This window comes from Variovorax jilinensis (assembly GCF_030316885.1).
GTDB classification, from domain to species: domain Bacteria; phylum Pseudomonadota; class Gammaproteobacteria; order Burkholderiales; family Burkholderiaceae_C; genus Variovorax; species Variovorax jilinensis.
Genome location: NZ_JASZYQ010000002.1, coordinates 891,692 through 935,097 on the forward strand (window position 1 = coordinate 891,692; position 43,406 = coordinate 935,097).

The 43,406-nt window shown below is 69.5% G+C and carries 34 protein-coding genes and 1 pseudogene (1 of these 35 cut by a window edge); 24 read left to right on the plus strand and 11 right to left on the minus strand.

Going from position 1 to position 43,406, the window contains the following annotated elements; translation table 11 throughout:
- Positions 1-3,223 carry the 3' portion of a patatin-like phospholipase family protein gene (locus tag QTH87_RS11360; protein ID WP_286609014.1) on the plus strand. The gene continues 275 nt to the left of window position 1, outside the view, so 3,223 of the gene's 3,498 nt are visible here — the last part of the coding sequence; its start codon lies off the left edge, out of view; its stop codon occupies positions 3,221-3,223.
- Between the two features lie 100 nt (positions 3,224-3,323).
- Entirely contained in the window at positions 3,324-3,647 is a 324-nt protein-coding gene (locus QTH87_RS11365) for a hypothetical protein (RefSeq protein ID WP_286609015.1), read from the plus strand.
- Between the two features lie 11 nt (positions 3,648-3,658).
- On the opposite strand, the gene QTH87_RS11370 is transcribed toward QTH87_RS11365, so the two are convergent.
- The gene (locus QTH87_RS11370) at positions 3,659-4,654 is read right to left on the minus strand and encodes a DUF6929 family protein (RefSeq protein ID WP_286609016.1); all 996 of its coding nucleotides are present in this window, start codon (positions 4,652-4,654) and stop codon (positions 3,659-3,661) included.
- 188 nt (positions 4,655-4,842) lie between these two features.
- On the opposite strand from QTH87_RS11370, the gene QTH87_RS11375 reads away from it, so the two are divergent.
- From QTH87_RS11375 to QTH87_RS11410, 8 genes are all read left to right on the plus strand, one after another.
- Positions 4,843-5,514 carry an amino acid ABC transporter permease gene (locus QTH87_RS11375; protein WP_286609017.1) on the plus strand — a complete coding sequence of 224 codons (672 nt, stop codon included), beginning with the start codon at positions 4,843-4,845 and terminating at the stop codon, positions 5,512-5,514.
- 6 nt (positions 5,515-5,520) lie between these two features.
- Positions 5,521-6,174: an amino acid ABC transporter permease gene (locus tag QTH87_RS11380; RefSeq protein ID WP_286609018.1), complete on the plus strand. Its 654-nt coding sequence runs from the start codon at positions 5,521-5,523 to the stop codon at positions 6,172-6,174.
- 28 nt (positions 6,175-6,202) lie between these two features.
- Positions 6,203-7,000, plus strand: coding sequence for a transporter substrate-binding domain-containing protein (locus tag QTH87_RS11385; protein WP_286609019.1), 798 nt, complete (start codon positions 6,203-6,205; stop codon positions 6,998-7,000).
- Between the two features lie 166 nt (positions 7,001-7,166).
- A complete protein-coding gene (locus QTH87_RS11390) occupies positions 7,167-7,934 on the plus strand; it encodes an amino acid ABC transporter ATP-binding protein (protein ID WP_286609020.1) in 768 nt (255 codons plus the stop codon).
- Positions 7,935-8,052: 118 nt separating this feature from the next.
- The gene (locus tag QTH87_RS11395; RefSeq protein WP_286609021.1) at positions 8,053-8,787 is read left to right on the plus strand and encodes a sugar phosphate isomerase/epimerase family protein; all 735 of its coding nucleotides are present in this window, start codon (positions 8,053-8,055) and stop codon (positions 8,785-8,787) included.
- Positions 8,787-9,746, plus strand: coding sequence for a sugar kinase (locus tag QTH87_RS11400; RefSeq protein WP_286609022.1), 960 nt, complete (start codon positions 8,787-8,789; stop codon positions 9,744-9,746). The genes QTH87_RS11395 and QTH87_RS11400 overlap by 1 nt, the downstream gene beginning before the upstream one ends.
- Positions 9,743-10,729 (plus strand): 2-hydroxyacid dehydrogenase, encoded by a 987-nt coding sequence (locus tag QTH87_RS11405; RefSeq protein WP_286609023.1) that lies wholly within the window; start codon positions 9,743-9,745, stop codon positions 10,727-10,729. Before QTH87_RS11400 ends, QTH87_RS11405 begins: the two co-directional genes overlap by 4 nt.
- Before the next feature lie 14 nt (positions 10,730-10,743).
- Positions 10,744-11,775 (plus strand): LacI family DNA-binding transcriptional regulator, encoded by a 1,032-nt coding sequence (locus QTH87_RS11410; protein ID WP_286609072.1) that lies wholly within the window; start codon positions 10,744-10,746, stop codon positions 11,773-11,775.
- A 28-nt stretch (positions 11,776-11,803) separates the two neighbouring features.
- Here QTH87_RS11410 and QTH87_RS11415 read toward each other — a convergent pair whose 3' ends face one another.
- The 4 genes from QTH87_RS11415 to QTH87_RS11430 all read right to left on the minus strand — a co-directional run bounded on the left by QTH87_RS11415 (position 11,804) and on the right by QTH87_RS11430 (position 19,736).
- Positions 11,804-12,265: a RidA family protein gene (locus QTH87_RS11415; RefSeq protein WP_286609024.1), complete on the minus strand. Its 462-nt coding sequence runs from the start codon at positions 12,263-12,265 to the stop codon at positions 11,804-11,806.
- The gene (locus QTH87_RS11420; protein WP_286609025.1) at positions 12,262-13,326 is read right to left on the minus strand and encodes a transglutaminase family protein; all 1,065 of its coding nucleotides are present in this window, start codon (positions 13,324-13,326) and stop codon (positions 12,262-12,264) included. The genes QTH87_RS11415 and QTH87_RS11420 overlap by 4 nt, the downstream gene beginning before the upstream one ends.
- A gap of 99 nt (positions 13,327-13,425) precedes the next feature.
- Entirely contained in the window at positions 13,426-16,128 is a 2,703-nt protein-coding gene (locus tag QTH87_RS11425; protein ID WP_444812780.1) for a circularly permuted type 2 ATP-grasp protein, read from the minus strand.
- A 98-nt stretch (positions 16,129-16,226) separates the two neighbouring features.
- Entirely contained in the window at positions 16,227-19,736 is a 3,510-nt protein-coding gene (locus QTH87_RS11430) for a transglutaminase family protein (protein WP_286609027.1), read from the minus strand.
- Between the two features lie 162 nt (positions 19,737-19,898).
- Here QTH87_RS11430 and QTH87_RS11435 point away from each other — a divergent pair, with 162 nt between their 5' ends.
- The 4 genes from QTH87_RS11435 (at position 19,899) to QTH87_RS11450 (ending at position 25,657) form a co-directional block, all read left to right on the plus strand.
- A complete protein-coding gene (locus QTH87_RS11435) occupies positions 19,899-22,295 on the plus strand; it encodes a DNA internalization-related competence protein ComEC/Rec2 (RefSeq protein WP_286609073.1) in 2,397 nt (798 codons plus the stop codon).
- Positions 22,296-22,392: 97 nt separating this feature from the next.
- Positions 22,393-23,904 (plus strand): circularly permuted type 2 ATP-grasp protein, encoded by a 1,512-nt coding sequence (locus QTH87_RS11440; protein WP_286609028.1) that lies wholly within the window; start codon positions 22,393-22,395, stop codon positions 23,902-23,904.
- 18 nt (positions 23,905-23,922) lie between these two features.
- Positions 23,923-24,879, plus strand: a complete 957-nt coding sequence (locus QTH87_RS11445; RefSeq protein ID WP_286609029.1) for an alpha-E domain-containing protein — start codon at positions 23,923-23,925, stop codon at positions 24,877-24,879.
- Positions 24,880-24,937: 58 nt separating this feature from the next.
- Positions 24,938-25,657, plus strand: coding sequence for a zf-TFIIB domain-containing protein (locus QTH87_RS11450; RefSeq protein ID WP_286609030.1), 720 nt, complete (start codon positions 24,938-24,940; stop codon positions 25,655-25,657).
- A gap of 22 nt (positions 25,658-25,679) precedes the next feature.
- Here the strand turns inward: QTH87_RS11450 and glpK are convergent, their stop codons facing one another.
- Complete coding sequence (gene glpK / locus QTH87_RS11455; RefSeq protein WP_286609031.1) at positions 25,680-27,173, minus strand: glycerol kinase GlpK; 1,494 nt, start codon at positions 27,171-27,173, stop codon at positions 25,680-25,682.
- Positions 27,174-27,199: 26 nt separating this feature from the next.
- Positions 27,200-27,964: a DeoR/GlpR family DNA-binding transcription regulator gene (locus QTH87_RS11460; protein WP_286609032.1), complete on the minus strand. Its 765-nt coding sequence runs from the start codon at positions 27,962-27,964 to the stop codon at positions 27,200-27,202.
- A 100-nt stretch (positions 27,965-28,064) separates the two neighbouring features.
- Between QTH87_RS11460 and glpD the strand changes: the two genes are divergently transcribed.
- From glpD to QTH87_RS11495, 7 genes are all read left to right on the plus strand, one after another.
- Positions 28,065-29,732, plus strand: a complete 1,668-nt coding sequence (gene glpD / locus QTH87_RS11465) for a glycerol-3-phosphate dehydrogenase (RefSeq protein ID WP_286609033.1) — start codon at positions 28,065-28,067, stop codon at positions 29,730-29,732.
- Positions 29,723-30,799, plus strand: coding sequence for an ABC transporter ATP-binding protein (locus tag QTH87_RS11470; protein WP_286609034.1), 1,077 nt, complete (start codon positions 29,723-29,725; stop codon positions 30,797-30,799). Before glpD ends, QTH87_RS11470 begins: the two co-directional genes overlap by 10 nt.
- 1 nt (position 30,800) lies before the next feature.
- A complete protein-coding gene (locus QTH87_RS11475; protein ID WP_286609035.1) occupies positions 30,801-31,871 on the plus strand; it encodes an ABC transporter ATP-binding protein in 1,071 nt (356 codons plus the stop codon).
- The gene (locus QTH87_RS11480) at positions 31,868-32,761 is read left to right on the plus strand and encodes a carbohydrate ABC transporter permease (RefSeq protein WP_286609036.1); all 894 of its coding nucleotides are present in this window, start codon (positions 31,868-31,870) and stop codon (positions 32,759-32,761) included. The genes QTH87_RS11475 and QTH87_RS11480 overlap by 4 nt, the downstream gene beginning before the upstream one ends.
- On the plus strand, positions 32,758-33,570 hold the full coding sequence (locus tag QTH87_RS11485; RefSeq protein WP_286609037.1) for a carbohydrate ABC transporter permease: 813 nt from the start codon (positions 32,758-32,760) through the stop codon (positions 33,568-33,570). Before QTH87_RS11480 ends, QTH87_RS11485 begins: the two co-directional genes overlap by 4 nt.
- 1 nt (position 33,571) lies before the next feature.
- Positions 33,572-33,880 carry a DUF2160 domain-containing protein gene (locus QTH87_RS11490; protein WP_286609038.1) on the plus strand — a complete coding sequence of 103 codons (309 nt, stop codon included), beginning with the start codon at positions 33,572-33,574 and terminating at the stop codon, positions 33,878-33,880.
- 89 nt (positions 33,881-33,969) lie between these two features.
- Positions 33,970-35,700, plus strand: coding sequence for an ABC transporter substrate-binding protein (locus QTH87_RS11495; protein ID WP_286609039.1), 1,731 nt, complete (start codon positions 33,970-33,972; stop codon positions 35,698-35,700).
- A gap of 25 nt (positions 35,701-35,725) precedes the next feature.
- On the opposite strand, the gene mltB is transcribed toward QTH87_RS11495, so the two are convergent.
- From mltB to QTH87_RS11515, 4 genes are read right to left on the minus strand one after another with little or no spacing between them, the layout of a single operon-like run.
- Entirely contained in the window at positions 35,726-36,829 is a 1,104-nt protein-coding gene (gene mltB / locus QTH87_RS11500; RefSeq protein WP_286609040.1) for a lytic murein transglycosylase B, read from the minus strand.
- 52 nt (positions 36,830-36,881) lie between these two features.
- Positions 36,882-38,876 (minus strand): transglutaminase TgpA family protein, encoded by a 1,995-nt coding sequence (locus QTH87_RS11505; RefSeq protein WP_286609041.1) that lies wholly within the window; start codon positions 38,874-38,876, stop codon positions 36,882-36,884.
- Positions 38,870-39,880 (minus strand): DUF58 domain-containing protein, encoded by a 1,011-nt coding sequence (locus QTH87_RS11510; protein WP_444812769.1) that lies wholly within the window; start codon positions 39,878-39,880, stop codon positions 38,870-38,872. The genes QTH87_RS11505 and QTH87_RS11510 overlap by 7 nt, the downstream gene beginning before the upstream one ends.
- A complete protein-coding gene (locus QTH87_RS11515) occupies positions 39,877-40,797 on the minus strand; it encodes an AAA family ATPase (protein ID WP_286609042.1) in 921 nt (306 codons plus the stop codon). Before QTH87_RS11515 ends, QTH87_RS11510 begins: the two co-directional genes overlap by 4 nt.
- A gap of 76 nt (positions 40,798-40,873) precedes the next feature.
- Here QTH87_RS11515 and QTH87_RS11520 point away from each other — a divergent pair, with 76 nt between their 5' ends.
- The 3 genes and pseudogenes from QTH87_RS11520 to QTH87_RS11530 form a co-directional block, all read left to right on the plus strand.
- A complete protein-coding gene (locus QTH87_RS11520; RefSeq protein ID WP_286609043.1) occupies positions 40,874-41,827 on the plus strand; it encodes a histone deacetylase family protein in 954 nt (317 codons plus the stop codon).
- A gap of 24 nt (positions 41,828-41,851) precedes the next feature.
- Positions 41,852-43,138, plus strand: coding sequence for a mechanosensitive ion channel family protein (locus QTH87_RS11525; protein ID WP_286609044.1), 1,287 nt, complete (start codon positions 41,852-41,854; stop codon positions 43,136-43,138).
- A gap of 139 nt (positions 43,139-43,277) precedes the next feature.
- Positions 43,278-43,406 (plus strand): annotated as a pseudogene (locus tag QTH87_RS11530) (electron transfer flavoprotein subunit beta/FixA family protein); the annotation flags it as partial.

Genomic DNA, 43,406 nt, shown 5'->3' on the forward strand with positions numbered 1-43,406 from the left:
GCTCGGCGACGTAGACCGCGCGCGCTTCGGCTGGTGGCTGCGCGCCAACGGCCGCTATCTGATTCCCGGGGGCCTGCGCGACACGCTGTTCGCTGCCGCGCTGTACCTGCGCAACCTGCTGGCAACCCACATCGAGCTCGCGATCGCGGCCAGCCTGATCGGCATGGTGCTGGCGGCCACCAACCTGCTGCTGTGGGACGCCGTGTTTCGCGCGGTCGACCTCAACAGCGTGCCGCCCGACGCGGTGGTGCGATCGACCCAGGTCGATGCGCTGCAGTTCCTGCGGCTGTCGGTGGAGTGGGCCACGCAATGGCCGACGCTCTGGTTCACGCTGATCGGGCCGTTCATCGCCTCGGTCGTGCTGGCCTGCGCCTACTGGTCGGTGAGCGACAAGCCGTCGACGCGGTCGATATTGCTGCAGATCGCGATGTGGCTGGCGCTCGGCATCGGTGCCGCCTGGGTCGGGCCCAAGCTGATGCTGCGCTACAGCGGGCCGCCATGGCTGGCGCCGGCCTTCGAGATGTTCGCGGTCTGCTGGGTGGTGGCGCTGCTCTGGGTGCTGTATCGAAGCCGCCGCCAGACGCCCCCGGCGCTGCGCAACGAACTGACCGACCGGCTCGCCTCGGTCATCAACGCGGCGCTGCTGATCGTGATGCTGGGGCTGCTGGACCGCAGCGCCTGGTGGCTCGCGGCCGAGAGCCAGGAGCAGCGCATCTCGTACGGCGCCGTGCTGCTGGTGGCCGCGGCGATCCTGCGCGGCGTGCTGCCGATGCTGCTGTCGCATCGGCAGGAACTGCCGGGCATCGGCAAGACGCTGGTGATGACGCTGGCCAGCATGCTCGGACTGGCCCTGGCCTTCTGCCTGGCCGCCTGGTGGGTGGGCGTGGTCTATGCGGCGGTGCTGCTGCCGGTGTTCACGCCGGCCGGGCTGGACTTCATGCGCGGCTGGGCCTGGCTGGGCACCATCGCCGTGATCATCGGCGTCTATGCGCTGGTGACCGGGCGCAACTTCGCCTTCCTGAACGCATCCTCGCTGCACATGTTCTACAAGGCGCGCATCGTGCGCGGCTACCTCGGCGCGGCCAATGCGCGGCGCCTCGGCGCCCGGCCGATCGACAAGGTGTCGGGGCTGGAGCCGCCCGACGTGCCGGTCGGCGAGGTCGACGCGCACGACGACATCTCGCAGCTGCGTTATGCGCCGCACGTGCACGGGGGTCCGGTGCACCTGGCCAACGTGTGCATCAACCAGACCCACGACACCAAGGAGCGGCTCTTCAATCGCGACCGCAAGAGTCAGCCGATGACCATCGGCCCGCTGGGCTGGATGCAGGCCGGCGGCGCCCAGTGGACGCAGGCGCACGGCGATGGCGCGCTCTCGCTCGGCGCCTGGGCCGCCATCTCGGGCGCGGCCTTCGCGCCCGGCCTCGGACGGCTGACCAAGCGCGGCATCGCCGCCCTCTCGGTCTTCGCCGGGCTGCGCCTGGGCTACTGGTGGAACAGCGCCGAGGCCGGCGTCATGCAGCGCGGCGCGGTGGTGCATGCCAATCCGCTGCTCATGAAGACGCGCTTCATGCTGCTCGAATGCTTCGGCGCCTTTCCGGGCAGCAGCTCGGCCAACTGGTACCTGAGCGATGGCGGCCATTTCGAGAACACGGGCGCCTATGCGCTGCTCAGGCAGGAGGCCGCGCTGATCGTGATCGCCGACTGCGGCGCCGATCCGGACTACCGCTTCTGCGACCTCGAGATCCTGATCCGCCGCGCCCGCATCGACCTCAATGCCGAGATCGTGTTCATGAAGCCGCGGCCCGACGCCGAGTGGACGCACCTGGGCGCTTTCGGTTCGCTCAACGACCTGGCCTCGCCGACCAGCCAGGCCTGCCTGGCGCTGGCGCAGGTGCGCTATGCGAGCGGTGCCACCGGACAGATCGTGCTGGTCAAGCCCAACGTGTCGGCCTCGCTGCCGGTCGATCTGGTCAATTTCAAGGCCGCCAATCCCCTGTTCCCGCAGCAGCCGACCACCGACCAGTTCTTCGACGAGGCGCAGTGGGAGAGCTACTTCCGCCTCGGCTCCGAGATCGGCTTCCGGCTCGACGACGAGCTGCTCGAGCACGTGGCCGCCGGGGCGCCCGGCCTGTTCGTGGTCGACGACGGCCAGCCCGATGCCAGCCCGCGCAGCGCCAGGCCCGGCGACAAGGACAGTGCGGCGGCGGCCGCGGTCGGCTCGATGAGCCGGCTGCAGGCGCGCGTGCTGAAGGCCGGCGCGGTGACCGCCTCGATCGGCATCGGTACGGCGGCCACCTTCGGCGTCGCGGCCTGGCAGGGCATCGACAGCTGGCGCTCGCAGCGGGCCGACCAGGAGAAGTCCGAGAACAGCGCCTTCAAGGACCTGACCGAGCGCTGGGCCCACCTGCGCACCGCGGGCGGTGGCGATGCGCCGGCCCTGCTTGCGGCCGAGCTGCTGCGCACCGGCGACCTGCTGTGCCGCGAGGGCAGCGACAACTTCATGGCCAAGTTCAGGCTCTCGGTGCGCATGGTCGACGATGCCAAGCAGGCCTGTGCGGGCGAGGCGGCGGGCCAACGCACGCCAGCCTGCACGCGGCTGCTCGATGCCGGCAACGGCATCGACTGCCTGCAGCCGGCGCAGGCACCGCCGTGCGCGCCGCGCTATTGGGCGCGCGACTACAGCGGCCAGACCGGCTCCAAGCAGAACTGCAGCGGCATCCTGCCCGAGCCGTTCGCGCTCGCGGTGTGGCTGCGCGAGCGCGTCACCGGGCAGCGCATGGTGCGCGTGGTGACCGGTCCGCCGGCGCCCGCCGCCCAGCCGCCGCTGCCCGATGGCTCGCCCGCCCCCGTGCCGGCGCCGATCGCCCGCGATGCCTGCGAGGGCGCAGTCGTGTACATCCTCACCTATGGCACCGCGCTGCGCGACAAGGCGCGTGCCTGGCGCGGACCGTGGCGCGAACTCGGCGCCTCGGTGCCACCGATCGAGGACGTGCTGAGCACCTCCCGGCGTGCCGGCCGGGCGCCGCCGGTCGGCCACGAAGCGCCGACCGTGGTCATCCGCGAGGAATCCTCACGCGCCTGCGCGGTGGCGCTGACGCAGACCGCGGCCTCGCCGACCGGTCAGCCCTGGGCGATCAAGCTGCTGCCGCGTCCGACCAAGGCCGACCCCGGGGCCATCGAGGTCTGGCTGCCGCGCATCAAGGACGCCTACATGCCCTGAGTTCACACCTTCGGTGGATGACGGGCGGCGCGGCGCGCGGTCCAATGCATCCAGCGGCGCGCCGCTGACGCCAGTGGCCGCCGCCGATCGGGAGAGGGCCATGAACACATCGACTTCGATTGCCGCGCTCTGCGCGGCCTGCGTCTTCGGCGCCGGCTGCGACAGCCAGCCCGCGGTCGCGTATGTCGCGCACGGCGCCGACTTCAGCGTGCTGGGCCTGACCGAGGAGGCCGCGGGCTGCGAACCGCCGGCCAGGCTCGGTTACCTCACGGGATGGGACGGCAAGACGGTGCGCGGCTGCTGGGTGCGCGACCGTGCCGAGATCCGCCTTCGCTTCGACGGCGGGCTGGACGACCGCCGCATTCCGGTCGGCGACTTCCACCGCACCGAGATCGCGCAGTACCGGCGTTCGGCGCTCGACTGAGCGGACCGCGCTCAGCGCCGCGCGGCGCTCGTCAACGTGAGCTCGACGTCGAAGAACTCGCTGCTGCCGTCGTCGTTGTCGCTCACCAGGGCACCGCGCGCGCGCCGCGCCGTGGTCTGCCTGAGCGCGATCGACTCCACCTTGGTCTTGAGCACCATGCCGCGCTGCGTGAGCAGCCAGGCACTCTCGCGCAGGTCGAGCGGGGCCCTGTCCTTCAGCCTGGCCAGCGCGATGAGCCCCACATAGCTGCCCAGCACCGCGCCGTCGTCGATGGCGTTGTCGGCGCCCTCGACAGAGGCCGTGAACACCAGGCTGTCGATCTCGGGCCAGTAGTCGGCGCCCGAGAAGCCGGCCTCGCGGCCGCCGAGGCGCGGCAGGCTCGCCTCGTGCAGGTCGATGTGCTCGATGCGGTCGATGCTGCCGCCCATGTAGGCCATGAGGTCATCGACCGACACCCTGTACAGGATGTTGCGGACCGCGTTGCCGCGATTGAAGAACCAGGCGTCGCCGCGCGCGATCGCCAGCGCCTCGATGTTCACGAGCACGCCCGGCGCGAAGCCTGCGAGCCGGGCGAAGTCGCCGTACAGCGCCGCCATGTCGCGCGTGCGCGGCGCCGACCGGCCATCGGTGGCGACCAGCAGGCCGGTCTGGCGCGTGCCCCTCCTGCTGCCCGAGCCGAGGATCAGGTTCCACACGGCGCCTGCATGCGTGACCGTGGCCATGGCCTCGTAGTCGGGCTTCAGGTGCTTGGCGATGCGGCCGTCGGCCTGCACCGGGAAGCGCGCCAGGCGCGTGCGGCCGGAGATCGCGAACTTCGGGTCCAGCGTGAAGAGGTAGGCGGCGTCGTCGCCCACCACGAAATACCTGCCGCCGTGCCAGGTCATGCCGGAGCCCGACGAAAGCTCCGGCCGGACGACCGGTCCGGTGAGCCGGATCGACAGGTCGGCGGCCTGTGCGCTCCAGGCCGCGATCGCAAGCAGCAGCCCGGCCCAGAGACGCAGGTTCATGGCGTGGGCCGGTCGGTTCGGTCGACCTGGATGACGGCGGACATGCCCCAGTGTAGGCAGCGAGGCTGGGATAGGGGAATCCCTAGGTGCGACTGAAACCGGTTTCAATATACTCGCCTGCACCGCAACGGAGCGTTCCGCCTGCGCTGCGCACCTTCATCGACCGCCCTCCGACTCTTCGTCTCCCAGTGAACTATCAATTCCAGTTCGACGCCGTCTTCGCGGCCTGGCCGCTGCTGCTCAAGGGCACCTGGATCACGATCCAGCTGTCGCTGGTGGCCATGCTGCTGGGCCTGCTGGTGTCGATCTTCTGCGCCTGGGGCAAGACCTCCGGGCCGGGGTGGCTGCGCTTCCTGGTCAATGCCTACATCGAGGTGATCCGCAACACGCCTTTCCTCGTGCAGCTGTTCTTCTTCTTCTTCGCGCTGCCCGCGATCGGGCTGCGCTGGTCGCCCTACACGGCGGCGCTCACCGCCATGGTGGTCAATCTCGGGGCCTACGCCGCCGAGATCGTGCGCGCCGGCATCGAATCGATCCCCAAGGGCCAGATCGAGGCGGGCAGGGCGCTCAACCTCAAGCCGTGGGAGATCTTCCGCTTCGTGATCCTCAAGCCCGCGCTCAAGGCCATCTATCCGGCCCTCACCAGCCAGTTCATCCTGCTGATGCTGAGCTCTGCCGTGGTGTCGGTGATCTCGGCCGACGACCTGACCTCGGTGGCCGCCAACCTGCAGTCGCAGACCTTCCGCAGCTTCGAGATCTACATCGTCGTGGCCGGCATCTATCTGCTGCTCTCGCTGAGCTTCTCGGCGCTGTTCAAGCTGATCTACCGGCACACCCTCAACTATCCGGATCGGCGCTGACACCCCATGCGTACCTTCGGCTTTCCCGAATTCCTGTTCATCCTCGAGGCCGCGCAGTGGACGCTCGCGCTGTCGGCGATCGCCTTCGTCGGTGGCTCGGTCCTGGGACTCGTCATCGCACTTGCGCGCACATCCGAGAACCGCATCGCGCGCGCGCTGTCGACCGGCTTCATCCAGGTCTTCCAGGGTACGCCGCTGCTGCTGCAGCTGTTCCTGATCTTCTTCGGCGCGCCCGTGCTCGGGCTCGACATCAATCCGTGGATCGCCGCCGGCGTGGCCCTGGTGCTCAACAGCGCGGCCTTCCTCGGCGAGATCTGGCGCGGCTGCATCGATGCCGTGCCGCGCGGCCAGTGGGAGGCCGCGCAGGCGCTCAACCTCGGCTACGGCTCGCGCATGCGCGACGTGGTCCTGCCGCAGGCCTTCAAGATCGCGCTGCCACCCACGGTGGGCTACCTCGTGCAGATCATCAAGGGCACCTCGCTCGCGGCCATCATCGGCTTCACCGAGATCACGCGCGCGGGCCAGATCATCAACAACGCCACCTTCCAGCCGCTGTACGTGTTCACGACCGTGGCGGCGCTCTACTTCATCATCTGCTGGCCGCTCTCGCTGCTGGCTGCGCGCATGGAGCGCAACCGTGCACGTGCACTCACCCGCTGAACCGCTTTCAAACCAGGAGACCTTCGACATGATCCGTTCCACCACCCGCCGCGCTGCCGTCGCCGCCCTCGGCCTGGGCGCTGCCCTGACCGTCTTCGCTCCCTTCGCATCGGCCCAGACCGTGGCCGACATCAAGAAGAAGGGCGAGATCACCATCGGCATGCTGGTCGACTTCCCGCCCTACGGGACCACCGATGCCAAGAACCAGCCCGACGGCTACGACGCCGACGTCGCCAAGCTGCTGGCCAAGGACTGGGGCGTGAAGGCCAACATCGTGCCGGTCACGGGCCCGAACCGCATTCCCTTCCTGCTGACCAACAAGGTCGACCTGCTGGTGGCCTCGCTGGCGATCACGCCCGAGCGCGCCAAGCAGGTTCAGTTCTCGCAGCCCTACGCGGCGGCCACGATCGTGCTCTACGGCAAGACCGGTACGCCGATCAAGAGCGCGGCCGACCTGAAGGGCCTGCGCGTCGGCGTGGCGCGCGCCAGCACCCAGGACGTGGCCGTGACCAAGGCTGCGCCCGAAGGCACCGAGATCCGCCGCTTCGACGACGATGCCTCGGCCATGCAGGCGCTGATGTCGGGCCAGGTCGACGCGATCGGCGCATCGACAACGGTCGCGGCCCAGATCGCCAAGCGCGTGCCGCCGAACACCTTCGAGAACAAGTTCAACCTGGTGCAGCAGAACATGGGCATCGCGATGCGTCCAGGCCAGGAAGAGCTGACCAAGGCCGTCAACGACTTCGTGGCCAAGAACACGGCCAATGGCGAGCTCAACAAGCTCTATCAGAAGTGGCTGTCGACCGACCTGCCGAAGATGAACTGACCCCGGAGATTCGCTGACCCCCAGGTTGGCTCACTTCGTGTAGCCGCCCACCCCCTCTCCGGGGGGCAACACCAGCGGCCCGGCGAAGCCGGTTCCGCGGGGTTCCGCGAATGGGCTTCGGTGCCCTCGCCTCGAATGCCCCAGCCGTTGAATGATGGACATTGAAATGACAGACCCGACCGATCAGCCGATCATCCGCCTCGAGGCGGTGAACAAGTGGTACGGCACCTTCCAGGTGCTGACCGACATCGACCTGTCGGTGCGTGCGGGCGAGCGCATCGTGATCTGCGGGCCCTCGGGCTCGGGCAAGTCGACGTTGATCCGCTGCATCAACCGGCTCGAGACGGTGCAGCAGGGCCGCATCGTGGTCGATGGCATCGAGCTCACGGCCGGCGGCAAGAACGTCGATGCGGTGCGTGCCGAGGTCGGCATGGTGTTCCAGCAGTTCAACCTGTTCCCGCACCTCACGATCCTGCAGAACTGCACGCTGGCGCCGATGCGCTCGCGCGGCATGTCGAAGGCGCAGGCGGAGGAGGTGGCGATGAAGTACCTCACGCGGGTGCGCATTCCCGAGCAGGCGCACAAGTACCCGAGCCAGCTTTCGGGCGGCCAGCAGCAGCGTGTCGCGATCGCGCGCGCGCTGTGCATGGCGCCCAAGATCATGCTGTTCGACGAGCCCACATCGGCGCTCGATCCCGAGATGGTCAAGGAAGTGCTCGACACCATGATCGGCCTGGCCGAGGACGGCATGACGATGCTGTGCGTCACGCACGAGATGGGCTTCGCGCGCAGCGTCGCCGACCGCGTGATCTTCATGGCCGACGGCCGGATCGTCGAGCAGGCGCCGCCGGCCGAGTTCTTCGGCAACCCGAAGCACGAGAAGACGCGCCAGTTCCTGGGCCAGATCCTGAGTTCCCATCAGGCGAGCTCATGACTCACGCCCAGGTTGGCTCGCTTCGCGTAGCCGCCCACCCCCTCGCCGGGGGCCATGCCAGCGGCCCGGCAAAGCCGGTTCCGCGGCATTCCCCGAGCAGGCAGATCCTGCGATCCCTATGACATCCGTGTTGATCTCCCTTTCGTCCTTCGGCGCCGCCGAGACCGGCCGCCACGGCCAGCTCTGGTGCGCGCAGCTTGCGCGTGCCGCGGGCGCCGACAGCGTCGAGGTGCGCGGCGAACTGCTGCGCGACGCCGCCACCGAGCTGCCGCCGATGGCCGGCCTGGCCTCGGTCTACTCGAGCCCCGAGGGCCTCTGGGCCGAGGGCGGCTGGCTCGACAGCGCGGCGCTCAAGCGCGGCATCGCGGCTGCCACCACGCTCGGCGCCCAGCGGCTCAAGATGTCGATCGGCGCCTTCGGCCCGGGCTCCCATGGCTCGCTGTGGGGCCTCAAGGTGCAGCTGGCCGAGACCCGCGTCGAGCTCGTGATCGAGAACGACCAGACGGTCGCGGCCGGCTCGCTGCCTGCGATGCTGGCCTTCTTCGACGCCGCCGACCGCGCCGGCCTCGACCTCGGCATGACCTTCGACATGGGCAACTGGCACTGGCTCGGCGAATGCCCGCTGCGGGCCGCCGAGGCACTGGCCCGGCGCGTGCGCTACGTGCATTGCAAGGGCGTGCAGCGGCTGCCGGCCAAGTGGGTCGCGGTGCCGCTGGCCGATTCGGTCGCGCCCTGGCGCGCCGTGCTTCGGGCGCTGCCGGGCGACGTGCCGCGCGCCATCGAATACCCGCTGGTCGGCGACGACCTGATGGCAGTCACGCGCGACCAGGTCGCGCTCCTTCGGAGCCTGTGATGAGCACGATTCCTGCCGTGGCCTTCGACGTCGCGCTGTTCGGCGAGGCCATGCTGCTGCTGGTCGCCGACCGACCCGGCCCGATCGAGAACGCCACGGCCTTCCACAAGCGCACCGCTGGCGCCGAGACCAACGTGGCGATCGGCCTGGCGCGCCTGGGCCTGAAGGTGGGATGGGCCAGCCGGCTCGGCACCGACTCGATGGGCCGCGCGCTGCTGGCCGCCATGCAGGGCGAGGGCATCGATTGCTCGCACGTGATCTGCGATGCCAGCCAGCGCACCGGCTTCCAGTTCAAGGGCCGCGTCACCGACGGCAGCGATCCGCCGGTGGAATACCACCGCAAGGGCTCGGCCGCGAGCCGCATGGGGCCGGCCGACGTCGACGAGGCCTGGCTCGCATCCGCGCGCCATCTGCACGCCACGGGCGTGTTCGCGGCCATCTCCGACACCAGCCTGCCGGCGGCACTGCGGACGATGGAAGTCATGCGCGCAGCCGGCCGCACGATCTCGTTCGACCCCAACCTGCGGCCCACGCTGTGGTCCTCGCCCGAAGCCATGCGCCACTGGATCAACGAACTGGCCGCACGCGCCGACTGGGTGCTGCCGGGCATGGAGGAGGGCGTCTTCCTCACGGCCCAGGACACGCCCGAAGGCGTGGCGCGCTTCTACCGCGAGCGCGGCGCGAAGCTCGTGGTCGTGAAGCTCGGCGCCGAGGGTGCCTATTACGACAGCGATGTCGAGGGCACCGGTCGCGTGGCCGGCTTTCCGGTCGAGGAGATCGTCGACACCGTGGGCGCCGGCGACGGCTTCGCGGCCGGCGTCGTGAGCGCGCTGCTCGAAGGCCGGTCGGTGCCCGACGCGGTGCGACGCGGTGCCTGGATCGGCGCGCGCGCCGTGCAGGTGCTCGGCGACACCGAGGGCCTTCCGACCCGCGCCCAGCTCGAGGAGGCCCGGCTGTGACACGCAAGAACATCCTGGTCTTCCGCGAGCTGCCCGACGACCAGCTGGCGCGGCTGCAGGCCGCGCACGAAGTCACGGTCGCCAACCCGCGCGTGGCGGCCCAGCGCGGCGCCTTCGACGCGGCGCTCGGCGACGTGCAGGGACTGATCGGCTCGAGCTTTCCGGTCGACGAGGGGCTGCTCGCGCGCGCGCCCAGGCTCGAGGTGGTCTCCAGCGTCTCGGTCGGCGTCGACAACTACGCGCTGGCCGCGCTGCACGCGCGCGGCATCGTGCTGTGCCACACGCCCGGCGTGCTCGACGAGACCGTGGCCGACACCGTCTTCGCGCTGCTGATGGCGACCAGCCGCCGCGTGGTCGAGCTCTCGAACCTCGTGCGCGAAGGCCGCTGGACGAAGAACATCGACGAGGCGCTGTTCGGCGCCGACGTGCACGGCAAGACGCTGGGCCTGCTGGGCTTCGGCCGCATCGGCCAGGCGATCGCACGTCGCGCGTCGCTGGGCTTCGGCATGCCGGTGCTCTACCACGCGCGACGCGCGGTCGACCTTGCCGCCCAGGCGCCCGAACTGCAGGGCCGCGCGGCGCACGTGCCGCTGGCCGGACTGCTCGCGCGGTCCGATTTCGTGGTCGCCATGCTGCCGCTCTCGGACAGCACGCGCGGCATGATCGATGCGCCCTTCTTCGCCGGCATGAAGCCCGGCGCGATCTTCATCAACGGCGGCCGCGGTGCCACGGTGCAGGAAGACGCACTGCTGGCCGCACTCGACAGCGGCAGCCTGCGCGCCGCCGGCCTCGACGTCTTCGCGACCGAACCGCTGCCGGCCGATGCGCCGCTGCGCACGCACCCGCGCGTGACGCCGCTGCCGCACATCGGGTCGGCCACGCACGAGACCCGGCACGCCATGGCCGAGCTCGCGACCACCAACCTGCTGCAGGCCCTGGCCGGCGAACGGCCCGCGGCCGTCTACGACACCGCCTCGGCTTGAACGCGCGAACCCCGATGCAGCGTCCGGCCCGCGCCACCATCGCCGACGTGGCCCGGGTGGCCGGGGTGTCGAAGGCCACCGTCTCGCGCTTCCTCAACCACCGCGACCGGCTGCTCAGCGACGACATCGCGGCGCGTGTCGAGGCCGCGGTCGCGCAGCTGGCCTACACGCCGAGCCCGATGGCGCAGGCTTTGAGCCACGGCCGCTCGCGCCTGATCGGCCTGATCGTGGCCGACATCACCAACCCCTATTCGGTGGCCGTGCTGCGTGGCGCGGAGAAGGCCTGCCAGGATGCCGGCTACCTCGTGATGCTGTTCAACCTCGGCAACGACATCGACCGCGAGCGCGAGGCGATCGATGCGCTCGCCGGCTACCAGGTCGATGGCTTCATCCTCAACACGCTGGGCCGCGGCACGGGCCTGATCGATGCCGAAGCACTGCGCGGCAAGCCTGCGGTGCTGGTGGACCGCCGCCACGCGGGCATGCACACCGATTTCGTCTCGCTCGACAACGCGGCCGCGATGCAGCTGGCCTGCGGCCATCTCGTGGAGGGCGGCCATCGCGAGCTGCTCTACGTCACCGAACCGCAGAAGGGCGTGAGCTCGCGTCGCGAGCGCACCGCGGCCTTCGGTGCGTGCGTGCAGTCGCAGGGGCCGCGCGTGAGCGGCATGGTCTTCGAATGCGAGGCCGACGATGCGGCGGGCCTCGATGCCGCGCTGCAGGGGCTGCATCAGCGGGCGCGGCGAGCCCGCCGGCGTGCCGCCGTGCTGGCCGGCAACGCGGTCGTGACCCTGCGCGTGGCGGCGGCGATGGCGCGCCTGGGCCTGCAGTTCGGCAGCGACCTCGGCTTCGTCGGCTTCGACGATCCCGAATGGGCGCCGCTGATCGGGCCGGGCCTCAGTGCCATCGCGCAGCCGACCGAGGCGATCGGGCGCAGCGCCGCGACCTGCCTGCTCGAGCGGCTGAAGGGCCTCGAGGGCCCCGCGCGGCAGCTGCTGCTGCCGGGGGAACTGGTGGTGCGGGGGTCGTCGGCGCCGGCTTCCTGACGCAGGGCCGGCGACGACCGCGCCCGGCCTACTCGACCTCGGCGATCAGCTCGATCTCGACGCAGGAGCCGGTCGGAATCTGCGCCACGCCGAAGGCGCTGCGCGCATGCGCACCCTTCTCGGCGCCGAACACCTCGGCGATCAGTTCGCTCGCGCCGTTGGTCACGAGATGCTGTTCGGTGAAGGTGGGCACCGAATTCACCAGGCTCATCACCTTGACGATGCGCTTCACGCGTTCGAGGTCGCCGCCGACCGCCGCCTGCAGCGTGCCGAGCAGGTCGATCGCGATCGCGCGTGCGGCCTGCTTGCCTTCCTCGGTCGAGATGCCGGCGCCCAGCTGGCCGACCCACGGCTTGCCGTCCTTGCGCGCGATGTGGCCCGAGAGGAAGACCAGGTTGCCGGTGCGCACGAAAGGCACGTAGGCGGCCGCGGGCACGGCAACGGGTGGCAGCGTGATGCCGAGGCTCTTCAGCTTGTCTTGGATGCTCATGGCGTTTCCTTGTGGTCCTGAGTGGGTTGCGACGCGGTTTGCGCCTGGTGTGGGGTCTGGGGCTGCGGTTCGAATCGCGACTGCGACTGCGACTGCGACTGGGAATGCGCTTGCGACGGGGTCTGCGACTGGGCCAGCTCCGCTGCGATGCGCGCCGCCTCTTCCATCAGTTCCTCCATCGGCCGCACCGTGACGCTCACGGCCAGCGTGTGGCGTGCGCCGCCGTGCAGCACGCCGCGCATCGGCGAGACGTCGGAGTAGTCGCGGCCGATCGCCAGCGTCACGTAGTCCTCGCCGGGCTGCCGGCCGTTGGTGGGGTCGAACTCGGCCCAGTCGCCGGGGCCGTCCGCGCCCGGCAGGTAGACCGAGACCCAGGCGTGCGAGGCGTCGGCACCGATCAGGCGCGGGCGACCCGGCGGCGGCTGGGTCAGCAGGTAGCCGCTCACGTAGCGTGCGGGCAGGCCCATGGTGCGCATGCAGGCGATCATGATGTGGGCGAAATCCTGGCACACGCCCTTGCGCTGGGCCAGGGCCTCGATGGCGGGCGTGCTGATCTCGGTGCTGCCGGCGTCGTACTCGAAGTCGGCATACATGCGCAGCGTGAGATCCATCGCGGCATCGAAGGCCGGGCGGCCCGGCGCGAAGCTGGGGCGCGCGTAGGCTGCGAAGTCGTCATGGCGCGGCACGTAGCGCGACGGGAAGACGAAGTCCGAGGCCGGGTCGTAGCGCGCGCCCTTGACGTAGCGAAAGCGTTCGCGCACCTCTTCCCACGGCAGGCCGCGCGCGACCGCGGGCGACAGCAGGGGCGCGCTCGTCTCGACCACGCTCTCGGCCGTCACGACCAGTTCGTCGTGGGTCGAGTCGAGGGCGAAGAAGGCGCGCGTGTTGCCGTAGAGGTCGGCCGATTCCTCGCGCAGCGAGGGCGCCGGGCTGATGGTGAGCTCATGGCTCACGAGCCGCTGCGAGACCGTGCTCATGGGCTTCAGGTGCGCCATGTGCTGCGCGGTCTCGACCGGCGGCGTGTAGTCGTAGCGCGTGGCGTGGGTGACGTGAAGCAGCATGAATGTATTGTCGCTCGCCCCCAGGTTGCCTCGCACTTCGTGTCGAGGCGCCTCCGGTAGGGGGGCGGCTACACGAGGTGAGCCAACCTGGGGCGAGCGTCAAGCCCCGACCGAGCGCAGCGATTCGGAAGTCAGCGTGAAGTAGCGCGTCCCGATCGCGTCCGACACGTGGTAGGCCGCGCCTTCGCAGGCGGCGAACAGCTGCACCAGCGCCGGGTACTGGCCGTCGGCGCCGGCATCGCACAGGGTCTCGAGGGTCCAGGCGTCGGGGTCGGGCAGGTCGTACGAGAGCGCGGTCAGCTTGTCGGGTGCGCTGCCTGCGAGCTTGGCGATGCGCTTGCGCAGCGTGTGCGTGACCCAGCTCAGCGAGCGCGGGTTGTCGCCGTCGAGCATCAGCAGGTCGACCAGCGTGGCGACGTCGCGCCGTTGCTGGTAGCGCGCATGGAAGGTGATGGTGCTGTCGAACAGCGCGACCATGGCCTCGAAGCCGCTGACCTCGTGCACCGATCCGGTCGTGAAGCCGGCCTCGAGCGCGCTCGACAGGAAGCTCAGGCGCTCGATGTGGCGGCCGATCGACAGCAGCCGCCAGGCGTCGTCGCGCGTCATGCGGTCGGTCTGGGCGCCGGTCATGGCCGCGAGCGCGGTGCTGGCGGATTCGAGCAGCCGCAGCGCTGCGCCCGCAGCGTAGCCGCCTTCGGCCTTCTCGCCGGCCTGCTCCGCGCGCCGGCGCAGGAAGTCGCTCTCGGCGCGCACGATCTGGTTCCAGTGATCCTGCGACAGCCGCTCGCGGACCGCCGCGGCCGACTGGCGGATGCAGCGCAGGCTGTAGCCCACGCTGCCGCCCTGGTCGACGTCGCCGAGCTCTGAGATCAGCGCGCGCTCGAAGACGCGGCGCGATTTCGGCAGGCTCGGCACCTCGGGCGGCACCAGCGCGTTGCGCAGGGCCAGCCGGTGCAGCCAGGTCATCAGCGCGCGCGAGGAATGGTCCTCGCCGGCCAGCAGGTCGATCGTGAGCCGCGCGAGCCGCACCGCGTTCTCGGCGCGCTCGGTATGGCGGCCGAGCCAGAACATGTTCTCGGCCGCGCGGCTGGTGACCGGGGCGCGGTGTCGCGCCAGCGAGGCCGGCGTGGCGTGCGGCTGGAGCAGGGTGGTGCGGTCGACCTCGCCCTTGGTGCGCACCCACACGTCGGCGCTGCTGCCACCGCGCTGCATCGAGGCGATCTGGGCGTCGCGGCCGGCCAGCCGTGCCAGCCCGCCGGGCAGCACGCGCCAGGAGCGCGGGCCGTCGCTGATGGCGAACACGCGCAGCAGCATCGAGCGCTGCGCGATGTGGCCGCGGCCGAAGTCCTGGGTCCAGGTCGGCATCTGCGACAGCGGCATGTAGTTCTGCACCGTGTGGGCCTCGCCCTGGCGCACGATCCGGCCGGCCCATTCGTCGAGCTCGCGGCGTCCCATGTGGGCGCCCAGCACGGCCTCGAAGCTGGCGTGCGAATCGATGTCGGGGTAGGTCGACTTGATGGCGCAGTCGCCGAGCTGCGGCAGCACCGCTTCCATCGCGGCGCGCTCGCCGCACCAGTAGGTGGGCAGCGCCGGCAGCTGCAGCTTCTCGCCGATGAGGCGGCGCGCCAGGGCGGGCAGGAAGCCCAGCAGCGCGGGCGATTCGAGGAAGGCCGAGCCCGGCATGTTGGCCACCAGCACGTTGCCGGCCCGGATCGCCTGCAGCAGGCCCGGCACGCCGAGCGTGGAATCGGGCCTGAGCTCGAGCGGATCCAGGAACTGGTCGTCGAGCCGCTTCATGAGGCCGTGCACCGGGCGCAGGCCCTGCAGCGTCTTGAGGTAGAGCCGCTGGTCGCGCACGGTGAGGTCGTTGCCCTCGACCAGCGTGATGCCGAGGTAGCGCGCGAGGTACGCGTGCTCGAAGTAGGTCTCGTTGTAGGGCCCGGGCGTGAGCAGGGCGATGTGCGGCGGCTGGCCGGCCGGGCACATGCGCTGCAGGCCTTCCATCATCGCGCTGTAGGTGGCGGCCAGCCGCTGCACCTGCAGGTTGGCGAAGGCCTGGGGGAACTGGCGCGCGATCGCGAGCCGGTTCTCGAGCAGGTAGCCCAGGCCCGAGGGCGCCTGGGTGCGCTGCGACATCACCCACCAGTTGCCGTCGGGGCCGCGCGCGAGATCGAAGGCGGCAATGTGCAGCCAGGTGTCGCCCGGCGGCCGCACGCCGTGCATGGCGCGCAGGTAGCCCGGGTGGCCCTGTACCAGGGCCGGCGGCAGCAGGCCCTCGGCCAGCAGCTGCTGCGGCCCGTAGACGTCGGCCATGACCTGATCGAGCACGCGCACGCGCTGCAGCACGCCGGCCTCGATCTGGGCCCAGCTCTCGGGCGAGACGATCAGCGGGAAGAGATCGAGCGACCAGGGGCGCTGCGGGCCGTCCGCATCGGCGTAGACGTTGTAGGTGACACCGTTGTCGCGGATCTGGCGTTCGAGGCTGATCGCGCGCCGCGGCAGGTCCTCGAAGCCGCCGCTGCCCAGGTGTTCGAAGAAGTGCGCCCACGAAGGCGCGAGCGGCACCTGCCCGCCACGGTCGTCGGCTGCCGGGGCGACCGGCGCGGGCGCCGCCTGCTCGGGCGGCGAGGCGGTGTCGTAGAGCACGGTCGACTGCCAGGCGGCCGCCGCGCGCGGCGTTTCGGGCGGCGTCGCGATGCCGCGCAGCTCGTCGTAGTGTCCCGGTGCGGCCGGCGGCGCGAGCGAGGCGGCCAGCGCGGCCGGTGCCTCGGGCGATTGGGCGTCGAAGAGGGATTCGTTCAGTGGGTCCACGGTGCGCCGATTGTCACACCGCGGTCACGCTTGCCGGGCGCGAGCGCGTGAGATAAGTGCGGAAACGGGGCATCGTTTCCACACTCCGCTCAGCGCCGCAGGTCGAGCGTGAACGGAAACTCGCGGCTGCCCGCCAGCTCGATGGTCGCCGGTGGCGTGCTCATCAGCCCCGGCGTGTGGCCCATGCGCGTGAAGCGCGAATGGCGCCGGCTCTCCGCTTCGTAGGCGTTGACCGGGAAGGTGTCGTAGTTGCGTCCGCCCGGGTGGGCGACGAAGTACTGGCAGCCGCCCAGCGAACGCTTCATCCAGGTGTCGACGATGTCGAAGGTCAGCGGTGCGTGCGCGCCAATGCTCGGATGCAGCGAGGAGGGCGGGTTCCACGCCTTGTAGCGGACGCCGGCGACGAACTCGCCGACCGTGCCGGTCGCCTGCAGCGGCAGCACCTTGCCGTTCACGGTGATGACATAGCGGCTCTCGTTGAGGCCGGTGACGCGCACCTCGATGCGTTCGAGCGAGGAGTCGACATAGCGCACGGTGCCGCCGGCCGAGCCTTCCTCGCCCATCACGTGCCAGGGCTCGAGCGCGTTGCGCAGCGACAGCTCGATGCCCATGGCCTGCACCTGGCCCACGAGCGGGAAGCGGAACTCGAAGTGCGGCGCGAACCAGTTCGGATCGAAGGCGAAGCCGGCCTGGCGCATCTCGCTGATCACGTCGTCGAAGTCCATCTTGACGAAGGTCGGCAGCAGGAAGCGGTCGTGCAGCTCGGTGCCCCAGCGCGTGGCGGGTGCCTTGTAGGGCTCGTCCCAGAAGCGCGCGATGAAGGCGCGCAGCAGCAGCTGCTGCGCGATGCTCATGCGCGCATGCGGCGGCATCTCGAAGGCACGCAGCTCGAGCAGGCCCAGGCGGCCGGTGCTCGAGTCGGGCGAATAGAGCTTGTCGATGCAGAACTCGCTGCGGTGCGTGTTGCCGGTGACGTCGACCAGGATGTTGCGCAGCGTGCGGTCGACCAGCCATGCCGGCATGTTCTGGCCGTAGATCTCGCGATTGCGGGCGATTTCCTTGAGCGCGATCTCGAGCTCGTAGACCTGGTCGTTGCGCGCCTCGTCGACGCGCGGCGCCTGGCTGGTCGGGCCGATGAACATGCCCGAGAACAGGTAGCTCAGCGACGGATGGTTGTGCCAGTAGAGCAGCAGGCTCGCAAGCAGCTCGGGCCGGCGCAGGAAGGGGCTGTCGGTGGGCGCCGCGCCGCCCATCACGAAGTGGTTGCCGCCGCCGGTGCCGGTGTGGCGCCCGTCGGTCATGAACTTCTCGGCCGACAGGCGCGTCTCGAAGGCCGCGTTGTAGAGGAACTCGGTCAGGCCGATGAGTTCGCGCCAGCTGTGGGCCGGATGGATGTTGACCTCGATCACGCCGGGATCGGGCGTGACCTGCAGCACCTTCAGGCGCGGATCGCGCGGCGGCGGATAGCCTTCCATCACGATCTTGACGCCGAGCTGCTCGCAGGTGGCTTCGAGTGCCGCGACCAGGTCGAGGTAGTCCTCGAGGCGCGCCAGCGGCGGCATGAAGACGTAGAGCACGCCCGACGAGGCGCCGAGCTTCTCGGCCGCAGGGCCGTTCGCGCGGCGCGGATCGCGCACTTCCACGCACAGCGCACTGCGCGTGACCCAGTGCGCCGACTCGCCACGGCGCGGCTGGCGCGGCGTGGTGGGGTCGGTGCGCGCATCGGTGGTGGCGCCGGCGTCGCCGGCCGCCTGGCCGGGTGCCTGCAGCCTGACGGCCGCGGGCGTGCCTTCGGGCGCGCCGAAGGCGTAGGGCACGGCCGCGCGATCGGACTGCGGGGCCGACTCGATCGGGCCGGCCGTGTAGCGCGCGCGGAAATCGGCCGAGGTCGGCAGCGCGCCGCGCGGTGCCGTCGGGTCGCGTTCGACCAGGTAGGGGTAGTCGCCCTTGCTGGTCCAGGGCTGCGAATCGAGCGGCAGCCGGTAGCCCATCGGCGAATCGCCGGGGATCAGGTACAGGCGGTCGTCGCGCAGGAACCAGGGGCCGGTCTTCCAGCCCGGGCCGGCCAGTGCAGGCGCATCGATGTCGGCATTGCCGGCCTCGATCGGCAGCATGTAGCCGATCACGGCGTCGAGCTTCTGCGTGAACACGCGGCGCAGGCGCACGCGTTCCATCTCGTCGTCGAGCTTCGAATCGAAAGGGTCGACGTTGACCGGCAGGCGGCGCTCGCGCCAGAGGTAGTAGTAGACGTCCTCGTAGCCGGGCTGGATGTAGCGCTCGGTCAGGCCGAGTCGATGCGCGAGCACGGTGGTGAAGCGACGCGCATCCTCGCTCGTGTAGTGCGTGGGATGGCGCTCGTCCGTGAACAGCTCGGGGTTGTGCCACAGCGGCTGGCCGTCGGCGCGCCAGTAGATCGACAGTGCCCAGCGTGGCAGCTGCTCGCCCGGATACCACTTGCCCTGGCCGAAGTGCAGGAAGCCGCCCTGTCCGTACTCGGCGCGCAGCTTGTGCACCAATTCGGTGGCATAGCCGCGCTTGGTCGGGCCCAGTGCGTCGGTGTTCCATTCGGCGGCATCGCGGTCGCCGGTCGCGACATAGGTCGGCTCGCCGCCCATCGTGAGGCGCACGTCGCCGGCCGAGAGGCGCTTGTCGACCGCGTCGCCGAGCGCCACGATCTCGGTCCACTGCTCGTCGGTGTAGGGCTTGGTGACGCGCGGCGATTCATAGATGCGCGTGACCTTCATCTCGTGGCCGAACTCGACCTCGGCATCGTCGACCACGCCCTCGATCGGGGCCGCGCTCGAGGGCGTCGGCGTGCAGGCGAGCGGGATGTGGCCTTCGCCGGCCAGCAGGCCCGAGGTGGCATCGAGCCCGATCCATCCGGCGCCAGGCAGGTAGACCTCGCACCAGGCATGCAGGTCGGTGAAGTCGACCGTCGTGCCGCTGGGGCCGTCGAGGGCCTTGACGTCGGGCGTGAGCTGGATCAGGTAGCCCGACACGAAGCGCGCCGCCAGGCCGCAGTGGCGCAGCAGTTGCACCAGCAACCAGCCCGAGTCGCGGCAGGAGCCCGAGCCGTTGGCCAGCGTCTCCTCGGGCGTCTGCACGCCCGGCTCCATGCGGATCAGGTAGTTGACGTCGCCCTGCACCTGCTGGTTGATGCCCACCAGGAAGTCGATGGTGCGCTGTTCCTTGCGATCGATCTTCTCGAGGTAGGCCTTCACGAGCGGCGTCGCCTCGTCCGCCACCAGGTAGGGCGCGAGCTCCTGTGCGAGCTCGGGCGTGTACTTGAAAGGGAAGTTCTCGGCCGAGGGCTCGAGGAAGAAGTCGAAGGGGTTGTAGACCGCCATCTCGACCACGAGGTCGACCGTGACCTTGAACTCGCGCGTCTTCTCGGGAAACACCAGGCGGGCCTGGTAGTTCGCGAACGGGTCCTGCTGCCAGTTCACGAAGTGCTCTGCGGGCTCGATCTGCAGCGAATAGGAGATGACGTTGCTGCGGCAGTGCGGCGCCGGGCGCAAGCGGACCACCTGGGGCCCGAGTTGCACCGGACGGTCGTACTTGTAGTGGGTGACGTGATGGAGCGCGGCGTGAATGGACATTTTTTCTCGGTGCGTCGAGGGTGCCTCGGGTGAGACGCATACTATCCGACACAGAAAGCAATTTGCGCGCCAAAGAGCGCAGGGGAGTGAATTGCACATGGGTGAAGGAACGGCCTCGTGAGCACGAGGTGGGAGGGGCGCGCGCGGGCGATGTTCGGCGCGATGGCGGGATCGGTGCTCGGTGCGGCGCTGCAGTTGCAGCAGCCGTCGCTGTGGCATGCGGGTGCCTATGCGCTGCTGCTGCTGGCGAGCGGTGCACTGGGCTGGACGGCATGGCGCCGACGGCGCTGGCCGATGGCCTTGTCGTTGTGCGTCGCACTGCTGCTCGGCGCGCTGGCCGGCTTCGGTGCCGCTGGCTGGCGCGCATCGGCGTACGCGGCCGGCGCAATGCCACCCGAGATCGAAGGCCGCGACCTGCTGGTCGAGGGCCGGGTCGCGAGCATGCCCCAGCTTGGCGCAGCGGGGATCCGTTTCGTCTTCGATATCGATTCGGCTCACTGGGCAAAGGCCGGCGAGGACGAGGAGGCGATGCCTGCCTTCGCGCCCTCGCGCGTGATGCTGGCCTGGTACGACGCCCGCATAGGGCCCTGGGCCCGGCCCGGGGCCGAGTCCGTGCCGCCGGGCCCCGTGCACGCGGGCGAGCGCTGGCGCTTCACGGTGCGGCTGCGGGCGCCGCACGGCAGCCTCAATCCGCATGGCTTCGATCACGAACTGCGCATGTGGGAACGCGGCGAGCGCGCCACCGGCCAGGTGCGCGACGGCGCGCGCGATCCGCGGCCCGAGCGACTCGGCACGGGCTGGGGCGATCCGGTCGAGCGGCTGCGCGGGTCGGTGCGCGACCGCATCGTCGCGCAGGTGGCCGATGCCCGGCTGGCGGGCGTGATCGCGGCGCTGGTCACGGGCGAACAGAACGCGATCGACCGGGCCGACTGGGACATCTTCCGGATCACCGGCGTCGCGCACCTGGTGTCGATCTCCGGCCTTCACATCACGATGTTCGCGTGGCTCGCGATGCGCGTGGTCGGCTGGCTCTGGCGCCGCAACGGCCGTCTTATGCTGGCCTGGCCGGCCCCGCATGCGGCGCTGGTCGGCGGCGTGCTGCTGGCCACGCTCTACGCGCTGTTCAGCGGCTGGGGCGTGCCCGCGCAGCGGACCATCGTCATGCTCGCGGCCATCGCGCTGCTGCGACTGACAGGCAGGCGCTGGCCCTGGCCCTTCGTCTGGCTGCTGGCCTGCGCGCTGGTGGTCGCGCTCGACCCCTGGGCGCTGATGCAGGCCGGCTTCTGGCTCAGCTTCGTGGCGGTCGGCGTGCTGTTTGCGGGCAGTGCCGGCGGGCCCGACGGTGCGCCGGCCGGCTTCGGGGCGCGTGCGCTTCGCCTTCTGCGCGAGCAGTGGATGGTGACGCTGGCGCTGACGCCGCTCACGCTGCTGCTGTTCCAGCAGGTGTCGCTCGTGGGCCTGGCGGCCAATGCGGTCGCGATCCCGTGGGTCACGCTGGTGGTCACGCCGCTCGCGATGCTCGGAACGCTGGCGCCGGCGCTGTGGCAGCTTGCCGCGGCCTCGGTGCAACTGATGCTGTGGCTGCTGCAATGGATGGCCGACTGGCCCTTCGCTGCGCTGTCGATGGCGGCGCCGCCGTTGTGGCGTGCGGTCGCTGGCATCGCGGGCGGCGTGCTGATCGCGATGCGGCTGCCTGCCGCGATGCGCCTGATGGGGCTGCCGCTGCTGTTGCCCGTGCTCTTTTGGCAGCCGCCGCGGCCCGCGCAGGGCGAGTTCGAACTGCTCGCGGCCGACATCGGGCAGGGCGGCGCCGTTCTCGTGCGCACGGCCAGCCACAGCCTGCTGTACGACACGGGCCCGCGCTACGGCCTCGACAGCGACGCCGGCGATCGCGTGCTGGTGCCGCTGCTACGTGCGCTCGGCGAACGGCTCGACCTCGTGGTGCTGAGCCATCGCGATGCCGACCACACGGGCGGCGCCGAGGCGGTGCTCGCGGCGCAGCCGCAGGCCCGGCTGCTGAGTTCCATCGAGGCCGGGCATCCGCTGCAGGCCGTGCGGCCATCGCAGCGCTGCGAGGCGGGCCAGCGCTGGCAGTGGGACGGCGTCGACTTCGAGCTGTTGCATCCGCAACCCGGAGACTATGCGAGCTTCGTGGCGCCGAAGCCCAATGCCATCTCCTGCGTGCTGCGCATCGGCAACCGGCGTGCCACCGCGCTGCTGGCGGGCGACATCGAGCGGCTGCAGGAAGGCGCCCTGGTGGAGCGCGCCGCCGGCGGCCTGCGCGCGGACGTCCTGCTCGTGCCCCACCACGGCAGCAAGACCTCGTCGACCGCTCAGCTGCTGGACGCCGTGCGCCCGCAGCTTGCGCTGGTCCAGTCGGGCTGGCGCAACCGCTTCGGCCATCCGGCGGCCGAGGTGCCGGCGCGCTACGAGGCGCGCGGCATCGAGGTTGTGCGCTCCACCCACTGCGGCGCCGCCGCCTGGTCCAGCCTCGAACCCGGGCGCGTGGCCTGCGAGCGCCAACGGCGCGCCCGCTATTGGCAGCATGCCGTGCCCTGAGTGGCACGCGGCCGCCATCCGGGCAGGCCCCAGGTGATGAAGCCCGCGATCGTGGCCTTGAACTTGCTAAGCTATGGTCAAGGAGATTGGTCGTCCCATGCACAAATTCGATGAGATGTACGAACAGCTGCCCTACAACGGCGCGGCTGTGCGGAGCCACTACAAACGTTACGACCAATGGCTCGCCAAGCAGCCCACCGAGGTCATGCGTTCGCGGCGAGAGGAGGCGGAGATGATCTTCCGCCGGGTCGGCATCACTTTCGCGGTCTATGGCGCGAAGGACGAGGACGGCTCGGGCACCGAACGCCTGATCCCCTTCGACCTGCTGCCGCGCATCATTCCGGCGCACGAGTGGGACTCGATGGAAAAGGGTTTGGTACAGCGGGTCAACGCGCTCAACCGCTTCATCCACGATGTCTACCACGATCAGGAGATCATCAAGGCCGGCGTCGTGCCGGCCGAGCAGATCCTCAACAACGCGCAGTACCGGCCCGAGATGAAGGGCGTCAAGGTGCCCAACGACATCTACTCGCACATCTCGGGCATCGACATCGTCCGCGCGCCGGACGCCCAGGGCAACGGCGAGTACTACGTGCTCGAAGACAACCTGCGGGTACCCAGCGGCGTGAGCTACATGCTGGAAAACCGCAAGATGATGATGCGGCTGTTCCCCGAGCTGTTCAGCCAGAACCGGATCGCGCCGGTCGCCCACTACCCCGACCTGCTGCTCGAGACGCTGCGCGCATCGGCGCCGCCGGCCACGGCCGAGCCCACGGTCGTGGTGCTCACGCCCGGCATGTACAACAGCGCCTATTTCGAGCATGCATTCCTCGCCCAGCAGATGGGCGTCGAACTGGTCGAGGGCCAGGACCTGTTCGTCAAGGACGACTTCGTCTACATGCGCACCACGCGCGGCCCGCGCCGGGTCGACGTGATCTACCGCCGGGTCGACGACGACTTCCTCGACCCCGAGGTGTTCCGCCCGACCTCCACGCTGGGCTGCGCCGGGCTGATGCGGGCCTACCGCGAGGGCAACGTCGTGATCTGCAACGCGGTCGGCACCGGTGTGGCCGACGACAAGTCGATCTATCCCTACGTGCCGAAGATGATCGAGTTCTATCTGGGCGAGAAGCCGATCCTCAAGAACGTGCCGACCTACATGTGCCGCAACAAGGACGAACTGGCCTACACGCTCGCGAACATGAAGGATCTGGTCGTGAAGGAGGTGCATGGCGCCGGCGGCTACGGGATGCTGATCGGCCCGGCGGCAACGCAGGCCGAGATCGAGGACTTCAAGAAGGCCGTGATCGCCAAGCCCGACGGCTACATCGCGCAGCCGACGCTGAGCCTGTCGAGCTCGCCGACCTTCGTCGACGCCGGCATCGCGCCGCGCCACATCGACCTGCGGCCCTTCGTGCTGTCGGGCAAGGAAGTGCAGATGGTGCCGGGCGGCCTCACGCGCGTCGCACTCAAGGAGGGCTCGCTGGTGGTGAACTCGTCGCAGGGCGGCGGCACCAAGGACACCTGGATCCTCGAGGCCGACCGTGCGGCCAAGCCGCGCGCGGCGGCCGCCTCCCAGTCGCAATCGCAAACCCAGACCTCGACCTGAGCGGAAGAAAGTCCCGATATGCTGTCACGCACCGCCGACCACCTCTACTGGATGTCGCGCTACACCGAGCGCGCGGAGAACACCGCGCGCATGCTGGACGTCAACTACCAGACCTCGCTGCTGCCGCAATCCGCCGAGGTCGCGCGCTATGGCTGGCAGGGCCTGCTGTCGATCAGCGAACTGCTGCCGCTCTACAACGAGAAGCACGAAGGCTTCAAGCCCGACGAGGTGATGGAGTTCATGGTCAAGGACGAGTCCAACCCGTCCTCGATCCTGTCCTGCCTGCGCGCGGCGCGCGAGAACGCGCGGGCGGTGCGCGGCGCGCTCACCACCGAGGCCTGGGAGACCCAGAACACCACCTGGCTCGAGGTCAACCGCATGCTGCGCGCCGGCGAGTTCGAGCGCGATCCGGCGCAGTTCTTCGAATGGGTGAAGTTCCGCTCGCACCTGTCGCGCGGCGTGACGCTCGGCACCATGCTGCAGGACGAGTCCTTCTACTTCTCGCGCCTCGGCACCTTCCTCGAACGCGCGGACAACACGGCGCGGCTGGTCGACGTCAAGTTCCATGCGCTCAACAGCGAGTTCTTCGGCACCGCCACCGAGGAAGACCAGGAGTACGACTTCTATCACTGGAGCGCGATCCTGCGCAGCGTCTCGGCCTTCGAGGTCTACCGCAAGGTGTACCGCGACGTCATCAAGCCCGAGCGCGTGGCCGAGCTGCTGATCCTGCGCCCCGACATGCCGCGCTCGCTGCATGCGAGCCTGCACGAGGTGGTGTTCAACCTCGACAAGGTCAAGAACGAGCAGAGCGCCGAGACGCAACGCCGCGCCGGCAAGCTGCTGGCCGACCTGCAGTACGCGCGTGTCGACGAGATCCTCGCGACCGGGCTGCATGCCTACCTCACGCAGTTCCTCGACCGCGTGAACGAACTCGGCTGGCGCATCAGCCAGGACTTCCTGGTGCCGGGGCACTGAGCAGCGAGAGGACACGCGCCGTCGTTTCGCCGATGGCGGGCGTGTTTTCCGCGCTACGATGCGCGCCGTGAATTCAACGCGTCTCTGTCCATCCTGCCGCCAGCCCACGGAGGCGCACCGATTCGCCTCCAACGGCGGCACTTCGGTCGACCTCGACATCTGCTTTGCCTGCCAGGGGCTCTGGTTCGATGCAGGCGAGAACCTCCGGCTGGCGCCTTCGGGTGTCCTGGCGCTGTTCGAACTGCTGCACCGGCATCGCGGCGACGCCCACCATCCGATCCACGATCCGCTGCGCTGCCCGAGCTGCAAGCGCACGCTGGCCCATGGCTTCGACCAGGTGCGAAGCGGCCGCTACGTCACCTATCGCTGTCCGCAGGGCCACGGGCGCTTCGCGAGCTTCTCGTCCTTCATGATCGAGAAGGGCTTCGTGCGGCAGATGACGCGGCCCGAGATCGAGGACCTCGCCCGCCGCGTGGATGCGATCTACTGCACGGGCTGCGGCGCGCCGGTCGATATCCGGCGCGACCACGCGTGCCCGCATTGCCGCGCCGCCTTCTCGCTGCTCGATCCGGCAGCGGTCGAGCAGGCGCTGCAGCGCCACGCCAGCGCGGCAGCGCCCCCGGGACAGCCCGCGCGGCCGCCGGTGGACATCGCCGATGCGCTGGTCGCCATCGAACGCAACCGGCAGGAGGCATTGCGCGAGGAGAAGAAGTCCGATCCGACTGCCGACCTGTGGTCGGCCGGGCTGGAACTGGTCTGGCGCGTCCTGACGCGCTGAAGGCGGCGCCCGGGCGTGGCCTTCAGGTCGCGATGGCCTGTCGCACCGCCCGCTCCCAGCGGGCCATCGAAGCCTCCGCCTGCGGGCGGCCCATGGTCGGCATGAAGCGGCGCTCCACGCGCCACAGCTGCGACAGCTGCCGGATGTCGTCGTAGAACCCGGTCGACAGGCCCGCGAGGTAGGCCGCGCCCAGCGCCGTGGTCTCCGTGACTTCGGGCCGCAGGACCGGGATGCCCAGCAGGTCGGCCTGGAACTGCATCAGCAGGTCGTTGACGCAGGCGCCGCCATCGACGCGCAGTTCGGCCACGGCGCTGCCGCCGGCGGCCACCGCGTCGCGGCTCATCGCCTGCAGCAGTGCGGCGCTCTGGTAGGCGATGCTCTCCAGCGCCGCGCGTGCGATGTGGGCCATGGTCGTGCCGCGCGTCAGGCCGGTGACGATGCCGCGTGCCTCGGCGTTCCAGTAGGGCGCTCCCAGGCCGGTGAAGGCCGGCACCATCATCACGCCGCCGGAGTCGGGCACGCTCTCGGCCAGGCCTTGCACTTCGGCGCTGCCCTTGATGGCCTGAAGGCCGTCACGCAGCCATTGCACGACGGCGCCACCGACGAACACGCTGCCTTCCATCGCGTACTGCGGCTGGGCGCCGGTCTGGGCCGCACTGGTCACGAGCAGGCCGTTGGTCGATGGCTGAAAGGCCTCGCCGGTATGCATGAGCAGGAAGCAGCCGGTGCCGTAGGTGTTCTTCGCCATGCCGGGCCCGAAGCAGGCCTGGCCGAAGAGGGCCGCCTGCTGGTCGCCGGCCACGCCGCCGATGGGCAGCGACTGGCCGAGCAGGGCCGCGTCGGTGTCGGCGAAATGCGCGCTCGACGGCTTCACCTCGGGCATCAGCGAAGCCGGGATGTCGAGCGCCTCCAGCAGCTCCGCGTCCCACTGGTTGCGGTGGACGTCGAACAGCATCGTGCGCGAGGCGTTGCTGACATCGGTGGCGTGCACCTTGCCGCCCGTGAGCTGCCAGATCAGCCAGCTGTCGACCGTGCCGAAGGCCAGTTCGCCTCGTTCGGCCGCGGCGCGCGCCCCGGCCACGTTGTCGAGCAGCCAGCGCAGCTTGGTGCCCGAGAAGTAGGCGTCGATCACGAGTCCGGTCTTCTCGCGGATGACGTCGGCCATGCCGTCGGCGCGCAGGCGGGCGCACAGCGGCTCGGCGCGGCGGTCCTGCCAGACGATCGCGTGGTGCACCGGTTGGCCGGTCCTGCGGTTCCACAGCAGCGTGGTCTCGCGCTGGTTCGTGATGCCGATCGCATGGATGTCGGCCGGCTGCAGCCCGGCCCTGGCGAGCACCTCGCGCGCGGTGGCGAGCTGGCCGCGCCAGATCTCCATCGGATCGTGCTCGACCCAGCCCGGCTGCGGGTAGATCTGGGGCAGCTCGCGCTGTGCGATCGCCACGATGCGGCCCTCGCGGTCGAACACGATGCTGCGCGAGCTCGAGGTGCCCTGGTCGAGGGCGAGCAGATAGGTCATGGGAACGGTCCTTCGGGGTCCTCGGGTCAGGCGGAAATCTCGCAGCGCACCTGGGCCTGGTCGAGCAGGTCCGGGAAGGGCGGCGGCGGCGTGGCGTCCGTGAACAGGCAATCGATCTGCGACAGGGTCGCCAGCTCGATCATCGCCGGCCGGTTGAACTTGCTCGCGTCGGCCGCGAGCCAGACCTCGCGCGCCTGCGCAATGATGGTCTGCGCCACCTTCACCTCGCGCAGGTCGAAGTCGCGCAGCGTGCCGTCGTCCTCGATGCTCGAGACGCCGATGAGCGCGATGTCGACCTTGAACTGGCGGATGAAGTCGACCGTCGCCTCGCCGACGATCGCGCGGTCGCGCAAGCGCACCGAACCGCCGGCCACGATCACTTCGCAGTCGGGGTTGTCGCTCAGGATGGTCGCCACGTTGAGGTTGTTGGTGATCACGCGCAGGCCCGTGTGGCGCAGCAGCGCCTTGGCGATGGCCTCGGTCGTGGTGCCGATGTTGAGGATCAGCGAGCAGTCGTTGGGCACGCGCGCCGCCACTGCGCGTGCGATGCGCGCCTTGCCCTCGGCGTGCAGCGTCTCGCGCTGGCGGTAGCCGATGTTCTCGGTGGTGGAACTCGGCATGCGCACGCCGCCGTGGAAGCGCGTGAGCAGCCCCTCGTCGGACAGGCGCTGGATGTCGCGTCGCACCGTCTGCAGGGTCACGCCGAGCATGTCGGCGAGCTGCTCGACCGAGACCGAGCCCCGGGACCGAACCGTGTGGAGGAGCTTGAGCTGGCGGGGATTCGAATTCACGGTGAGTGGGTGGCGCGATCGCGCTCCTGACTTTAGAACGAACGAAAACGAATGGACTTTAGGGTTAACGATGGGGAAAATCGCATCGTAAGGAATCAAAATGAAAAAATTCGAAAGTGACGCAGCCGAGAACCGTGAAATAAGTCACACACGATCGGAAGCCCTCGCCGTGAGCGCAGACCTTTCTTCGCCGAATGCAGACCCGACCGATTGCGACGTCCTCATCGTGGGCGGCGGGATCAACGGCTGCGGCATCGCACGCGACCTCGCGGGCCGCGGCTGGCGCGTGCTGCTGTGCGAGAAGGACGATCTCGCGGCCCACACGTCCTCGTCGTCGACCAAGCTGATCCACGGCGGGCTTCGCTACCTGGAGCACTACGAGTTCTCGCTCGTTCGCAAGGCACTGCAGGAGCGCGAGGTGCTGCTCAAGAGCGCGCCGCACATCATGTGGCCGCTGCGCTTCGTGATGCCGCACGACCCCTCGATGCGTCCGGCCTGGATGATCCGCATCGGTCTGTTCCTCTACGACCACCTGGCAAAGCGCGAGGTGCTGCCGCCCTCGCGAACGGTCGACCTGCGACGCCATGTGGCAGGCGCGCCGCTCAAGCCGGAGTTCCGCCGCGGCTTCGTCTATTCCGACGGCTGGGTCGACGACGCGCGGCTCGTGGTGCTCAATGCGGTCGACGCGCGCGCGCGCGGTGCCGAGGTGCTCACGCGCACGCGCTGCATCGGCGCTCAGCGCGACGCCACGGGCTGGAGCGCGGTGCTCGAAGGCGCGGACGGCCGCCAGCGCAACGTGCGTGCCCGTGCCGTGGTGAACGCCGCGGGACCGTGGGCCGAGGCCTTCCTGCGCGGCGTCGCGCGGCCGCTGCACGGGGAGGCGCTCGCAACGCGTCACCTGCGGCTGGTCAAGGGCAGCCACATCGTGGTGCCGCGCGTGTTCGGCCACAACCACGCCTACATCTTCCAGAACCCCGACAAGCGGATCATCTTCGCGATTCCCTACCAGGACGAATTCACGCTGATCGGCACCACCGACATCGAGCTGCAGGGTGACGATCCAGGCGCGGCACGCATTGGCGAGGACGAGATCGACTATCTCTGCAGCCAGGCCAGCCGCTATTTCGCGCAGCCGGTGAAGCCCGCCGACGTGGTCTGGACCTACTCCGGCGTGCGCCCGCTGCTCGACGACGCCTCGGGCGACCCGTCGGCCGTCACGCGCGACTACCTGCTCGAATCGAACACCGCGGCGGCGCCGCTGCTGTCGGTGTGGGGCGGCAAGATCACCACCTTCCGAAAGCTTGCGGAAGACGCCGCCGACGAGGTCGGGCGCATGCTCGGCGAGGCGCGCGCGCCATGGACCGACGGCGCCTTCCTGGCCGGTGGCGATCTGTCGGCCTGGATTGGTGCCACGCGGCCGAGCGCGAGGCCCGACGACGACTTCGAGCACTTCGTCGCCGCGGTGCAGCTGCGCCATCCCTGGCTCGACCACGTGCTGGCGCGCCGGCTCGCGCGGGCCTACGGCGCGCGCATCTCCGAACTGCTCGGCGACGCCGGTTCGATGGCTGACCTGGGCCCGGCCGTGGCGCCGGACCTGCACGAGCGCGAGCTGCACTACCTGCGCGACCAGGAATGGGCCTGCAGCGGCGACGACGTGCTGTGGCGCCGCTCCAAGCTGGGCCTGCGCCTCACGCCGCAGCAGCGCGAGCAGGTGGATGCCTGGATGCAGCGCCATGCCCGTTCCGAGGAAGGCGTTCCATGCAGCTGAGCCTCGAGCGCGTCGGCAAGAAGGTGGGGCCGCAGACCTGGCTCTACCCGCAGAGCATTGCGCCGCGCAGCGGCGCGGTGACGGTGCTGCTCGGGGCCACCCAGGCCGGCAAGACCAGCCTGATGCGGCTCATGGCCGGCCTCGATGCACCTACCGAGGGCCGGGTGCTGGTCGACGGCCAGGACGTGACCGGCGTGCCGGTGCGGCAGCGCAACGTGGCCATGGTCTATCAGCAGTTCATCAACTATCCCTCGCTCACGGTGGCCGACAACATCGGCTCGCCGCTCAGGCTGCGCGGCGAGAAGAACGTGGCCGCGCGCGTGCGCGAGCTGGCCGACAAGCTGCACATCGGCATGTTCCTCGACCGCCTGCCGGCCGAGCTCTCGGGTGGCCAGCAGCAACGCGTGGCGCTGGCCCGGGCATTGGCGAAGAACGCGCCGCTGATGCTGCTCGACGAGCCGCTCGTCAACCTCGACTACAAGCTGCGTGAAGGCCTGCGCGACGAGCTCGCGCACCTGTTCGCGAGTGGCGATTCGACCGTCGTCTACGCCACCACCGAGCCCGGCGAGGCGCTCCTGCTGGGCGGCTACACGGCGGTCATGGACGCCGGCGAGCTGCTGCAGTACGGGCCGACCGCCGAGGTCTTCCACAAGCCCGGGTCGCTGCGGGTGGCGCGCGCCTTCAGCGATCCGCCGATGAACCTGCTGGCCGGGCGCGTGGCGGCCGGCGGCGTGCAGCTGGAGGGCGGGCCGTCGCTGCCGCTCGCGCTGCCGCCGGAGGTCGACGGCCTGGTCACGGTCGGCCTGCGTGCGAGCGCGCTCGACGTCGTGGCCCGTGCGGCGCACATCGCGCTGCCCGGCAAGGTCGAGCTGGCCGAGATCTCGGGGTCGGACACCTTCGTCCACGTCGAGACGCCGGTGGGTGAAGTCGTGGCACAGCTCACGGGCGTCCATCGCTTCGAACTCGGCGCGGCGATCACGCTGTATTTCGATCCCGCCCAGGCCTACGTGTTCGACGTCGGCGAACGGCTGGCACGGGCGCCGGCACAGCCTGCACGGAGCGCCTGACATGGCACGCATCGACCTCGACCTGGCGCACGCCTATGGACCGAGTCCGATGCAGGAGAGCGACTACGCGCTGCTGCCGCTGCAGATGAGCTTTCGCGACGGCGGCGCCTATGCCCTGCTCGGGCCCTCGGGCTGCGGCAAGACCACGATGCTCAACATCATCTCGGGCCTGCTCGCGCCGTCGGAAGGCAGCGTCAGGTTCGATGGCCGCGACGTCACGCGCGAGACGCCGCAGCAGCGCAACATCGCGCAGGTGTTCCAGTTTCCGGTGGTCTACGACACCATGACCGTGGCGCAGAACCTGGCCTTTCCGCTGCACAACCGCAAGCTGCCGGCCGAGCAGATCCGCAGGCGCGTGGGACAGATCGCCGAGATGCTCGACATGAGCGGCCAGCTCAACCAGCGCGCGGCCGGTCTCGCGGCCGACGCCAAGCAGAAGATCTCGCTGGGCCGCGGCCTGGTGCGCGACGACGTCTCGGCGGTGCTGTTCGACGAACCGCTGACCGTGATCGATCCGCATCTCAAGTGGCAGCTGCGGCGCAAGCTCAAGCAGATCCATCGCGAGCTGAAGCTCACGCTGATCTACGTCACCCACGACCAGGTCGAGGCGCTCACCTTCGCCGAGGAAGTGGTCGTGATGACACGCGGAAAGGCGGTCCAGGTGGGCAGCGCCGAGGCGCTGTTCGAGCGGCCCGCCCACACCTTCGTGGGCCACTTCATCGGCTCGCCGGGCATGAACTTCCTGCCGCTGACGAGCACGGCCGGCATGCTCGAGATCGCCGGCACGCGGCTGGCAGCGCCCCGCACGCTGCCCGAAGGCCCGCTCAAGCTCGGCATCCGGCCCGAGTACCTGAGCCTGGCCGAACCGGGCTCGGCCGGCGCGATCCCCGCAACCGTGACCCGGCTGCAGGACGTCGGCACCCACCTGATGCTGAGCGCACAGGCCGGCGAGAGCCTGTTGAAGGCGCGGCTCGCGAACGATGCGGTGGTGCCTGCAGCGGGCGCTCCGGTCTGGCTGCGCGTGATCGACCGCAAGAGCTGCTTCTACCGCGACGAGGAGCTGGTGCCATGAACGCAACGAACAAGCCCCTGAACCAGAAGGCCTGGTGGCTGGTGCTGCCGGTGCTGCTGTGCGTGGCCTTCTCGGCCATCGTGCCGCTGATGACCGTGGTCAACTACTCGGTGCAGGACATCATCTCGCCCGAGCGCCGCGTGTTCGTCGGCACCGAGTGGTTCGCGGCCGTGATGCGCGACGACGAGCTGCATTCGGCGCTGTTCCGCCAGCTCGGCTTCTCGCTCGCGGTGCTGGCGGTCGAGATTCCGCTGGGCATCTGCCTGGCGCTGTCGATGCCTGCCACGGGCTGGAAGGCCTCGGCGGTGCTGGTGGTGGTGGCGCTGTCGCTGCTGATCCCCTGGAACGTGGTCGGCACCATCTGGCAGCTCTTCGGACGCAGCGACATCGGCCTGCTCGGCCACACGCTCATGAAGCTGGGCATCGAGTACAGCTACACGGGCAATGCGCGCCACGCCTGGCTCACGGTGCTGCTGATGGACGTCTGGCACTGGACGCCGCTGGTGGCACTGCTGTGCTTCGCGGGGCTGCGGTCCATTCCCGACGCCTACTACCAGGCCGCGCGCATCGACGGCGCAAGCAAGTTTGCGGTGTTCCGCTACATCCAGCTGCCCAAGATGCGCGGCGTGCTCGTGATCGCGGTGCTGCTGCGCTTCATGGACAGCTTCATGATCTATACCGAGCCCTTCGTGCTGACCGGCGGCGGCCCCGGCAACGCGACCACCTTCCTGAGCCAGTACCTGACGCAGAAGGCGGTGGGCCAGTTCGACCTCGGGCCGGCCGCGGCCTTCTCGCTCATCTACTTCCTCATCATCCTGCTGCTGTGCTTCGTGCTCTACAGCTGGATGCTGCGGGTCGGCACGCTCGAGGTCGCGGAGGAGCCGCAATGAACCACGACCGCTTCAGCAAGCGCAGCGTCTTCCTGCTGCTCTACCTGGTGTTCGCGCTCCTGCCCATCTACTGGATGGTCAACATGAGCTTCAAGACCAACGAGGAGATCGTCTCCAGCTTCTCGTTCTTTCCGCAGGCCTTCACCTGGGACAACTACCGGCGCATCTTCACCGACGAATCCTGGTATTCGGGCTACATCAACAGCCTGATCTACGTCGGCATCAACACCGTGATCTCGCTGGCGGTGGCGCTGCCCGCGGCCTACGCGTTCTCGCGCTACACCTTCCTGGGCGACAAGCACGTCTTCTTCTGGCTGCTGACCAACCGCATGACGCCGCCCGCGGTGTTCCTGCTGCCGTTCTTCCAGCTCTATTCCACGGTGGGCCTGATGGACACCCACCTTGGCGTGGCGCTCGCGCACCTGCTGTTCAACGTGCCGCTCGCGGTCTGGATCCTGGAAGGCTTCATGAGCGGCATTCCGCGCGAGATCGACGAGACCGCCTACATCGACGGCTATTCGTTCCCGCGCTTCTTCCTCACGATCTTCCTGCCGCTGATCAAGGCCGGGGTCGGCGTCGCGGCCTTCTTCTGCTTCATGTTCAGCTGGGTCGAGCTGCTGCTTGCGCGCACGCTCACGAGCGTGAACGCCAAGCCCATCGTGGCGACCATGACGCGAACCGTGAGCGCCTCGGGCATGGACTGGGCCACGCTCGCCGCCGCCGGCGTGCTGACCATCGTGCCGGGCGCCATCGTGATCTGGTTCGTGCGGCACTACATCGCCAAGGGCTTCGCGATGGGGAGGGTCTGACATGTTCGACTGGATGGTCTGGACCACCCCGGTGGCGATCTTCTTCAGCTGCATCGCGCTGATGCTGGTCGGCATGACCGTGTGGGAGCTGCAGTCGCCGACCCCGTTGCGTCGGGGCTGGCTGCCGATGGAGACGACGCGCGGCGACCGGCTGTTCATCGGCCTCCTGATCGCGGCCTACATCAACCTGATCTTCATCGGCCTCGCGGGCAGGTTCCAGGAGTGGTTCGGCCTCGAGGCCGAGCCGTCGATCTGGATCAGCTTCGTGCTGTCCATGGGCGTGCTCGCGCTGGTGATGCGCAAGGGCTGAACGCACGCGCTCCTTTCGAAACGGACCGGCTCTTCCGCTTTCCCGGAGCCGTTCTGCCAGCAGCGGAAAGCGCCATCGAGGAGACAAGCATGAAGATTCGCTACACAGCGTTGGCAGCGGCAGCGGCAAGCTTTGCCCTGCAGGGTGCCTGGGCCGGGGAGGCGGAGGCGAAGAAATGGATCGACAGCGAGTTCCAGCCGTCGAGCCTGAGCAAGGAGCAGCAGGCGGCCGAGATGAAATGGTTCATCGACGCGGCCAAGAAGCTGCAGGACAAGGGCGTCAAGGAAGTCGCGGTGGTGTCGGAGACCATCACCACGCACGAGTACGAATCGAAGACGCTGGCCAAGGCCTTCGAGGAGATCACGGGCATCAAGGTCAAGCACGACCTGATCCAGGAGGGCGACGTGGTCGAGAAGCTGCAGACCTCGATGCAGTCGGGCAAGTCGATCTACGACGGCTGGATCTCCGACTCCGACCTGATCGGCACCCACTACCGCTACGGCAAGATCATGTCGCTGTCCGAGTACATGGCGGGCGCGGGCAAGGAGTGGACCAATCCGGGCCTCGACGTGAAGGACTTCATCGGGACCAGCTTCACGACCGCGCCCGACGGCCAGCTCTACCAGCTGCCCGACCAGCAGTTCGCCAACCTGTACTGGTTCCGCGCCGACCTGTTCGGTCGCAAGGACCTGCAGGACAAGTTCAAGGCCAAGTACGGCTACGAACTCGGCGTGCCGCTCAACTGGAGCGCCTACGAGGACATCGCGGAGTTCTTCACGGTCGACGTCAAGACCATCGACGGCAAGCCGATCTACGGCCATATGGACTACGGCAAGAAGGACCCTTCGCTGGGCTGGCGCTTCACCGACGCCTGGCTGTCGATGGCGGGCACCGCGGACAAGGGCATCCCGAACGGCATGCCGGTCGACGAATGGGGCATCAAGGTCGCGGCCGACAAGTGCACGCCGGTGGGCGCCACGGTGGCGCGCGGCGGCGCGACCAATTCGCCGGCCGCGGTCTATGCGCTCACCAAGTACATCGACTGGATGAAGAAGTACGCGCCCAAGGAGGCCATGGGCATGACATTCGGCGAGGCCGGGCCGGTGCCGGCGCAGGGGCAGATCGCGCAGCAGATCTTCTGGTACACGGCCTTCACGGCCGACATGACCAAGGCCGGGCTGCCGGTGGTCAACGCCGACGGCTCGCCCAAGTGGCGCATGGCGCCCGGACCCAACGGCCCCTACTGGAAGCAGGGCATGCAGAACGGCTACCAGGACGTCGGCTCGTGGACCTTCTTCAAGGGCCATGACGCCAACAAGACCGCGGCCGCCTGGCTCTACGCGCAGTTTGTGACCTCCAAGACCGTATCGGCCAAGAAGAGCGTGGTCGGCCTGACCTTCATTCGCGAGAGCGACATCAAGCACGACTACTTCACGCAGAACGCCAACAAGTACGGCGGCCTGATCGAGTTCTACCGCAGCCCCGCACGCGTGGCATGGACCCCGACCGGCACCAACGTGCCCGACTATCCGAAGCTGGCCCAGCTCTGGTGGAAGAACGTGGCCGAAGCCGTGACCGGCGAGAAGACGCCGCAGAAGGCGATGGACAACCTGGCCGAGGAGATGGACAACGTGATGGGCCGCCTCGAGCGTGCCGGCATGGCCAAGTGCGCGCCCAAGCTGGCACCCAAGGGCGACCCCGCGAAGATGCTGAGCGACGAGCACGCACCCTGGAAGAAGCTCGCGAACGAGAAGCCCAAGGGCGAGACCATCGACTACAACAAGCTGCTGACGGCCTGGAAGGAAGGCAAGGTGAGGTAGTCGACCGGCGCCGCGCGGCGCGGCCTCATTGCGCCATTGCCGCCTGCACCTCGCGGCCGAGGTCGATCACCGACATCGCGTAGTAGCTGCTCCAGTTGTAGCGGGTGATGACGTAGAAGTTCTTCGTGCCGGCGACGTAGCTCGGCGTCCCGTGGCCGTTCTGCAGCTCGACCAGAGCGAGCAGGCCCGGGTGCCGCAGCGCCTCGCCCTGCAGCACCGCGCCGCCGGCCACGAAGGCGTCGACGCTGAAGGTGGGCACGATGTCGGGCGCCAGCAGCACCGCCTTGCGCAGCCGCGCCTCGTCGAAGCGCACCGGGAACACCGGCGGCACGCCGGGCTGCCAGCCGAAGGCCTTGAAGTAGTTGGCGACCGAGCCGATCACGTCGACCGGATTGCGGACCAGGTCGATGCGGCCGTCGCCGTCGAAGTCGACGGCGTATTTGGCGATGCTGCTCGGCATGAACTGCGGCATGCCCATCGCGCCCGCATAGCTGCCCACCGGGGTCATCGGATTCTCGGCGGTCCGGCTCTCGGTGCTCAGGAAGCTTTCGAGCTCGCCGCGGAAGAAGGCCCGCCGTTCGGCCGCTCGCGGATGGGCATCGGGAAAGTCGAAGGCCAGCGTGGCCAGCGCGTCGATGACGCGGAACTGTCCCATGTCGCGGCCGTAGATGGTCTCGACGCCGATGATGCCGACGATGATCTCGGCCGGCACGCCGTAGGTGGCCTCGGCGCGCGCCAGCGTCTCGGCGTTGCTGCGCCAGAAGCGCACGCCGGCGGCGATGCGCACCGGCTCGACGAAGCGGCCGCGGTAGGCCTGCCAGTTCTTCGGTGCGCCGCCGGCCGCAGGCAGCATCAGGCGCGGCACGTTGGGCAACTGGCGCGCCTGGCCGATGGTCGCGCGGGTCCAGGCCGGATCGAGCTGGCGCCGCGCCGCCACCTCGTCGGCGAACTGCATCGCATCGGCGCGGCCGGCGTAGAGTACGGGGCTGCGCGCCGGGGCGCTGCGCTTGTCGGCCGCCGCCTTGGCCCGCGCGGAGGCGGTCGAAGCCTCGGCGGCAGGCAGGCCGGTCGCCAGCAGCAGCGCGCTCGTCAGCGCGGCCGGCAGGGCAGGGGAGAGAAGACTTCGCATCGCTGCGATTGTGCCGTTCGAAAAGCGGTCCGGGTTCGGTGGAACCAGCGCATCAGCGCGGCCACGCCAGGCGCCGGAACTCGCTGCGCAAGGCGGGAAGGGCGTCGCGCGGCGCCTTCGCGTAGCGCTGCGCCTCCAGCCGCAGCAACCAGTCGTGAACCGGCTGCGCGTCGGCGCCGTGGCGCGCAGCGACGGCGGCCGCCATCTGCCGCGGCGAGGCGCCTTCGGGCAGCACCACGCCGGTCATGGCGAGCCGCTTGCGCACGCGGCCCAGAAGCCGCAGCCAGGGGTCGTGCTGGCTGCGCTCCCACAAGGTCCAGGCGGCGCCGGCCAGGCTCGCGATCACCAGCAGCACGAGCATCACCAGCGCCAGGTCGAGCAGGCTCGGCGCACCGAAGCCGATGTTGCGCAGCAGATCGAGCTGGCGGCTTTGCGTGTAGTTGAGGACCCATTGGTTCCAGCCGTTGTTGACCGCCTCCCAGGCGGCGCGCAGGTTCTGCGACAGCGTCGGGTTCATGGCGCCGATGGCACCCGCGAACAGTCCGGGCTCGGGCGCCAGGCGGCGGAACTGCCCGACCCGGTCGGGAGCGATCGCGCCCGTGGGATCGACCCGCACCCAGCCGCGGCCTTCTTCCCACACCTCGGCCCAGGCATGGGCATCGCTGTTGCGCACCACCCAGTACTTGTCGACCCCGTTGAGCTCGCCGCCCTGGTAGCCCGTGACGATGCGCGCCGGAATGCCCAGCGCACGCATCAGCACCACGAAGGAAGAAGCAATGTGCTCGCAGAAGCCGGCCTTGCGGTCGAACCAGAATTCGTCGGCCGTGTCGTTGCCGAAGACACCCGGCTCCAGCGTGTACGAATAGCCGCCGGTGCGAAGCCGCTGCAGCACGTTCTGCACCAGCGCCGGCGTGTCGGCGCCGGCCAGCGCCGGATCGCTGCGCATCTGCGCTGCCAGCGCCACCGTGCGCGGGTTCGATCCCGGCGGCAACGCGACGAGGGACCGCAGTGCCGGGGTGCGGCGCGTGGGACCGCTCTCGAACTGCGTGTAGCTGCGGGCCCGGTAGCGCACGAGGTCGCCGATCGGGCGGTTCGCGACCCATTGCAGCTCGGGTGTGGCGAACAGTTCGTAGCCCTGGAGCTCGGGCCGGGTCGGCGCGGCATCGAGCGTGAGCACCCAGGGCCGGTTCGAGGGCTCCAGCGTGACCTCGTAGTCGGTCGGCGGGCCGCCGACGCGCAGGCTCTGCGGCAGTGCCGCGCGCGAGAACAGGGGCGGTGCGGTCCATTCGCGGCCGTCGAACTGCGACAGCACGGGTCCGCGAAAGTACAGCGCGGTGCGCGGCGGCACGCGGCCGTCGTCGAAGCGCACGCGTGCGGCGATGCCGTCGTCCAGCGCCAGTGCCGCCATGGTGCCGACCCGCATCGAGTTCGAGAGCCCGGTGCGCCCGGTCATGGTGTCGTTCGGCGTGCCCCACAGCGGCGCCAGGCGCGGGAACAGCATGAACAGCACGAGCATGATCGGCGCCCCGAGCAGCGCCATCTTTGCAGCCGTGCGCGCCGCCTGCGCGAGCGGCGGCTTGCCCACCGGCATGTGGGCATTGACGAGCGCGGTCAGCAGCCCTAGCAGCGCGAGCAGCATCGCGAAGGCGGTGACGAGCGACTGCGAATAGAAGAAGTTCGTGAGCATCGCGAAGAAGCCCAGGAAGAACACCACGAAGGCATCGCGCCTCGCGCGCAGCTCGAGCGTCTTGAGCGCGAGCAGGATCACCACCAGCGTGACGCCGGCATCCCGGCCCAGCAGCGTGCGGTGGGTGGCGTAGGTCGCGACCAGCGTCAGCGCGAGCAGCGCGATGCGCCAGCCACGGCCCGGCAGTGGCCGCTGCTGCACCGCCAGCGCGCCGCGCCAGAGCAGCACCACCGCGGCCAGCGTGCTGCACCACCACGGCAGGTTGGGCACCTGCGGCAGCAGGATCAGCGCGATCACGCCGAGCAGGAAGAGGGTGTCGCGCGTTTCGCGCGGCAGGGCCTGGAGCCGGGCGCTCAGCATAGGGCCAGCGTCTCGAGGCATTGGCGCTTGTGGGCCTCGCCCTGCGCCGGCGCGACCGTCCGGCCCGCGATGCGCAGCCCGTAGTCGACGCCGAGCCGGTCGGCCATCAGCACCCAGGCGCACAGGCGCGAGATGCGGCCCTCGGCATCGGCCAGGCCCGCCAGCTGGGCATCGAGCCACAGCTCCTGGCGCTGGGCCTGCTGGGTGTCGCGGCTCACGAGGTCGTCCGAGCCCGCGGCCTGCGCCTGCGCGGCGCGCTTCCAGACGACGAGCTTGAGCGGATCGCCGCGGCGGTAGGCGCGCACGCCGTCGTATTCGCCGGCCGGATGGGTGCGCAGCGCCACCGATGCGGCCTGGCCCGCGAGCGGCTCGGCGGGCGGCAGCGGTGGCGGATGTGCCTCGGGCGCAGGGTAGACCAGCATCGTCGATGCCGGTCGCCAGATGCTCCAGACGCGGAAGGTGCCGAGCGGGAAGCGGGTCTCGACGGTCAGCGTCGGCACCGCATGCAGGCCGCGGCGCTCGGGCCGGAAGGCCACCTCGACGGTCGCGCTGCCCTGGGCCGGCACGTCGCACCAGGCCCACTGGCCGCTGCGATGCACCGCGAGGCCGATGCCGTAGCGGGTGCTGCGCCGCGCGTTGTCGAGCACCAAGCGGAACACCGCGGCGGCACCCGCATAGCGCGGCTCGGGCGCCATCAGGTGCAGCGACAACCCGCGCAGCGTGCCGTGGCAGACGTGCATGCCCGCGGCGACGCTGCCCGCCAGCAGGAAGGTCAGCAGGTAGCCGAGGTTGAGCTGGTAGTTGATCGAGGCCACGAGCAGCAGCAGCAGCGTGGCGGCAAGCATCCAGCCGGCGGTAGTCGGCACGATGTAGACATTGCGCTGCGTGAGCTCGAGCGTGTCGGATGGCGGACGGCGCGACAGGAACCAGCGGTCGATGCGGGTGCGCAGCGGTGCGCCGCGCGCCGCCAGCCAGCCGCGGGCCGGCGCCGGATCGGCTGTCACGGCAGCGGCACCGCCGCGATCATCGCGCGCACCTGCTCGACCGCGCCGCGGCCGGCGTCGCCCACCGGCGTCAGCCGATGCGCGATGGTCTGCGGCAGCACCGCCTGCACGTCATCGGGCGCCACGTAGTCGCGGTTGGCCAGCAGCGCCTGCGCCTTGGCGGCGCGCAGCAGCGCGATGCCCGCACGCGGCGACAGGCCCTGCAGGAACCAGCGGCCCGATCGCGTCGCGGCCATCAGGTCCTGCAGGTAGTTGAGGAGAGGCTCGGAGGCATGCACCTGCTGCACGCGCTGCTGCAGCGCCTTGAGCTCGCCGGCGGTCAGCAGCGCGGGCAGGCCGGCCAGCATCTCGCGCCGGTCGGCGCCCGCAAGCAGCTCGCGCTCCGCCGCGCGGTCGGGGTAGCCGAGCGAGATGCGCATCAGGAAGCGGTCGAGCTGCGACTCGGGTAGCGCGAAGGTGCCCAGCTGGTCGTGCGGATTCTGGGTGGCGATGACGAAGAAGGGCGTCGGCAGCGGCCGGGTCTCGCCCTCGATCGTGACCTGCTTTTCTTCCATCGCCTCGAGCAGTGCGCTCTGGGTCTTGGGACTGGCGCGGTTGATCTCGTCGGCCAGCAGCACCTGCGCGAAGATCGGCCCGGGATGGAACACGAAGGCCTGCTGCCCGCGGTCGTAGATCGCGACGCCCGAGAGGTCGCCCGGCATCAGGTCGGCCGTGAACTGCACGCGCGAGAAATGCAGCCCGAAGGTGTGCGAGAGCGCGTGGGCCAGCGTGGTCTTGCCGACCCCCGGAACATCCTCGATCAGCAGGTGTCCGCCCGCCAGCAGGCAGGCCACGCAGTCGCGCACCTGCGCCTCTTTGCCCACGATCACCGTGTTAAGCTGACCGAGCAAACTGGCGAGCTTTGCGGCGACGTCCATTTTTGTATCCATATGCAAACAATACCGTAAGCCCGGCGGGCCCATGCCGCGTAGGGCTACGACGCGGATTTCGATCATGGGTAAGACCGGCTACTTCACACACCGAGACTGCTGGAAGCACGACATGGGGCCGGGCCATCCGGAATGCCCCGCGCGGCTCGATGCGATCGAGGACCGCCTGCTCGTCACGGGCGTGGGCGACGCGCTCGAGCGGGCCGAGGTCCCGCTGGCCACCTTGCCGCAGATCACGCGCGCGCATGGCGTGGCCCACATGGAGCATCTCGAGGAACTGAGCCAGCGCCTCATCGAGGACGCGCCGGCCGGCGGCCCCGACCATGCGCAGATCGACCCCGACACCACGCTGACCCGCTTCACGGTGCTGGCGGCCCGCCGCGCCGCGGGTGCCGCCATTGCCGCCACCGACGCCGTGGTCTCGGGCGAGTTCGAGAACGCCTTCTGCGCCGTGCGCCCGCCGGGCCATCACGCCTGTCGCGACCAGGCGATGGGCTTCTGCTTCTTCAACAACATCGCGATCGCGGTGCGCCATGCGACCGAGCATCACGGCCTCGAACGGGTTGCGGTGGTCGACTTCGACGTGCACCACGGCAACGGCACCGAGGACATCCTCAGCAACGATCCGCGGGTGCTGATGGTCGGCTTCTTCCAGCATCCCTTCTATCCGTTCAGCGGCGCCGAGCATCCGGCCTCCAACATGCTGAACCTGCCAGTGCCCGCCTATACCAAGGGCATGGACGTGCGCGAAATGATCGAGGCCTGCTGGATGCCTCGGCTCGAGGAATTCAAGCCGCAGATGATCTTCGTGAGCGCGGGCTTCGACGCCCACCGCGACGACGAACTCGGCCAGCTGCGCCTCAACGAGCACGATTTCGCCTGGATCACGAGCCGCGTGGTCGACATCGCGCGCCGCCATGCGGGCGGGCGCATCGTCTCGATGCTCGAGGGCGGATACAACCTCGATGCCCTGGCGCGCAGCGTCGAGGCGCACCTGCGGGTGCTCGCCGACCTCTGACGTCCGGCGCGGACATCCCGGTTGATGAACTTCAGCGAATTCACGCAAAAGCTCTCGCAGGTCCAGGCTCGCGGCCTCTGGATCGAGGTCGCGCTCCTGGTCGGCTGCGTGCTGGTGGCCTGGGCCGTCTGCCGTTGGTTCGGCCGCGACCAGCCCAAGGACTCGATCTGGTTCGGCCGCCGCACCATCGACGGCCTGCTGTTCCCGCTGATGGCGCTGCTGTTCACCGATCTCGCGCGGCGCGCGGTGATTGCCTTCGCGAGCCAGCCTGTGCTGGTGTTGCGCATCGCGGTGTCGGTGTTCGTGGCGCTGGTCGCGATCCGCTTCTTCGCGCGCGTGCTGAGCGCGGTGTTTCCGGCCTCGGCCCTGGCCCGGCTGGTCGAGCGCACGATCTCGTGGCTGGCCTGGATCGGCGCCATCCTCTGGATCGTCGGTCTGCTCCAGCCGGTGCTGGCCGAGCTCGACGAGATCACGCTGGCCTTCGGCCGCACGCGCGTGAGCCTGCGCACCATCATGGACGGCACGCTGTCGGCCGGCCTGGTGCTGGTGATCGCGCTGTGGGTCTCGCAGACGATCGAGAAGCGCATCCTCCGCGAGGCCGTGGCCGACCTGTCGATGCGCAAGGTGGCCTCGAACGCGGTGCGCGCCTTCCTGCTGCTGATCGGCCTGCTGTTCGCGCTGTCGGCGGTGGGCGTCGACCTGACCGCGCTGTCGGTGCTGGGCGGCGCGCTCGGCGTCGGCCTTGGCTTCGGCCTGCAGAAACTGGCCGCCAACTACGTGAGCGGCTTCGTGATCCTGCTCGAGCGCTCGATCCGCATCGGCGACAACGTGCGCGTCGACGGCTTCGAAGGCCGCATCACCGACATCAAGACGCGCTACACGCTGGTGCGGGCCGGCAACGGACGCGAGTCGATCGTGCCCAACGAGTCGCTGATCACGAGCCGGGTCGAGAATCTTTCGCTGGCCGACCGCAAGTTCAACATCTCGACCACCGTGGTCGTCGGCTACGACAGCGATGTCGCACGCGTCCAGCAGATCCTGTGCGACGCCGCCGCCGCGCAACCGCGCGTGCTGAACGATCCCGCGCCGGTGGCCTTCCTGCTGACCTTCGCCGCCCATGGACTGGAGTTCACGCTCAACTTCTGGGTCGCTGATCCGGACAAGGGCAGGGACAACGTCCGCTCCGCCATCAACATCGCGATTCTCGAAGGCCTTCGAGCCGCGGGCATCGCGATTCCCTACCCCCAGAGCGTGCTGCACGTGGAGTCGATGCCGCCCGGCACTTCTCCTGCGGAGGCGGCTCGCCTATAATCGCAAAAAAGCACGACCGTTCTTTTTCGTCGCCCTCCGCGCCGCCCCTGATTGAAATGAACAGTCCTCGCAGAGGCCGGCGCCTAAAATCGCCGGTTGCCTGCAAGTCCCGGTTTCGCAATTCAATGGAGTCAAACCAATGAAGATTCTTGTTCCCGTCAAGCGGGTCGTCGACTACAACGTCAAGGTTCGCGTCAAGTCCGATGGCACGGGCGTCGACATCGCCAACGTCAAGATGAGCATGAACCCCTTCGACGAGATCGCTGTC

Excerpts from the sequence above, each read along its gene's own strand:
- QTH87_RS11365 (WP_286609015.1), top strand. The coding sequence starts at position 3,324 with ATGAACACATCGACTTCGATTGCCGCGCTCTGCGCGGCCTGCGTCTTC.
- QTH87_RS11370 (WP_286609016.1), bottom strand. The coding sequence starts at position 4,654 with ATGAACCTGCGTCTCTGGGCCGGGCTGCTGCTTGCGATCGCGGCCTGG.
- QTH87_RS11380 (WP_286609018.1), top strand. The coding sequence starts at position 5,521 with ATGCGTACCTTCGGCTTTCCCGAATTCCTGTTCATCCTCGAGGCCGCG.
- QTH87_RS11385 (WP_286609019.1), top strand. The coding sequence starts at position 6,203 with ATGATCCGTTCCACCACCCGCCGCGCTGCCGTCGCCGCCCTCGGCCTG.
- QTH87_RS11390 (WP_286609020.1), top strand. The coding sequence starts at position 7,167 with ATGACAGACCCGACCGATCAGCCGATCATCCGCCTCGAGGCGGTGAAC.
- QTH87_RS11395 (WP_286609021.1), top strand. The coding sequence starts at position 8,053 with ATGACATCCGTGTTGATCTCCCTTTCGTCCTTCGGCGCCGCCGAGACC.
- QTH87_RS11400 (WP_286609022.1), top strand. The coding sequence starts at position 8,787 with ATGAGCACGATTCCTGCCGTGGCCTTCGACGTCGCGCTGTTCGGCGAG.
- QTH87_RS11410 (WP_286609072.1), top strand. The coding sequence starts at position 10,744 with ATGCAGCGTCCGGCCCGCGCCACCATCGCCGACGTGGCCCGGGTGGCC.
- QTH87_RS11415 (WP_286609024.1), bottom strand. The coding sequence starts at position 12,265 with ATGAGCATCCAAGACAAGCTGAAGAGCCTCGGCATCACGCTGCCACCC.
- QTH87_RS11420 (WP_286609025.1), bottom strand. The coding sequence starts at position 13,326 with ATGCTGCTTCACGTCACCCACGCCACGCGCTACGACTACACGCCGCCG.
- QTH87_RS11430 (WP_286609027.1), bottom strand. The coding sequence starts at position 19,736 with ATGTCCATTCACGCCGCGCTCCATCACGTCACCCACTACAAGTACGAC.
- QTH87_RS11435 (WP_286609073.1), top strand. The coding sequence starts at position 19,899 with ATGGCGGGATCGGTGCTCGGTGCGGCGCTGCAGTTGCAGCAGCCGTCG.
- QTH87_RS11440 (WP_286609028.1), top strand. The coding sequence starts at position 22,393 with ATGCACAAATTCGATGAGATGTACGAACAGCTGCCCTACAACGGCGCG.
- QTH87_RS11445 (WP_286609029.1), top strand. The coding sequence starts at position 23,923 with ATGCTGTCACGCACCGCCGACCACCTCTACTGGATGTCGCGCTACACC.
- QTH87_RS11450 (WP_286609030.1), top strand. The coding sequence starts at position 24,938 with ATGCGCGCCGTGAATTCAACGCGTCTCTGTCCATCCTGCCGCCAGCCC.
- glpK (WP_286609031.1), bottom strand. The coding sequence starts at position 27,173 with ATGACCTATCTGCTCGCCCTCGACCAGGGCACCTCGAGCTCGCGCAGC.
- glpD (WP_286609033.1), top strand. The coding sequence starts at position 28,065 with ATGAAAAAATTCGAAAGTGACGCAGCCGAGAACCGTGAAATAAGTCAC.
- QTH87_RS11470 (WP_286609034.1), top strand. The coding sequence starts at position 29,723 with ATGCAGCTGAGCCTCGAGCGCGTCGGCAAGAAGGTGGGGCCGCAGACC.
- QTH87_RS11475 (WP_286609035.1), top strand. The coding sequence starts at position 30,801 with ATGGCACGCATCGACCTCGACCTGGCGCACGCCTATGGACCGAGTCCG.
- QTH87_RS11480 (WP_286609036.1), top strand. The coding sequence starts at position 31,868 with ATGAACGCAACGAACAAGCCCCTGAACCAGAAGGCCTGGTGGCTGGTG.
- QTH87_RS11485 (WP_286609037.1), top strand. The coding sequence starts at position 32,758 with ATGAACCACGACCGCTTCAGCAAGCGCAGCGTCTTCCTGCTGCTCTAC.
- QTH87_RS11490 (WP_286609038.1), top strand. The coding sequence starts at position 33,572 with ATGTTCGACTGGATGGTCTGGACCACCCCGGTGGCGATCTTCTTCAGC.
- QTH87_RS11495 (WP_286609039.1), top strand. The coding sequence starts at position 33,970 with ATGAAGATTCGCTACACAGCGTTGGCAGCGGCAGCGGCAAGCTTTGCC.
- mltB (WP_286609040.1), bottom strand. The coding sequence starts at position 36,829 with ATGCGAAGTCTTCTCTCCCCTGCCCTGCCGGCCGCGCTGACGAGCGCG.
- QTH87_RS11505 (WP_286609041.1), bottom strand. The coding sequence starts at position 38,876 with ATGCTGAGCGCCCGGCTCCAGGCCCTGCCGCGCGAAACGCGCGACACC.
- QTH87_RS11515 (WP_286609042.1), bottom strand. The coding sequence starts at position 40,797 with ATGGACGTCGCCGCAAAGCTCGCCAGTTTGCTCGGTCAGCTTAACACG.
- QTH87_RS11520 (WP_286609043.1), top strand. The coding sequence starts at position 40,874 with ATGGGTAAGACCGGCTACTTCACACACCGAGACTGCTGGAAGCACGAC.
- QTH87_RS11525 (WP_286609044.1), top strand. The coding sequence starts at position 41,852 with ATGAACTTCAGCGAATTCACGCAAAAGCTCTCGCAGGTCCAGGCTCGC.